This window comes from Burkholderia sp. BCC0398 (assembly GCF_902833245.1).
GTDB classification, from domain to species: Bacteria; Pseudomonadota; Gammaproteobacteria; order Burkholderiales; family Burkholderiaceae; genus Burkholderia; species Burkholderia sola.
Genome location: NZ_CADFEM010000005.1, coordinates 283,732 through 339,625 on the forward strand (window position 1 = coordinate 283,732; position 55,894 = coordinate 339,625).

The 55,894-nt window shown below is 66.6% G+C and carries 54 protein-coding genes and 2 riboswitches (2 of these 56 running past the window's edge); of the genes, 29 read left to right on the plus strand and 25 right to left on the minus strand.

Going from position 1 to position 55,894, the window contains the following annotated elements:
- Window positions 1-651: the 3' portion of a sensor histidine kinase gene (locus HWX76_RS13165; RefSeq protein WP_176015898.1), read on the plus strand. 474 nt of this gene lie to the left of the window's left edge; the window shows 651 of its 1,125 coding nt (coding positions 475-1,125); its start codon lies beyond the left edge, outside the window; it ends in the stop codon at window positions 649-651.
- 152 nt (window positions 652-803) lie between these two features.
- On the plus strand, window positions 804-1,298 hold the full coding sequence (locus HWX76_RS13170) for an adenylate kinase (RefSeq protein ID WP_124556463.1): 495 nt from the start codon (window positions 804-806) through the stop codon (window positions 1,296-1,298).
- Between the two features lie 109 nt (window positions 1,299-1,407).
- Here HWX76_RS13170 and HWX76_RS13175 read toward each other — a convergent pair whose 3' ends face one another.
- Together HWX76_RS13175 and HWX76_RS13180 are read right to left on the minus strand one after the other, a co-directional pair.
- The gene (locus HWX76_RS13175; protein WP_060225654.1) at window positions 1,408-1,794 is read right to left on the minus strand and encodes a hypothetical protein; all 387 of its coding nucleotides are present in this window, start codon (window positions 1,792-1,794) and stop codon (window positions 1,408-1,410) included.
- Window positions 1,795-2,103: 309 nt separating this feature from the next.
- The gene (locus HWX76_RS13180) at window positions 2,104-3,126 is read right to left on the minus strand and encodes an ABC transporter substrate-binding protein (protein ID WP_176015899.1); all 1,023 of its coding nucleotides are present in this window, start codon (window positions 3,124-3,126) and stop codon (window positions 2,104-2,106) included.
- A 140-nt stretch (window positions 3,127-3,266) separates the two neighbouring features.
- Window positions 3,267-3,388, minus strand: a riboswitch (guanidine-I (ykkC/yxkD leader).
- A 432-nt stretch (window positions 3,389-3,820) separates the two neighbouring features.
- Window positions 3,821-3,952, plus strand: a riboswitch (guanidine-I (ykkC/yxkD leader).
- 57 nt (window positions 3,953-4,009) lie between these two features.
- Between HWX76_RS13180 and HWX76_RS13185 the strand changes: the two genes are divergently transcribed.
- The 7 genes from HWX76_RS13185 to HWX76_RS13215 all read left to right on the plus strand — a co-directional run bounded on the left by HWX76_RS13185 (window position 4,010) and on the right by HWX76_RS13215 (window position 14,056).
- Window positions 4,010-4,765 (plus strand): urea amidolyase associated protein UAAP1, encoded by a 756-nt coding sequence (locus tag HWX76_RS13185; RefSeq protein WP_124637502.1) that lies wholly within the window; start codon window positions 4,010-4,012, stop codon window positions 4,763-4,765.
- An 11-nt stretch (window positions 4,766-4,776) separates the two neighbouring features.
- The gene (locus HWX76_RS13190) at window positions 4,777-5,433 is read left to right on the plus strand and encodes an urea amidolyase associated protein UAAP2 (protein ID WP_124555495.1); all 657 of its coding nucleotides are present in this window, start codon (window positions 4,777-4,779) and stop codon (window positions 5,431-5,433) included.
- A 199-nt stretch (window positions 5,434-5,632) separates the two neighbouring features.
- Window positions 5,633-9,247, plus strand: a complete 3,615-nt coding sequence (uca, locus tag HWX76_RS13195; protein ID WP_176015900.1) for an urea carboxylase — start codon at window positions 5,633-5,635, stop codon at window positions 9,245-9,247.
- Window positions 9,244-11,115 (plus strand): allophanate hydrolase, encoded by a 1,872-nt coding sequence (gene atzF / locus HWX76_RS13200; protein WP_124630110.1) that lies wholly within the window; start codon window positions 9,244-9,246, stop codon window positions 11,113-11,115. Before uca ends, atzF begins: the two co-directional genes overlap by 4 nt.
- A gap of 64 nt (window positions 11,116-11,179) precedes the next feature.
- On the plus strand, window positions 11,180-12,154 hold the full coding sequence (locus HWX76_RS13205; RefSeq protein WP_050015417.1) for an ABC transporter permease: 975 nt from the start codon (window positions 11,180-11,182) through the stop codon (window positions 12,152-12,154).
- Between the two features lie 45 nt (window positions 12,155-12,199).
- Complete coding sequence (locus HWX76_RS13210; protein ID WP_050015400.1) at window positions 12,200-13,111, plus strand: ABC transporter ATP-binding protein; 912 nt, start codon at window positions 12,200-12,202, stop codon at window positions 13,109-13,111.
- Between the two features lie 207 nt (window positions 13,112-13,318).
- Entirely contained in the window at window positions 13,319-14,056 is a 738-nt protein-coding gene (locus HWX76_RS13215) for a transporter substrate-binding domain-containing protein (protein ID WP_089490059.1), read from the plus strand.
- A 122-nt stretch (window positions 14,057-14,178) separates the two neighbouring features.
- Here HWX76_RS13215 and HWX76_RS13220 read toward each other — a convergent pair whose 3' ends face one another.
- Window positions 14,179-15,096 (minus strand): LysR family transcriptional regulator, encoded by a 918-nt coding sequence (locus tag HWX76_RS13220; RefSeq protein WP_176015901.1) that lies wholly within the window; start codon window positions 15,094-15,096, stop codon window positions 14,179-14,181.
- Between the two features lie 139 nt (window positions 15,097-15,235).
- Here HWX76_RS13220 and HWX76_RS13225 point away from each other — a divergent pair, with 139 nt between their 5' ends.
- The gene (locus HWX76_RS13225) at window positions 15,236-16,000 is read left to right on the plus strand and encodes an SDR family oxidoreductase (protein ID WP_176015902.1); all 765 of its coding nucleotides are present in this window, start codon (window positions 15,236-15,238) and stop codon (window positions 15,998-16,000) included.
- Window positions 16,001-16,153: 153 nt separating this feature from the next.
- Here HWX76_RS13225 and HWX76_RS13230 read toward each other — a convergent pair whose 3' ends face one another.
- A complete protein-coding gene (locus HWX76_RS13230) occupies window positions 16,154-17,086 on the minus strand; it encodes a LysR family transcriptional regulator (RefSeq protein ID WP_089490056.1) in 933 nt (310 codons plus the stop codon).
- A 210-nt stretch (window positions 17,087-17,296) separates the two neighbouring features.
- Between HWX76_RS13230 and HWX76_RS13235 the strand changes: the two genes are divergently transcribed.
- On the plus strand, window positions 17,297-18,163 hold the full coding sequence (locus HWX76_RS13235; RefSeq protein ID WP_176015980.1) for an NmrA family NAD(P)-binding protein: 867 nt from the start codon (window positions 17,297-17,299) through the stop codon (window positions 18,161-18,163).
- Window positions 18,164-18,535: 372 nt separating this feature from the next.
- On the opposite strand, the gene HWX76_RS13240 is transcribed toward HWX76_RS13235, so the two are convergent.
- A complete protein-coding gene (locus HWX76_RS13240; protein ID WP_050015389.1) occupies window positions 18,536-18,970 on the minus strand; it encodes a helix-turn-helix domain-containing protein in 435 nt (144 codons plus the stop codon).
- Window positions 18,971-19,079: 109 nt separating this feature from the next.
- On the opposite strand from HWX76_RS13240, the gene HWX76_RS13245 reads away from it, so the two are divergent.
- Together HWX76_RS13245 and HWX76_RS13250 are read left to right on the plus strand one after the other, a co-directional pair.
- A complete protein-coding gene (locus HWX76_RS13245; protein ID WP_176015903.1) occupies window positions 19,080-19,697 on the plus strand; it encodes an NAD(P)H-dependent oxidoreductase in 618 nt (205 codons plus the stop codon).
- Window positions 19,694-19,951: a hypothetical protein gene (locus HWX76_RS13250; RefSeq protein ID WP_204384786.1), complete on the plus strand. Its 258-nt coding sequence runs from the start codon at window positions 19,694-19,696 to the stop codon at window positions 19,949-19,951. Before HWX76_RS13245 ends, HWX76_RS13250 begins: the two co-directional genes overlap by 4 nt.
- 207 nt (window positions 19,952-20,158) lie before the next feature.
- On the opposite strand, the gene HWX76_RS13255 is transcribed toward HWX76_RS13250, so the two are convergent.
- The 6 genes from HWX76_RS13255 to HWX76_RS13280 form a co-directional block, all read right to left on the minus strand.
- A complete protein-coding gene (locus HWX76_RS13255) occupies window positions 20,159-21,391 on the minus strand; it encodes an MFS transporter (RefSeq protein WP_050015386.1) in 1,233 nt (410 codons plus the stop codon).
- A gap of 173 nt (window positions 21,392-21,564) precedes the next feature.
- Complete coding sequence (gene aroE, locus HWX76_RS13260) at window positions 21,565-22,398, minus strand: shikimate dehydrogenase (RefSeq protein WP_050015384.1); 834 nt, start codon at window positions 22,396-22,398, stop codon at window positions 21,565-21,567.
- On the minus strand, window positions 22,395-23,618 hold the full coding sequence (locus HWX76_RS13265) for a CoA transferase (RefSeq protein WP_050015382.1): 1,224 nt from the start codon (window positions 23,616-23,618) through the stop codon (window positions 22,395-22,397). Before HWX76_RS13265 ends, aroE begins: the two co-directional genes overlap by 4 nt.
- Window positions 23,618-24,076 carry a MaoC family dehydratase gene (locus HWX76_RS13270; protein ID WP_124592795.1) on the minus strand — a complete coding sequence of 153 codons (459 nt, stop codon included), beginning with the start codon at window positions 24,074-24,076 and terminating at the stop codon, window positions 23,618-23,620. The genes HWX76_RS13265 and HWX76_RS13270 overlap by 1 nt, the downstream gene beginning before the upstream one ends.
- A gap of 2 nt (window positions 24,077-24,078) precedes the next feature.
- Complete coding sequence (locus HWX76_RS13275) at window positions 24,079-24,471, minus strand: VOC family protein (protein ID WP_050015379.1); 393 nt, start codon at window positions 24,469-24,471, stop codon at window positions 24,079-24,081.
- Entirely contained in the window at window positions 24,468-25,418 is a 951-nt protein-coding gene (locus HWX76_RS13280) for a 2-dehydropantoate 2-reductase (RefSeq protein WP_050015377.1), read from the minus strand. Before HWX76_RS13280 ends, HWX76_RS13275 begins: the two co-directional genes overlap by 4 nt.
- An 81-nt stretch (window positions 25,419-25,499) precedes the next feature.
- Here HWX76_RS13280 and HWX76_RS13285 point away from each other — a divergent pair, with 81 nt between their 5' ends.
- Entirely contained in the window at window positions 25,500-26,420 is a 921-nt protein-coding gene (locus tag HWX76_RS13285) for a LysR family transcriptional regulator (protein ID WP_176015981.1), read from the plus strand.
- Between the two features lie 86 nt (window positions 26,421-26,506).
- On the opposite strand, the gene HWX76_RS13290 is transcribed toward HWX76_RS13285, so the two are convergent.
- The 3 genes from HWX76_RS13290 to HWX76_RS13300 form a co-directional block, all read right to left on the minus strand.
- Complete coding sequence (locus HWX76_RS13290; protein ID WP_176015904.1) at window positions 26,507-28,414, minus strand: DUF3857 domain-containing protein; 1,908 nt, start codon at window positions 28,412-28,414, stop codon at window positions 26,507-26,509.
- A gap of 289 nt (window positions 28,415-28,703) precedes the next feature.
- Window positions 28,704-29,225 carry a DUF2867 domain-containing protein gene (locus HWX76_RS13295; protein WP_176015905.1) on the minus strand — a complete coding sequence of 174 codons (522 nt, stop codon included), beginning with the start codon at window positions 29,223-29,225 and terminating at the stop codon, window positions 28,704-28,706.
- A 180-nt stretch (window positions 29,226-29,405) separates the two neighbouring features.
- Complete coding sequence (locus HWX76_RS13300) at window positions 29,406-29,987, minus strand: TetR/AcrR family transcriptional regulator (RefSeq protein WP_176015906.1); 582 nt, start codon at window positions 29,985-29,987, stop codon at window positions 29,406-29,408.
- Window positions 29,988-30,242: 255 nt separating this feature from the next.
- On the opposite strand from HWX76_RS13300, the gene HWX76_RS13305 reads away from it, so the two are divergent.
- Window positions 30,243-31,346, plus strand: coding sequence for an alpha/beta hydrolase (locus HWX76_RS13305; RefSeq protein ID WP_176015982.1), 1,104 nt, complete (start codon window positions 30,243-30,245; stop codon window positions 31,344-31,346).
- A gap of 52 nt (window positions 31,347-31,398) precedes the next feature.
- Here HWX76_RS13305 and HWX76_RS13310 read toward each other — a convergent pair whose 3' ends face one another.
- The gene (locus HWX76_RS13310) at window positions 31,399-32,319 is read right to left on the minus strand and encodes a LysR family transcriptional regulator (RefSeq protein ID WP_176015907.1); all 921 of its coding nucleotides are present in this window, start codon (window positions 32,317-32,319) and stop codon (window positions 31,399-31,401) included.
- 112 nt (window positions 32,320-32,431) lie between these two features.
- Here HWX76_RS13310 and HWX76_RS13315 point away from each other — a divergent pair, with 112 nt between their 5' ends.
- Window positions 32,432-33,046: an NIPSNAP family protein gene (locus HWX76_RS13315; RefSeq protein WP_124637513.1), complete on the plus strand. Its 615-nt coding sequence runs from the start codon at window positions 32,432-32,434 to the stop codon at window positions 33,044-33,046.
- Between the two features lie 38 nt (window positions 33,047-33,084).
- Here the strand turns inward: HWX76_RS13315 and HWX76_RS13320 are convergent, their stop codons facing one another.
- Window positions 33,085-34,293, minus strand: a complete 1,209-nt coding sequence (locus HWX76_RS13320; RefSeq protein WP_176015908.1) for an ATP-grasp domain-containing protein — start codon at window positions 34,291-34,293, stop codon at window positions 33,085-33,087.
- A 37-nt stretch (window positions 34,294-34,330) separates the two neighbouring features.
- Window positions 34,331-35,275, minus strand: a complete 945-nt coding sequence (locus tag HWX76_RS13325) for a hypothetical protein (RefSeq protein ID WP_124637515.1) — start codon at window positions 35,273-35,275, stop codon at window positions 34,331-34,333.
- Between the two features lie 164 nt (window positions 35,276-35,439).
- On the opposite strand from HWX76_RS13325, the gene HWX76_RS13330 reads away from it, so the two are divergent.
- Entirely contained in the window at window positions 35,440-36,315 is an 876-nt protein-coding gene (locus HWX76_RS13330) for a LysR substrate-binding domain-containing protein (RefSeq protein ID WP_176015909.1), read from the plus strand.
- Window positions 36,316-36,333: 18 nt separating this feature from the next.
- Here the strand turns inward: HWX76_RS13330 and HWX76_RS13335 are convergent, their stop codons facing one another.
- Together HWX76_RS13335 and HWX76_RS13340 are read right to left on the minus strand one after the other, a co-directional pair.
- Window positions 36,334-37,602 carry an ATP-grasp domain-containing protein gene (locus HWX76_RS13335; protein ID WP_050015362.1) on the minus strand — a complete coding sequence of 423 codons (1,269 nt, stop codon included), beginning with the start codon at window positions 37,600-37,602 and terminating at the stop codon, window positions 36,334-36,336.
- Window positions 37,603-37,655: 53 nt separating this feature from the next.
- The gene (locus tag HWX76_RS13340) at window positions 37,656-39,107 is read right to left on the minus strand and encodes an MFS transporter (RefSeq protein WP_089490051.1); all 1,452 of its coding nucleotides are present in this window, start codon (window positions 39,105-39,107) and stop codon (window positions 37,656-37,658) included.
- 404 nt (window positions 39,108-39,511) lie between these two features.
- Between HWX76_RS13340 and HWX76_RS13345 the strand changes: the two genes are divergently transcribed.
- Complete coding sequence (locus tag HWX76_RS13345; protein ID WP_176015910.1) at window positions 39,512-40,633, plus strand: TauD/TfdA family dioxygenase; 1,122 nt, start codon at window positions 39,512-39,514, stop codon at window positions 40,631-40,633.
- A 96-nt stretch (window positions 40,634-40,729) separates the two neighbouring features.
- Window positions 40,730-41,680: an ABC transporter substrate-binding protein gene (locus tag HWX76_RS13350; RefSeq protein ID WP_050015356.1), complete on the plus strand. Its 951-nt coding sequence runs from the start codon at window positions 40,730-40,732 to the stop codon at window positions 41,678-41,680.
- A 107-nt stretch (window positions 41,681-41,787) separates the two neighbouring features.
- Here the strand turns inward: HWX76_RS13350 and HWX76_RS13355 are convergent, their stop codons facing one another.
- The 6 genes from HWX76_RS13355 to HWX76_RS13380 form a co-directional block, all read right to left on the minus strand.
- The gene (locus HWX76_RS13355) at window positions 41,788-42,327 is read right to left on the minus strand and encodes an AidA/PixA family protein (RefSeq protein WP_124555463.1); all 540 of its coding nucleotides are present in this window, start codon (window positions 42,325-42,327) and stop codon (window positions 41,788-41,790) included.
- A gap of 64 nt (window positions 42,328-42,391) precedes the next feature.
- Window positions 42,392-42,895 carry an inclusion body family protein gene (locus HWX76_RS13360; RefSeq protein WP_050015353.1) on the minus strand — a complete coding sequence of 168 codons (504 nt, stop codon included), beginning with the start codon at window positions 42,893-42,895 and terminating at the stop codon, window positions 42,392-42,394.
- Window positions 42,896-43,189: 294 nt separating this feature from the next.
- Window positions 43,190-43,573, minus strand: a complete 384-nt coding sequence (locus tag HWX76_RS13365; protein WP_050015352.1) for a GtrA family protein — start codon at window positions 43,571-43,573, stop codon at window positions 43,190-43,192.
- Between the two features lie 12 nt (window positions 43,574-43,585).
- Complete coding sequence (locus HWX76_RS13370) at window positions 43,586-44,629, minus strand: glycosyltransferase family 2 protein (protein WP_124555462.1); 1,044 nt, start codon at window positions 44,627-44,629, stop codon at window positions 43,586-43,588.
- Window positions 44,630-44,653: 24 nt separating this feature from the next.
- Window positions 44,654-46,033: a glycosyltransferase family 87 protein gene (locus HWX76_RS13375; RefSeq protein WP_176015911.1), complete on the minus strand. Its 1,380-nt coding sequence runs from the start codon at window positions 46,031-46,033 to the stop codon at window positions 44,654-44,656.
- Window positions 46,030-47,268 carry a glycosyltransferase family 87 protein gene (locus HWX76_RS13380; protein ID WP_050015347.1) on the minus strand — a complete coding sequence of 413 codons (1,239 nt, stop codon included), beginning with the start codon at window positions 47,266-47,268 and terminating at the stop codon, window positions 46,030-46,032. Before HWX76_RS13380 ends, HWX76_RS13375 begins: the two co-directional genes overlap by 4 nt.
- 1,048 nt (window positions 47,269-48,316) lie before the next feature.
- Here HWX76_RS13380 and HWX76_RS13385 point away from each other — a divergent pair.
- The 10 genes from HWX76_RS13385 to HWX76_RS13430 all read left to right on the plus strand — a co-directional run.
- A complete protein-coding gene (locus HWX76_RS13385; RefSeq protein WP_050015345.1) occupies window positions 48,317-48,508 on the plus strand; it encodes a Flp family type IVb pilin in 192 nt (63 codons plus the stop codon).
- Window positions 48,509-48,656: 148 nt separating this feature from the next.
- Complete coding sequence (locus HWX76_RS13390; RefSeq protein WP_050015343.1) at window positions 48,657-48,848, plus strand: Flp family type IVb pilin; 192 nt, start codon at window positions 48,657-48,659, stop codon at window positions 48,846-48,848.
- Window positions 48,849-48,931: 83 nt separating this feature from the next.
- Complete coding sequence (locus HWX76_RS13395; RefSeq protein ID WP_124555503.1) at window positions 48,932-49,138, plus strand: Flp family type IVb pilin; 207 nt, start codon at window positions 48,932-48,934, stop codon at window positions 49,136-49,138.
- A 28-nt stretch (window positions 49,139-49,166) separates the two neighbouring features.
- Window positions 49,167-49,706, plus strand: a complete 540-nt coding sequence (locus HWX76_RS13400) for a prepilin peptidase (protein ID WP_050015339.1) — start codon at window positions 49,167-49,169, stop codon at window positions 49,704-49,706.
- 43 nt (window positions 49,707-49,749) lie between these two features.
- A complete protein-coding gene (locus HWX76_RS13405) occupies window positions 49,750-51,150 on the plus strand; it encodes an ATP-binding protein (protein ID WP_050015337.1) in 1,401 nt (466 codons plus the stop codon).
- Between the two features lie 35 nt (window positions 51,151-51,185).
- Window positions 51,186-52,025 (plus strand): Flp pilus assembly protein CpaB, encoded by an 840-nt coding sequence (gene cpaB / locus HWX76_RS13410; protein ID WP_124592664.1) that lies wholly within the window; start codon window positions 51,186-51,188, stop codon window positions 52,023-52,025.
- A 104-nt stretch (window positions 52,026-52,129) separates the two neighbouring features.
- Entirely contained in the window at window positions 52,130-54,061 is a 1,932-nt protein-coding gene (locus tag HWX76_RS13415; protein ID WP_176015912.1) for a type II and III secretion system protein family protein, read from the plus strand.
- A 20-nt stretch (window positions 54,062-54,081) separates the two neighbouring features.
- On the plus strand, window positions 54,082-54,378 hold the full coding sequence (locus tag HWX76_RS13420) for a hypothetical protein (RefSeq protein WP_124592666.1): 297 nt from the start codon (window positions 54,082-54,084) through the stop codon (window positions 54,376-54,378).
- Window positions 54,379-54,403: 25 nt separating this feature from the next.
- Window positions 54,404-55,675 carry a TadE/TadG family type IV pilus assembly protein gene (locus HWX76_RS13425; RefSeq protein WP_124679154.1) on the plus strand — a complete coding sequence of 424 codons (1,272 nt, stop codon included), beginning with the start codon at window positions 54,404-54,406 and terminating at the stop codon, window positions 55,673-55,675.
- 13 nt (window positions 55,676-55,688) lie between these two features.
- On the plus strand, window positions 55,689-55,894 hold the 5' portion of the coding sequence (locus tag HWX76_RS13430) for a TadE/TadG family type IV pilus assembly protein (protein ID WP_124592668.1). Its footprint extends 328 nt past the window's final position; only the first 206 of its 534 coding nucleotides appear in the window; its start codon is at window positions 55,689-55,691; its stop codon lies off the right edge, out of view.

The following is a 55,894-nucleotide window of genomic DNA, read 5'->3' on the forward strand; positions in this document are numbered from 1 at the left end:
CTGAGCCATGACATGCGCACGCCGCTGCAGACGATCCAGCTCACGGCGTCGTATCTTGCCGCGCTCAATGCGGGTGAGGAGATATCGGAGGCCGCCGCTCGGCTGATCAGAAGCGGTGGTCGCATGCAGGGCCTTCTCGATGATCTCTGCGATTTCAATCGAACCCAGCTCGGGCTGGGCATCAACGTCGTTCCCCGTCCTATCGACCTCGCGCATGTGCTCGTCAATGTGGTGGACGAGCTGCGGGCAGGTCATCCGGATCGCGAAATCACCGTCGATATGGGTGGGGATCTCCGGGGCGAGTGGGACGACCAGCGCATGCAGCAGTTGCTGAGCAATCTGGTGAGCAATGCCGTCAAGTACGGTGCGCGCGATACACCGGTGCGGGTGGTGGCCGCGACGACCGGCGCCGACGTGGTCGTCGAGGTCGGCAACAGCGGGCCGGCGATCGATCCGCGCACGCTCGACCGTATTTTCGATCCGCTCGAGCGCGGGGAGGCTGATCGTTCGCGACGGACGGGGGATGATGCCGGTCTAGGGCTCGGGTTGTTTATCGCCAACGAAATCGCCAAGGCGCATCGCGGCCGGATTGATGCGCGGTCGGATCAGACGGAAACCGTTTTTACGGTGCGGTTGCCGAGGGGCGGGTGAAGCGGGGAGTGCGGGCCGGGGGATGATTCGCCGTCGGGCTTGCGGTTGGCGGTGTGGCGAGAGGCCGCTATCGGCCAGAAGCGGCCGGTCGACGGGTTGACATAGACTGGCGACAATTCTGATCCAAGCACACGAAAGGTGGGCAGTTGCGCATGAATCTGGTCAAGACGCTCGTGATTGGAAATTCCGGTTCGGGGAAAAGCTGGCTTTCGGAACAGCTCGCTACCGCGTTCGGTAGCGCTTGGGTCGACCTTGACCTGCTCCACTGGGAGCCAAGTGGTTACAACATGCCGCGGAAGCGAGAAGATGTAATCGCAATGGCACGCGAAGCGGCCGCCGGAGAGCGTTGGGTAATTGAAGGTATCTACGGCTGGATCGTCTCCGAGATTTTGTCGGCTGCGACGGCGTTGGTTTGGATAGATGTGGACGAATCTGAATGCATCGAGAACATTCGCCAGCGTGGTATGCGGCGCGGCGGGGATGCGCAGTCGTTTGCGGAATTATTGAAGTGGGCGAATTCGTACCGGTATCGGACAGGTTCTAGTTCGTATGGCGCACACGAGGCGATCTTCAACTCGTTCAGGGGACAAAAAGCCTGTCTGAAAACCCGAGACCAAGTTACTGCTTTCGCTGACAGTTCCATCTGAGAATTTCGCCTTGACCGAATGGTCGGCCCAGTTCGGCCAACAGGAGACACTTGACCAATCCCTCGGATCGTTGACAATGCCTCGTCGAAGAGCGATTTGCGTCTCAGAGTCAAAAGCCCGGCGCTAAGCGCCAGTGAACAAATGGCGGATACGGTGTACCGCTGAGGAAGGCCAGAAATACTTCGACGACTTGGTCGGCCATGAACCATTCATCGGAGCGCATCGGGATGTTGCCCGCTCGAAAGACAAGGACCGTGCCATCCGGGCGTACAGGCGAGGGCTTATCGTGGAACCCTCTCCATCGTTCTCTGCCGAATTCGAAGCGCTCGATCATGCAGCTCACACCTCCGCCAGCAACCTGCACGTAGTTTCCTGCATCGTCAGTCAATGACGCATAAGTCGACTTGCCGTAGCTTCGCAGTGACTTGAGCGCACGAGCGATCTGTGTGTGCGTGGGCGCGGTGATGGCCGCTTTGCCCTCGATGTCCAGTCTCATTCGCTGTTCATTCTCGCTTCTGTCCAGTCAAATCAGAATCATACCAACGCCCAAGCCCAACAACGAATGACCGCTACCGAGCAAAACGATGGTCCGCTCAGGGTCGGCAGCGGTCATCGACGCCGCCTTCTTTCCGGGTCGGCAACGGCTCGTAAGCTACCGTTCGCACCTCGCCGCAATAGTCATTCAGCGTCGTAGCCATTCAACCGGGCACATGGCGGAACGTCACTCCTGTACGAAGCATGCGGCCGACGCGCGTTGCCCACCGACGCGACGCGGTACATCGCCGCGCCGGCGGGCATGCTGCCGTCAATGCACGTCAATAAACCGCGAATCGATATACGCATCGACGTCCTGCGACTGCTTGTACACGGCGTTACGCACGTTGAATGCATTCGCATTTCGCGTCGAGCCGTAGATCGAATCGAGCCCGTCTCCCTTGCGGAACGCACGCTTCGCGGCCGCTTCGTCGAGCAGGTGCGTGCCCTTCAGCAACGGAAGGTATTGCGCCGGCGCGAGCCCGACGCGCGCCGACATGATCTTGACCGCATCGGCCTGCGTCTTCGGATCGTTGATGTACGCGACGCAGCGATACCAGACCTTGACCACCTTCGCCCAATCGGCGCGGCGCGCGGCGAGGCTCGCCGGCGCGACCGTGATCGCGTCGTAGATCAGCCCCGGCGCATCCGCCGACGTGAAGATCGCGCGTGCGCCCGGCGCGCGCTTCAACGCCTCGCCCGCGTTCGGCTGCCACGCCGCCACCGCCGCGATGTCGGCCGACGAACCGAGCACCTGCGGCAGCTCGTTGGTTTTCGCATTCACGAGCGTGACGTCGCTGTCCTTGAGCCCATGCTTCTGCAGTGCGGTTTCGAGCAGCAGGTGGTCGACGAGGCCGAGCTCGACGCCGACCTTCTTGCCCTTCAGCGCCTCGACGGTGCGCAGCGGCGGCTTCGCGACGATCATGTCGTTGCCGGCCGAATAGTCGGTCAGCAGGATCATCACGTTCTTCGCGCCGGATGCGCCCGTCACGAGCGCATCGCCGTTGGTCGCCGCGACCGCGTCCAGCTTGCCTGCGGAAAACGCGTCGAGCGACGCCGAATAATCGAACCACTCGAAATCGACGTCGACGCCGGCCTCCTTGAACCAGCCCTTGTCGAGCGCGACCTGGAACGCGACCCAGCCGGGCCAGTCGCTGTAGCCGATCTTCAGCGGTGCGGCAGCGTGCGCGGCAGGCACCGCCCATAGCGCGGCGGCCGCGGCGGCGGCGCCCAATGCATGACGGATGAAACGGAAGGACGGCAGGCGGCGGAACGCCGGGGCGGGACGGGTCATCGTTGTTCTCCAGGAGACCGGGATCGGGATCGTCGATACGGACCGTGCGCGTACACACGTTCCGGCTGCGTGACCGGTTCCTGCGGATGCGGAACGAACGGGGCGGCCACGGAGAGGCGCGACGGCCGTTGCCATCGCCGATCTCCCGGGCTTTTGTCCCGCCGTGTAGCACGCGTGCATCCGGTCTCGCGATCGGATGAACCCGCGCCGGGCTGCTCTCGGACCAGACATTCGATGAACCGGAACCCTAGCACCCCTAAGATGCGACGCCGCCGCACCTCTCGGCGTCATGCCGAGCGAGAAGCGTGCCAACGGCGCGCGGCAATGCGATTCAACGGCGGCGCAGGGTGCGCTGAAGTTCGATGAAGCGGGCGGCGAACAGCGCGTGCAGCGCGCGTCGGAGCAGGTCGAGCTTGTTCATGAAGGTGCGAGGATGAGGTGGCGGTGCGTGAGTTCAGCAATGCCCATGCCATCGCGGATCGTTCGGTGCGAGAGCACGCGACGCGCACTGCACCGGTGCGCGGTTGCGTGCGCATGGTGCGCCGCACGCCCGCCGCGAGGGCAAGCTCATGCGTGCGCCATTCGCTTGCCGCGCGCCATCGCGCCGCCGGGCCGCGTCGTACGGCCAACGGGCCGCGGCTGGCATGCAACTCGCTTATTCGATACCCGAGAGGTGCGAAGCAATTTGCATCATCTTCAGGATCGCTAGGGTTCCGGTCGTGCGGCATGCGCCGCGCGATGCCTGGTCCGAGAGCAATCCGGTCTTGCCTTCGCCTCGATGAGAGGAAACGGCGAGGCTCCACGGAGGGATAAAAGCCCGGGAGGTCGCGATGTCGTTCGGTCGCCCTCTCACGCCTTTTGTCCAACCGACCCCGGAGCCGCCATGTCGCCGAGCCCCCAAGCCGTCCTTGCCCCGCCGCCACACGTCGCGTGGGAAACGCTGATTCCCGCCGGAACCCACTGGTCCGGCATCCTGCGCCGCGGTCTCGCGCTGCGCATCGTCGATATCGACGGCGGCGCGAACCTGTCCGCCGTGTTTCATCGTCAGGAAGACCCGCTCGAACGCTACAACATGGCCGATACGCTGAAGGCGCAGCACACCGCGCATCTCACGCGCGGCCATGCGCTGTATACGGACATGGGGCGCGTGATCGCATCGATCACGGCCGACACGCTCGGCTGGCACGACCCGCTCGGCGGCGTCGGCGATGCGCGGCTGTTCGCGCACAAGTACGGCACGTCGTCGTATCAGATCGATCGCAACGCGATGATCCGCAACGGCCGCGACAGCCTCGTGCTCGAGCTCGCGAAATACGGCCTGTCGGCGCGCGACCTCGCCGCGAACGTCAACTTCTTCAGCAAGCTGGATACGCGCGACGACGGCGCGCTCGATTTCGTCGTCGGCCATTCGCCGGCCGGCAGCGCGTTCGACCTGCGCTTCGAGATGAATACGCTCGCGGCGTTCTCGACCGCGCCGCATCCGCTCGATCCGCGCCCGGACTACGCGCCGAAGGCCGTGAAGCTGATCGCGTACCGCGCGTATCCGGTTGATGGCGCGGCGCCCGAGGATGACCCTTGCCGGCGTGCATGCGCGGAGAACACGCGCGGCTTCGCCAACACCGACCGTCTGTTCGCATGAGGAGCGAGACCATGCCGATCATCGAAAGCCGACTCGACCCGCGCGACGCGATCCACGACACCACGCTGAACGCGGGGGACCCGTGGCTGCACGACCTGAAGCGCGGGCAGACCTTCCGCATTCTCGATCTCGAAGGCAACCAGGCCGTCGACACGCTGTTCTATAGCACCGACGATCCCGAGGAACGCTACAGCGCGCAGGACACGATCCGCGCGCAGCGCAACCTGTACCTGAGCGCGGGCAGCGTGCTCGTGTCGAGCCGTGGCAACCCGATGGCGACGATCGTCGCCGACACGTGCGGCCGTCACGATACGCTCGGCGGCGCGTGCGCGGCCGAGAGCAACACGGTGCGCTATGCGCTCGACAAGCGTTACATGCACAACTGCCGCGACAGCTTCCTCAACGCGATCGCGCACTGCACGTGCGGCGCCGGCGCGCGACTGACCAAGCGCGACCTGGTCGGCAACGTCAACTTCTTCATGAACGTGCCGGTCACGCCGCTCGGCGGCCTCACGTTCGAGGACGGCATCTCCGCGCCCGGCAAGTACGTCGAGATGCGCGCGGAGATGGACGTCACGGTGCTGATCTCGAACTGTCCGCAACTCAATAACCCGTGCAACGGTTACAACCCGACGCCCGTGCGCCTCCTCGTGTGGGAGGCGGAATGAACTGCCCCCACGCTCACTTGCTTTGCATGGGGCCGGAGTACGCGCTGAAGCGCTACTCCGGGCCGACACGTTCGCTGCCCCCCAAGGGGGCGGTTGCCGTCCACGGCCGGCTTTGCAAAGCCGGCCGGCTGCGCGGGCGCGGAGCGATGCTCCGCGAATTCCCCGCTACGCCCCTTGGGGCGGCCCGGCAGGAGGCAACATGAGATTCGCCAAAGTCCTCGTCGCGAACCGCGGCGAAATTGCGTGCCGCGTGATCCGCACGCTGAAGCGCCTCGGCATCGCATCGGTCGCGATCTATTCGGATGCCGATCGCGACGCGCGCCACGTGGCGCTCGCCGACGAAGCCGTGCGTGTCGGGCCTGCACCGGCGGCCGACAGCTATCTGAATGTCGCGGCGATCCTCGACGCCGCACGCGAGACCGGCGCGCAGGCCGTGCACCCCGGCTACGGCTTCCTGTCCGAGCACGCGGGCTTCGCCGACGCGTGCGAAGCGGCGGGCCTGCGCTTCATCGGGCCGCGCGGCGATCACATGCGCGCGTTCGGCCTCAAGCACACCGCGCGCGAACTTGCCGCCGCGCACGGCGTCGCGCTGCTGCCCGGCACCGGGCTGCTCGACGATGTGACGACGGCGCTCGCCGAAGCCGACGCGATCGGCTATCCGGTGATGCTGAAAAGCACCGCGGGCGGCGGCGGCATCGGCATGTCGCTGTGCCGCGATGCCGCGCAGCTCGGCGCGGCGTTCGAATCGGTCGTGCGGCTCGGCGCCGCGAACTTCGCGCATGCGGGCGTCTATCTCGAGAAGTTCGTCGAACACGCGCGGCACATCGAAGTGCAGATCTTCGGTGACGGCCGCGGCGGTGCGATCGCGCTCGGCGAACGCGATTGCTCGGTGCAGCGGCGCAACCAGAAGGTGATCGAGGAAACGCCCGCGCCCGACCTGACCGACGCCGAGCGCGACGCGCTGCACGGGAGCGCGGTGCGGCTCGCGCGCGCGGTGGGCTACGCATCGGCCGGCACGGTCGAATTCGTGTTCGACGCGAGCACGCGGCAGTTCTATTTCCTCGAGGTGAACACGCGGCTGCAGGTCGAACATTGCGTGACCGAGGCCGTGACGGGCGTCGATCTCGTGGAATGGATGATCCTGCAGGCCGAAGGCGACCTGCCGCCGCTCGACACGCTCGCCGTCGCGCCGCGCGGCGCGAGCATCCAGGTGCGGCTCTATGCGGAGGATCCGAACAAGCAGTTCCAGCCGAGCGCCGGGCTGCTCACGCACGTCGCGTTTCCCGACGACGTGCGGGTCGACGGCTGGATCGACGCAGGCACGGAGATCAGCGCGCATTACGATCCGCTGCTCGCGAAGCTGATCGTGCACGGCGACACGCGGCGCGACGCGCTGGCCGCGCTGCGCGCCGCGCTCGACCGGACCGAGTTGTACGGGATCGAGACCAACCTCGACTACCTGCGCGCCGTCGTCGGCTCCGACACGTTCGCGCGCGGCGCACCGACGACCGCGTTCCTGTCGCGCTTCGCGTTCGCGCCGCACACGATCGACGTGCTGGACGGCGGCGTGCAGACCACCGTGCAGCAGGCGCCCGGGCGGGTCGGCTACTGGAGCATCGGCGTGCCGCCGTCGGGGCCGATGGACGATCGCGCGTTCGACCTCGCGAACGCGCTGCTCGGCAACGCGCGCGATGCGGCCGGGCTGGAATTCACGATGGTCGGCGCGACGCTGCGCTTCAATACCGCGACGCTGTTCGTGCTCGGCGGCGCGCCGCTCGCGGCCACGCTCGACGGCGAAGCGGTGCCGTTCTGGCAGGTCGTGCGCGCACGACCGGGTGCGGTGCTCAAGCTCGGCGGAGTGACCGGCGCGGGCGTGCGCGCGTGTCTCGCCGTCAAGGGCGGGCTGCACGTGCCCGACTATCTCGGCAGCAAGGCGACCTTCACGCTCGGCCAGTTCGGCGGCCATGCGGGCCGCGCGCTGCGCAAGGGCGACGTGCTGCATCTGCACGCGGATGCCGGGCGCGGTGACGCCGGTGCGACGCTGGCCGCGGCCGATATTCCCGCGTTGACGCATGCGTGGACGCTCGGCGTGCTCGACGGTCCGCATGGCGCGCCGGATTTCTTCACGCCGGACGACATCGCGATGCTGTACGGCACGCAGTGGACCGTCCATTACAACTCCAGCCGCACCGGCGTGCGGCTGATCGGCCCGAAGCCGCAATGGGCGCGTGCGGACGGCGGCGAGGCCGGGCTGCATCCGTCGAATATTCACGACAACGCGTATGCGATCGGCGCCGTCGATTTCACCGGCGACATGCCGGTGATTCTCGGCCCGGACGGGCCGAGCCTCGGCGGCTTCGTGTGTCCGGTGACGGTCGTGCGCGACGAGCTGTGGAAGCTCGGGCAGTTGCGGCCGGGCGATACCGTGCAGTTCGTGCGGGCGAACGTGTCGGTCGGGATATCGGCTGCGGCGATCGTGAATGCGACGGATGACGTTGCTGCTGTTGCTGCTGCATCCGCCTCGTCCGACGATTGCGTGCTGCACCGCGACCCGTCGGCCGGCGGCGGTATCGGCGTCGTCTACCGGCGCTCGGGCGACCGCAACGTGCTGGTCGAATACGGGCCGCCCGTGCTCGACCTGAACCTGCGCTTTCGCGTGCACGCGCTGATGGGCTGGCTCGACGCGCACCGGCTGCCCGGCATGCTCGACCTGACGCCGGGTATCCGCTCGCTCCAGGTGCAGTTCGATTCACGGACGCTGCCGCTGGACGCGCTGCTCGCGCATCTGCAGGCCGCCGAGCGCGAACTGGCCGACGTGGCCGACCTGCGCGTGCCGAACCGCATCGTGCATCTGCCGCTGTCGTGGGACGACCCGTCGACGCGCGTCGCGATCGAGCGCTACATGCAGTCGGTGCGGCCCGATGCGCCGTGGTGCCCGAGCAATATCGAGTTCATCCGGCGCATCAACGGGCTGGCGAGCATCGACGACGTGAAGCGGATCGTGTTCGACGCGCGCTATTTGGTGATGGGCCTCGGCGACGTCTACCTCGGTGCGCCCGTCGCGACGCCACTCGATCCGCGGCACCGGCTCGTGACGACGAAGTACAACCCCGCGCGCACCTGGACGCCGGAGAACGCGGTCGGCATCGGCGGCGCGTATCTGTGCGTGTACGGAATGGAAGGGCCGGGCGGCTATCAGTTCGTCGGCCGCACCGTGCAGATGTGGAATCGCCACCGCACCACGCGCGAATTCGAAGCCGGCAAGCCGTGGCTGCTGCGCTTCTTCGACGAGATCCGCTTCTACGAAGTCAGCGAGGCCGAACTGGCTGCGCTGCGCGCGGATTTCATCGCGGGCCGCGCGACGCTGAAGATCGAGGAATCCGTGTTCGATCTGCGCGCCTACAACCGTTTCCTGCACGACGAGGCGGAGTCGATCGCCGCGTTCAAGGCGACGCAGCAGGCCGCGTTCGACGCGGAGCGCGAGCGGTGGCGCGCGGCGGGCCACGCGGAATACGTCGGCGACGGGGAACTGGGCGATGCGCAAGCGGACCGCGTAGCGGGCGCGCTCGACGACACGCAGCGCGCGATCGCCGCGGACGTATCGGGCAGCGTGTGGAAAGTGCTGGTCGAAGCCGGCGAGCGCGTGACCGAAGGGCAGGTCGTCGCGATCGTCGAGTCGATGAAGATGGAGGTGGCGGTGACGGCAACGGAAGACGGCACGATCGAGACGATCGATTGCGCGCCTGGCGCGGCAGTGGTGGCCGGCCAGCGGCTGATGGTGATGAAGACGGGCGCCGCCGAGGAGGTCGCATGAGCACGACGGAACGCCCGGTTCTGCCCGGGCTGCACTCGATTGCCGCGCTGCGCGCGCGCTACGCGGCGGGCGGCCTGACGCCGCATGCGCTCGTCGACGCGATCGCCGCGCACTTCGACGCGGGCGACCCGCACCATGCGTGGATCCGGCCGCTGACGCGCGACGAGATGATGTCGTACGCCGACGCGCTGGCGGGGCGCGACATCGCGTCGTTGCCGTTGTACGGCGTGCCGTTCGCGATCAAGGACAACATCGACCTCGCCGGCATACCGACGACAGCCGGTTGCCCGGCCTATGCGTACACGCCGGCACGCAGCGCGCCGGTGGTCGAGCGATTGATCGCGGCCGGTGCGATTCCCGTCGGCAAAACCAATCTCGACCAGTTCGCGACCGGGCTCTCCGGGCAGCGCTCGCCTTACGGCGCGTGCCGCAATGCGCTCGATCCGCGCTATGCGTCGGGCGGCTCGAGTTCCGGGTCGGCGGTGGCGGTCGCGCTCGGCGTCGCGACGTTCTCGCTCGGCACCGATACGGCCGGCTCCGGGCGCGTGCCGGCCGCCTTCCACGGGCTCGTCGGGCTCAAGCCGACACGGGGCGTGCTGAGCACGCTCGGCGTGGTGCCGGCCTGCCGGTCGCTCGATTGCGTGTCGGTGTTCGCGCGTTCGGCGGACGACGCGCGCACCGTGTTCGCCGCCGCGCACGGCGTGACGGAAGGCGACCCGTACGGGCGCGCATGGCAGCCGCTGTTGGGCGCGGACGGATTGCGCGCGGACCCGGCGCGGCCGCTCGCACAATTGCGGTTCGGCACGCCGCGCGCCGATCAGCTCGAATTCTTCGGCGATGCATCGTATCGCGCGGCGTGGGGCGCGGCGCTCGACCGGCTGCGCGCGAGCGGCGCGTGGATCGTCGAGATCGACTTCGCACCGTTCCTGGCCGCCGCGCGGCTGCTGTACGACGGCCCGTGGGTCGCCGAGCGGCTCGCCGCGATCGGCGCGTTCGCCGCGCGCGAGCCCGACGCGCTGCATCCGGTGATCCGCGAAATCGTTGGCGGCGCGGCGCGCTTCAGCGCCGCCGATGCGTTCGCCGCCTTCGACCGGCTCGCGGCGCTGCGCGTCGATGCGGCCCGCGCGTGGGACGGCCTCGACGCGATCGTGATGCCGACCTCGGCGACGACCGCGACCGTCGACGCGCTCGAAGCCGATCCGATCGCGATCAATTCGCGCTTCGGCTACTACACGAACTTCGTGAACCTGCTCGACCTGTCGGCGATCGCGGTGCCGGCGGGCACGTGCGCGACCGGGCCGCATGCGGGCTTGCCGTTCGGGATCACGTTCGTCGGCCGTGCGCACGACGACGCGCGGCTGCTCGATCTCGCGCACGCGTGGGGCGATGGCGCTGCCGCCGTCGACGACGTTCGGCCGCCTGCGGCCGCGATGTCGGCGCGTGCCGCAGCCGCGGGTGTCGTGCGGGTGGCCGTCGTCGGCGCGCATCTTCGCGGCGAACCGTTGAACGGGCAGCTCACGCAGCGTGGCGCGCGCTTCGTCGCCGCGACCACGACCGCGCCGGCCTATCGCCTCTATGCGCTGTCCGCCGATGCAAGCGGCGGTGTCGCCAAACCGGGCCTCGTGCGCGTGCCGGACGGCGGCGCGCCGATCGCGGTCGAGGTCTGGGAGATGCCGGTCGACGCGTACGGCAGTTTCGTCGCCGGCATCGCGGCGCCGCTCGGCATCGGCACGCTGACACTCGCCGACGGTGCGCGCGTGCAGGGCTTCCTGTGCGAAAGCGCAGCGCTCGACGATGCGCAGGACATCACGCGCTTCGGCGGCTGGCGCGCTTACCGCGCGCAGGCGGCGCGCGGCGCACCGCAATGAACGCACGGTCGCGCGATGCCGCGGCATCCGCGCGACCGGCACCCGAAACGAGACGGAGATTCCGATGACAACGACCCGCAACACGACCGGCTGGCTCGCGGTGCGCCGCGAGCTCACCACGCGCGGCAAATGGACGCTCGGGCTGGCGTCCTTCCTGCTGCCGTTCGCCGTCTGGTGCCTGATCAGCTATGTCCCGTTCGTCTGGCATCCGCAGATGCGCATCACGAACCCGGGCAGCGTCGATTATTTCCAGACCGGCATGCAGATCGACCGCGACGTGTTCGACGACGAGCTCGCGCATGCACGCGCGACGCACGCGGCGGTGCCCGAAGGCGTGCGCGCGAATCCGGTCTACCTGCCGGCGCCGCACCAGGTCTTGCGCGCGTTCTATACGGCGTTCACGACGCCGCCCGCGTCGCGCGACGGCGTGTGGCTGCACGAAAGCCTGTGGCACAGCATCCGCATCATCTTCTGGGGCTTCGTGATTTCGTCCGCGATCGGCGTGCCGCTCGGCATCGTCTGCGGCACCTTCAGCGCGCTCGCGCGGCTGCAGGAGCCGTTCCTGGAGTTCTTCCGCTATCTGCCGGCGCCCGCGTTCGGCGCGCTGATGGTCGCGATTCTCGGCATCTACGACGCACCGAAGATCGCGATCATCGTGATCGGCACGCTATTCCAGCAGGTGCTGATCGTCGCGAACACCACGCGCAAGCTCGAATACGGGCTGTTCGAGGCCGCGATGACGCTCGGCACGAAGAAGCTGAAGCTGCTCACGCACGTCGTGATTCCGGGCGTGCTGCCGGACCTGTATCGCGATCAGCGGATCCTGCTCGGCTGGGCATGGACTTACCTGATCGTCGCCGAGCTGGTCGGCACGAGTTCGGGCATCACGTGGTACATCAGCCAGCAGGCGCGCTACCAGCATTTCGACAACGTGTATGCGGCGATCCTGATGATCGGGATCATCGGCCTCGGCACCGACATCGTGCTCGGGTTGCTCGGCCGCCGGCTCTTTCCGTGGGACCGCACGCTGAAAGCGTGAGCGCCGCCCGCCCGTACCCATCGACCGATTTCCGCAGAGGGCATCATGCAGAATCCGCAAGCCGTTCCCGATTACCTGGTCCAATCCGACGCGGTGCGCGAGCGCTTCGCGCGGCTGAAGGCCCGCGACGTGATACTCGACGTACGACACGTCGGCAAGCGTTTCGCGACGCCGCAGGGCGACTGCGTCGCGCTCGACGACATCAGTTTCCGTACGCACCGGCGCGAGTTCGTGTGCGTGATTGGTCCGTCCGGCTGCGGCAAGTCGACGTTGATCCGTATCCTCGCCGGGCTCGACGCGCAGACGAGCGGCGAGGTGCTGCTGGACGGCAAACCGGTCGACGGGCCGGGCGCCGATCGCGGGATGGTGTTCCAGGGATACACGCTGTTTCCGTGGCTCACGGTGAAGAAGAACGTGATGTTCGGTCTGCGAATGAACGGCAGCAGCAGCGGCGTGGCCGAGCGCGAGGCGTTGCAGTGGCTCGATCTCGTCGGGCTGACGCGTTTCGCCGACGTGTATCCGCACCAGCTGTCGGGCGGCATGAAGCAGCGCGTGGCCATTGCGCGCGCGCTCGCGAACCGTCCGCGCATCCTGCTGATGGACGAACCGTTCGGCGCGCTGGACGCACAGACGCGTGCGAGGATGCAGACGCACCTGCTCGACATCTGGCGCAACATCGACGTGACGATCCTGTTCATCACGCACGACCTCGACGAGGCGATTTTTCTGGCTGACCGGATCCTGGTGCTGAAGGCGAATCCGGGCGGGGTGCAGGAGCTGATCGAGGTGCCGGTGCCGCGGCCGCGCGATTATTCGCAGGTCAATACGCCCGCGTTCATCGCGACGAAGGCGCGGCTCGAAGCGCTGATTCATCCGAAGGAAGCCGCGACGGCGGAAGACGACGGCATCAAGCCGCACATGATCCGGATGACGGATGTTGCGGATAACGTCGAATAGCGCGGAGCCAATTCATGCCGTCACGCGTCGATCCATGTCTCGTGCCGGATATCGGGGCTCAAATTGACGACTTCACTGACGCTTGCACCCAAATGATGACGTCGACTGGCTTACACCGGATTAATTTTGTCCACGCTTAGTGAACGTCGACTTCCCACGGTAAGCTGATGAATTCCTGATCGATTCTTCGGCTTGCGAGAGAAAGCGATGAAGGTGAGCATTGCGTACATCGAAGAACCGCCATTCGGCTGGACCGAAGCGGAGGGCACCGCTACCGGCGCCGATCTCGAACTCGCGGCGATGATCCTCCGGCAGATTGGCGTCACCCGGATCGAGTATTGCGCGACGACGTTCAGCGAATTGCTGCCCGGCGTCGCATCAGGTCACTGGGACATGAACGTGCCGCTTTTCGTGACGCCGCAGCGGGCCGATACCGTTGCGTTCAGCGCACCGGTGTGGGGCATCGAAGACGGTTTTCTGGTTCGGCCCGGCAACCCGAAGGCGCTCACGAGTTATGCGTCGATCGCCCAACGTCCCGATGCGCGCCTCGGCATCATTGCCGGGCAGGTCCAGCACGATTCCGCGATGGCGTCGGGCGTGAGCCGGCGGCAAATCGTCGTCTTCGAGCAGCAGGCCGACGCGATCGCGGCCGTGCTCTCCGGCGTGATCGACGCCTATGCGAGCACCGCGTTGGGGAATCGAATCGTGGCGGGCCGGATAGGCAGCGCGCTGATCGAGGCCGTCGCGCACGAGCCGGATGTCGACGGCAGACAGCGGACACCGCCGCTCGGCGCGTTTTCGTTCAGCCGGGAAAACCGCGGTCTTCTCGACGCGTTTGATCGGCAACTTCGTCGCTATCTCGGCTCGCCCGACCATCGCGCTCGCATGGCGAGGTTCGGGCTGACGGCGCGCGAGATCGATCCGGCCGTCTCGCAGGCAGGATAGGTCGGCGCCCGGCCGCGAGGGGGCATGCCCGCGCGTTGCCGTTCGGGCGTCGGACGTGCCCGGCATCAGGTGACAGGGTAGTGATGGGGCAGCGGTGCTCGACTCGACCACCCACCAGCACGTCACTTTGGCCATCGCCACACGGGATTGCCGAGATGTTCGGCGAAGTAGTCGGACAATGCCGTCACCTTGGCCGGTCGCGCCCGTGCCGACGGCGTAACGAAATAAAGACCGCCCTTCGTCAGCGACCAGTCGGTGAGGATCGCTTCGAGACGGCCATCGGCCAGATATTCGTACGCAATGAACTCCGGCAACTCGGCGATAGCAAGACCATCGAGCAGCGTCGGCAACAGCGCATCGGCGTTGGTCACGCGTAGCGGGCCCGTCGGCATCACCGATTCCTCGTCGCCCGCGTCGTTCGTGAAGCGCCATACGGCACTGCGCGCGCGATACGCGTACGACAGGCACGGGCGATCCGCCAGCTCGGTCGGATGCGTGGGTCGCCCTTCGCGCCGCAAATATTCCGGCGACGCCACCACGAATTGCGTGACCGCGCACAGCCGACGCGCGACCAGCGACGAATCCGGCAGCGCGGCGATGCGCAACGCGGCGTCGAATCCATCGGCAATCAGATCGACCGACGCATCCGATAAATGCAGGTCGATCGATACCGCCGGATACGTGCGAAAGAAGCCTGGCAGCAGCGGCGCGACCCAGCGCAGCCCGAACGACATCGGCACGGCCAGACGCACCAGCCCGCGCGGCTGCACCGACATTTCGCGCGCCGAGCTTTCCGCCTCCTCCGCCTGGCGGTAGATCTCGCCGGCTTTCTCGCTGATCGTCCGGCCGAACTCGGTCAGCGACAGCTGGCGCGACGTGCGGTTGAACAGCCGCGCACCGAGCCGGTCCTCCAGACGCGCCACACCGCGCGAGACAGTGGCGACCGACACGCCGGTCGCGCGCGCCGCGGCGGCGAACGATCCGTGCTCCGCCACCTTCGCGAACATCGCGAGCCCTTCGAAATCAGGTAGCTGCGCCATTTCTCCTCGTCTTTGCATTTATGCAACGTTTGTTTGCGATTGATTCTATTTCGAAAAGATTGGGCCGTCGATATTCTCTTCACATCGCAGCACGTCACACCCAACCGAAACACATTGATCGAACGAAAGGAGCAATACCATGGCACGCAAACTCGACAACAAGATCGCACTCGTCACCGGCGCAACCAGCGGCATCGGCCTGGCCACCGCCCAACGCTTCGCGGTTGATGGCGCGCACGTCTATCTCACGGGCCGCCGGCAGGCCGAACTCGATGCCGCCGTGGAAGGGATTCGCGCAGCCGGCGGCAACGCGACCGGCGTGCGTTCGGATTCCACGAAGCTCGATGAACTCGACGCGCTGTATGCGCAAATCAAGGAAGAACAGGGGCGCCTGGACGTGCTGTTCGTGAACGCCGGCGGCGGTTCGATGCTGCCGCTGGGCAGCATCACCGAAGCGCACTACGACGAAACCTTCGATCGCAACGTGAAGGCCGTGCTGTTCACCGTGCAGAAGGCGCTGCCGCTGCTCGCCGATGGCGCATCGGTGATTCTGACCGGCTCGACGGCGGGTAGCGCGGGCACCGCTGCGTTCAGCGTGTACTCGGCGTCGAAGGCGGCCGTGCGTGCGTTCGCGCGCAGCTGGATTCTCGACCTCAAGGACCGCCGCATCCGCGTGAACACGATCAGCCCGGGCGCGACCCGCACGCCCGGCCTGCTGGATCTCGCCGGTGACGATGCGGCTCAGCGGCAGGGGCTTGCCGATTATCTGGCGGCCCAGATCCCGATGGGGCGCCTCGGCGAGCCGGGCGAGATCGCGAGCGCCGCGCTGTTCCTGGCGTCGGACGACGCGAGCTTCGTGAACGGCATCGAATTGTTCGTCGATGGCGGTCAGCAGCAGATTTGAGCGGGACTGATCGACGCGACCGGGTGCAGGCGGTCGCGTCGATCGTCTTTATCGAGGTAAGCAATCACGATATCGACGCCCCCGGCGCATTCAATTGCCGGATACCTGCCGGCACCCTGTCGAAGCTCGCTAACGGGTTTCGCCGGAACAGCACTAACGGGCGCCGACGCCGCCGTGCACGCCCGTCAGTTCGACCATGAAATCCAGGAACGCGCGAGTCTTCGCCGGCACGTGATGCCGGGATGGGTAGTACGCGTATAACGGGTACCGCTCGTCGGCCCATTCGGGAAAAAGATTGATCAACCGGCCGTCGGCGATCAGCGGCTCGGCGCCGAGCAGCAACATCTGCGCAATGCCGGAACCGGCGAGGCATGCGTTGAGCAGCGCGCCGGGATCGTTGACCGTCAGGCGTCCGCGGGTGTCGACCACGATGCGTTTGCGCCGGCGATGGAATTCCCACGCGAACGGCCTGCCTGTCTCCGGATTGCGGAATTCCAGGCAGCGGTGGCTGCGGTTTTCGAGGTCCTGGGGTTTGGCCGGTCGTCCCCGGCGTGCGATGTACGAGGGCGCCGCGACCGTCACGACGCCGGTATCGAGCAGCTTTCTCGCGATCAGGCTGGATGGCCGCGGTTCGCCGAATCGCACGGCGAGGTCGAAGCCGTCCATGACGAGGTCGCCCAGGCTGTCGCGCGCGATGAGCTCGATTTCGAGCTCGGGATGCGCGTCCATGAACGCATCGAGCCGTGGCCCGAGAATGGCCCGGTAGACGACCGGATCCAGATTGATTCGCAGCCTTCCGCGCACCGCGGAGACGCTGCCCGCCGCCGCTGCCGCGGCTTCCTCCAGCCCGGCGAGATGGGGCATGACCTGCTCGTAAAAGCGGCGGCCCTCTTCGGTCAGCGACACCGACCGCGTCGTTCGGTTGAACAGCCGGATGTTCAGCCTTCTCTCCAGCCGCGCAATCGCTCGACTGACGCCCGGCGGCGTCATGCCGATGACGTCGGCGGCGGCCGAAAACGTCCCCGCATCGACCACGGCAGCGAACACGCTGATGCTGCCGGACAGTTTCTCGCTACTGGATCTCATGGTTGTTCGACTGAGTACGGTTGGCCGATCGCGCGCGACCCACTGAAGGCCGACACGCCAACGCCGCACAGCGTAGCCATGCCGGGCGTCGGTGTCGATCATGCTGAATTGATGACATGTTGTCACTTATCTGATTCCATCCATGTCATTTTGTTTTGGTCGGCGTTTGTCCAGAATGCGAGCCACGTATTCACACATGGAGAACGAGCAATGTATGCAATCACTGGAATCACCGGTCAGGTCGGTGGCGCACTGGCGCGCGAACTGCTGGCCTCGGGCGACGCGGTGCGCGCGGTCGTACGCGACACGACGCGGGCAGCGGCATGGGCGGCGCGCGGGTGCGAGGTCGCGACCGCGTTCATGGAAGACCCTTCGTCGCTCGCCGCCGCATTCACCGGCGCGAGGGGCGTGTTCATCCTGCTGCCGCCGGTGTTCGATCCGGCGCCCGGGTTTCCCGAAGCGCGGAAGGTGATCGAAGCCGTATCCGCCGCGCTGCTGAAGGCGCGCCCCGAAAAGGTCGTTTGCCTGTCGACGATCGGCGCGCAGGCCGACGAGACCAATCTGCTCACGCAACTCACGCTGATGGAGCAGGCGCTGCGCGAGATGCCGATGCCGGTGACGTTCCTGCGGCCCGGCTGGTTCATCGAGAACGCCGCGTGGGACGTTGCCTCCGCGCGCGACGGGGGCGTCGTCGCCAGTTATCTGCAGCCGCTCGACAAGCCCGTGCCGATGGTCGCCACCGCGGACGTGGGCCGCGTCGCGACGGAATTGCTTCGGCAGACGTGGAGCGGGGTGCGTGTTGTCGAGCTCGAAGGCTCGCGCCGGGTGAGCCCCAACGATCTCGCGCTGGCCTTCGCTCGCGTTCTGGGCCGGGACGTGCGAGCGGAAGCCGTCGACAGGCGAACGTGGGACGCGTTGTTTCGCGCGCAGGGCATGAAGCATCCGCGCCCGCGCACGCGCATGCTGGACGGCTTCAACGAAGGCTGGATCGATTTCGAAAGCGGTCCTGACGAAATCTTGCGAGGCCATGTCGCGCTGGACACGGTGCTGGGCGAGTTGGTGTCGCGTGCGGTCTGATTGAGTGCGGTGGCGGGGCGTGGCGTGCTTGCGCTACGCCCGCCCATGCATCGGATTTCCGGTCAGGCAGATAGTGGCTTCCATGCCGAAGGGGGGGGGTAAATGTCGCTATTGACGTCATTGATGACTATGGCGAACGGCCTCGTCCGGAGTCTGGACTGCGCAGCATTTCGGGCATCCGCCGGTGTCTCCTGCGGCTCAGCCCGATGGAGGCCAATCGGATGACATTTTCGCCGGAACTTCACCTGCTGGATAGATCGGAAAATGCAGCGCTTTCGCACCCCAAGAAAGATCCGCGTCGGGACAGGTCCCGACGCGAGCCGGCACTTGGATTTCGCCGCTGTGTTTGCACAAGCCACGGCCTCGATCCGTTTATCGACGCTGGTAGACAACGCCCTGAATCAAGACCTGATCCGGCTCCGGCTCCTCGTCAAAACGTTTATGCGCTTCGGCAATGGCGACTTGATTCTCGTTCGCCCAGTTGACCAACGCCATGACAGGCTTCAACAGCGTTCTTCCCATGTCAGTGAGTTGGTAATCGACGCGAGGAGGAATCGTTGGATACATCGTTCGCGTTACCAGTCCGTCGCGTTCCAGTCCGCGCAAGGTCAGTGTCAGCATCCGCTGCGAAATGCCGTCGATGCCGCGCTTCAATTCGTTGAAGCGCCGCGAGCCATTGGCCAGCATGGCGACAATGTAGAGGCTCCACTTGTCGCCGATGCGATCCAGGATTTCACGAGTTGCCAGGCAGCCGCCAGCGTCAGGTGCAGGCATATCGGCAGGTAGTTCGGAGTGACTAAGTGACATGCGTGTGCCTTCTTGTGGGAAAACGGCAGGAACCATACCATCCTTTGTATGAATTGGTAAGTAAGGATCGATATCTTACTTAGTTCTCTTTTTATACCTTGGAGCCGCCGTGAGCCACACCCTACTTGTCACGTCCAGCCCGCGCGGGGCTGACAGCCTTTCCACCCGATTTGCCACCGAAATCGCAGAGGGCATCCAGGCGCGCGCGGGCGGCCCGCTGACCGTGCGTGACCTTGCCGCGAATCCTCCGCCCCATATCGCACCGGCCTACATCCAGGGCCGGATCACGTCGCCCGAAGATCGCACGCCGGAACAGGTCGAGGCGGTGAAGGTCGCGCAAGAGTTGGTCGATGAGTTGAAGGTCGCCGATGTGATCGTGCTCGGTTCGGGCATGATCAACTTCAGTCTGTCCTCGCAGCTAAAGGCGTGGTTCGATCACGTCACCTGGCCGGGCGTCACCTTCAGTTACGGCGATACTGGGCCGAAGGGACTGCTGACTGGCAAGAAAGTCTATCTCCTTGCCGCTGCCGGTGGCGTGTTCTCGGAAGGTGCCTGGGCGCCGTTCGACTTCCAGACCAGCTATTTGCTGCATCTGCTCGGTTTCATCGGCCTGACCGACGTTGAAGTGGTGCGTGTCGAAGGCACGGTTTTCGGCCCCGATGCGGCGAAGGCCGCAATCGCCCACACCGAAACGGCTATCAAAGCCTTGTTGGCGAAGGCTGCGTGACGCTGGCTGACATTGCCGCCGACTACGGTTTTAACCGCGATCAGGCGCGTGCCATCGCTCTTGATCCTGAACGGCACCATCGCGTCGAAGCGGAAGCGTTCAAGTCGGCCAATGCCGGTGTGCGTTCGGTTCCTCATTTTGTCTTTGGGGAAAGCATTGCCATCAATGAGGGGCGCAGCGAAGACGAGATTGCTGGCAATACAAGCAGCTTCCGGCGCGATCGCTCTCTGACGCGGCTTCCTCAAATCCAATGACTCGGAAGTCGGCGTACGCCCGATAAGGTTCTGCGGAGGTGTCGACCGTGTTGGCCGATGCCCGACCAAAAGACCGGCCGTCGGATGACCGAAGTACTTCAAGAAGCGACGAAGGGACCGTGATCTTACGACCGATCGCAATGGGTCGACAGCTGACGACGCGCTGAAAACCCATACCGCCTTCTCCCACCGATTTCCCGCCGCAACTCACCGACCATTCCCCGCCCGCGCGGGAACGACTGCCACCCCCAAATTCGCGCCACCCATTCTCGGCAACCACGCAAACGCAATCGTAACCAGCGTGACGCCCACGCCAAGCATCGGCACCACCATCGGCCACGCGCCGGACGGATAGCGCGGATCGGTGAAAGCCGCCGCCGTCTGCCCCACGCTGAAAGCGAAGAACATCATGATGAAGCCGGACCACGAGACCGCGCGGCCGGCAAGATGTGGCAGCCCGCTGACCGCGCCTGCCTGCCCGCACGGCTGATGGATCCCGTGGCCGAGGCAATACACGCCATGCCCGACGAGCAGCGGCCAGATGCTGCCGGGAAGCAGCGCGCACCCCAATGCCTGGATCACCGCACCGGAGAGGCTCAACGTCGCCCCTTGGCGTACCGTTCGCAGCATGCTTTGACGTCGCAGCAACTGCCGGCAGCCAAAGGTACTCAGCACATAGACGAGCGTCCCGCTCGCGGGGATCCAGCCGTATCGCTGCGGCGAGATGCCGAACTGCCGGATGTAGATCGTCGGAGAAAGCAGCAGAAAACAGAACATGCCGGTGTACGTCGACGCGGCCAGCAGCGTCCATACCCTGAACGGGGCATTGCCGAATATCTCGCGCACGTCCCCGGTCGAGTTCCTACGCGGCGCGATTCTGGCGGCGCTTTCCTCGAAGCCGTACCAGCACATGACGAGCAAGCCGAACGCATACAGGCTCATCCCGGCGAGTACCCATCGCCAGCCGGCGTGCTGCGTGACATACGCACCGACAAGCGGGGCGAGGAACGCCATCATTCCCATTCCCATGAAACCGCGCGCCATCACGTACGGGCCGTCGCCCGCCGAATACCGGTCGCGCACCGTCGCACGGGCGCATACCAGGATCGCGGCCATGGCAAAGCCCTGCATCGCACGCGCGGCCACCAGCATCGCGGCGGTCGACGCGATCGCCGCCGCCAATGCACTCAGCGCATAGAGCGCAAGGCCGGTCAGCAAGACGGGACGACGGCCGAATCGGTCGGAAAGACTGCCCATCGGCAACTGTCCGATACCGAATATCAGTGCGAAAACCGTGAGGCTGACGCTGGCGGAGCCCAGCGTCGCGGCGATTTCGGGCAGTGCCGGCAGGTAACTGTCGGTCGCCACCGGCTGGGCCGCCAGCAGCAGCGGCAACATGAGCGCGAAGTTCAGGCGAGCGGGGCGCGTGGTGTCCGGCATGACGGTGTTCGGCACGGTCTCGGGCGTGGGAGGAGGGCCGCGGCAAGGCAGCGTTGCTCGGCGCGGCGCGTTCGTATGGACGCGCCGAGTCTACCCGATCGCGCCTGCCGCCTCTGTCGCGATCGATGGCATCGCGCATCGGGATCGCCTGCATGCCGATCCCCATCGCGTGTTCAGTCGAACGGCACGGCCAGCCGATCGATCACCGAACTGGTCGCGGGGCGCACACCGCGCCACCATGCGAACGCCTCGGCCGCCTGCTCGACCAGCATGCCGACGCCATCCGCGATCCCGTGCACGCCGGCATTTTTCGCGAGCCGGAGAAACGGCGTGAGTCGCTTGCCATAGGCGAGCTCGTAAGCAGTTCCCTTCGGACTGAACACGCTCGGCGGGACAGGCGGCAGGTCGCCGGTCAAACTGGCCGACGTCGCGTTGACGACCAGGTCGAAACGTCCCATCCGCGCGAGGTCCGCGTAGCTGCCGGCCACGAGCGGGCCGCGCCCGGCGACCTGCGCGGCCAGTGCGCGCGCCTTGTCGACGTCGCGATTCGCGATCACGAGTTCCGCCGGGCCGGCTTCGAGGAACGGCAACAGCGCGCCGCGTGCCGCGCCGCCCGCACCGAGCACCAGCACACGCTTGCCGGCCATCGGCAGATGGAGGTTCGCCTCGATGTCGCGAACCAGCCCGATGCCGTCGAAGTTGTCCGCCAGGATGCGGCCGCCGTCGAACTTGAGTGCGTTGGCCGCGCCCGCGAGTTGCGCACGCTCGCTGCGTTCATCCGACATCGCGAACGCGTCGAGCTTGAACGGCGCGGTGACGTTGATGCCCTTGCCGCCGCCATCGAAAAACGCACGCACCGCGGCAGCGAAAGCGCCTGCCGGCTCGAGCGGGCCCTCGATCGCCGTATAGCGGAGGTCCTGCTTCGTCTCTTGCGCGAAGAGGCCGTGAATCAGCGGGGATTTCGTATGTCCGATCGGATTGCCGATCACCGCGTATTGATCAGTCATCGTTGGCTCGCTTTCGAGTAGAGGACACCGTCGGCCTGCATCGCATCGATTTCGGCCGAATCGAACCCGAGAGAACGGGCGACTTCCGCGTTGTGCTGCCCGAGATCGGGCGCGACGTCGCGAATCGTCGTATCGCAATCGGAGAACCGGAACGGCAGGTTGGGCAGGCGCAGCGTGCCGTAGCGCGGATGCTGCTGCTCGACGACCATGCCTCTGGCCTGGATCTGCGGATCGTTCAACACTTCGTCGATGCGCTGCACCTTCGCGCACGGAACGTCGATGCCGTCCAGCAGGTCCAGTACCGACGCGACGGAACGCGCGGCCACCCACGGCTCGACCACCGACAGAATCTCCGTACGGTGCGCGTTGCGTCCGGTGCTGTCGTGAAACCGCGTGTCGGCGCCGAAACCCGCCGGGCCACCGTGTGCCGCGATCAGCGCGGCGAAGCGCTTCCACGCGTCGTCCACCTGCGCGGCGATCACGAGATCGCCGTCCGCGGCGCGGAACACGCCATAGAGCGTCGACGTCGGCATGTCGTGCCCGGTCTGCTCGGGCAGCACGCCCTTCAGCGTGTAGCACTGCACCGCGTATTCGTGCATCGATACCAGCGTGTCGTACAGCGCCATGTCGACGTGCTGCCCGCGACCGCTCTTCACGCGCCCCAGCAGCGCGGCGTTGATCGCCGCGACCGCATGAATGCCCGTGTACATGTCGCCGAGCGAAATGCGCAGCAGCGGCGGGCGCTCGCCCGGCGTGCCGACCATCTGCATGATCCCGCTCTTCGCTTCGGCGATCAGCCCGAAACCTGCGCGATGCGCATCGGGGCCGGTGTGACCGTACGCCGAAATCGAGCAATAGACGAGGCCCGGATTGCGCGCCGACAGTGCTTCATAGCCGAGCCCGAGCTTGTCCAGTGCGCCCGGCCGATAGTTCTCGATGAAGACGTCGGCGGAGTCGCACAGCCGCTGCATGAACGCCTTGCCGCGCGGGTCCTTCATGTTGACGCTCACGCCGCGCTTGCCCATGTTGAGCTGCAGGAAATAGCCGCTTTGCTGGTCGTCGAGCACGGTCGCGTGCTGGCGTCCGGCGTCGCCGGCGCCGGGACGCTCGACCTTGATGACTTCGGCGCCGAGCGCCGCGAGACAGCGCCCGACATACGGGCCGGCGAGGAAATGGCTGTAGTCGACGACGCGAATGCCTTCGAGGGGACGAGCCTGCATCACAGTGCCTCCGGACGGCGCGGCACCATCAGTCGATGTTCGCCGCGTTGAACGACCTGCCCGTCCTGATTGATCAGTTCCGACGGCAGCACGACGATGCCCCAGTCCGGACGGCTCTTGCTGGCCCGCATCGACCCGACGCGGAACGTCACGTGCAGCACGTCGCCGACCTTGATCGGCAGCAGGAAATCCCAGGTCCAGCCGAGCGACATGCCCGGCAGGAAGCGATAGTCGCTCTGCGTCTTCAGGCCGTCGGCCACGGACAGGCCGAACAGCCCGTGCGCGACGAGGCAGCCGAAATGGCTGGCGTTCGCGTATGCCTCGTCCACGTGAACGGGCGTGTGGTCGCCGGTGAGGTCGGCATACGCGAGAATGCGCTCCTTGGTCACGACGTAGGTCGGGCTCATGCAGGTGTCGCCTTCGCGGGCGTCGTCCCAGTATTTCTCGACGATGGTCATGGTCATGCCTCCGCGCGCGGGTTGATCGCCAGCGCCTGCGCAACGCAGGAAGCCGGCCGCGCCTGAATCAGTTCGACGGCGAGCCCGTCGGGCAGGCGAATCCAGTTGCGCCCCTGCGGCATCTCGGTCACGTCGAATCGCTGCGCCGCGGCCAGCGCGGCCTCCAGGTCCTCGCACATCACGCCGAGATGGGCGAGCCGGCCTTCCGGGCCGTCATGTTCCGGCGCGTGGATGAACTGCAGGCCGCCGAGCGTCCAGTACTGCCGCGGTGCGTCGAGCGTGCCGTCCACTTCGCGCAGCGTCATGCCGAGCACGTCCTCGAAGAAACGGATGTGCCAGTGGATGTCCTTCACCCAGATCGCAACGTGTTCGAGATAGGCTTTCGTGGCGCTCATGCGGCTGCCTCCTCGCGTTGGCGATCGGCCATCGCGCGCTCCAATCCCTTGATGCAGGCGACGAGCGTGGCATTGACCGGCGTCGGCACGCCGTGGCGCTGCCCGGCACGCACGACCGAACCGTTGATGAAGTCGATCTCGGTGATCGAGCCTTTCTCCAGGCTTTGCAGCATCGACGTCTTGAAAGCGGCCGGCAGGCCCTCGGCGGCGAGCGTCCATGCCTGTTCGGGATCGGTCATCGACAGTTTCACGCCGGCCGCCTGCGCCGCCGCGATTGCCTCGGCGACCGCCGCGAGCGACGTCGCCTTCAGCAGCGGCTCGTCGTAGAGCTGCCCGTAGGTGAGGCCGGTCAGGCCCGTCAGCGCGCCCGTCGCGACATTCACCAGCAGCTTGTCCCACATCGTGCCGACGATGTTGTCGCTGATCGTCGTCGCGAGGCCGGCGGCATCGAACGCGGCGGCGATCGCCTGCACGCGCGGCGTGATGCGTCCGTCGAGTTCGCCGATGTACGTGTATTTGCCGATCACGCCGGATTCGATATGACCGGGCCCGCGCAGCACGCCGCCGACGTAGGTCTTGCCCGCGAGCACGCGCTCGCGGCCGACGGCGTCGCTCAGAATGTCCTCGTGGCCGAGGCCGTTCTGCAGTGACAGCACGACGCTATCGGGCCCGACCAGCGACAGCGCGCCGCGGATCGCCGCGTCGGTGTGGAACGACTTGACCAGCACCACGACCATGTCGGCCGTGCCGACTTCGGCAGCCTGTGTCGTCGCGTGCACGCGTACCTGCCGGGTGCCGCGCGCGTCGTCGACCCGCAGGCCGTCACGGCGCATCGCATCGACGTGCGCGGGCGAGCGGTCGATCAACCAGGTCTCGTGACCGCCTTCGGTGAGGGTGGCGCCGATCGCACAGCCCAGTGCGCCGGCTCCCAGAATCGCAATTTTCAATGCTGTCTCCTTGACGTATGGCCTCACGATAGGAGCCGTCGCTCATGTCGACAATGCAATGGATACAATGGCGTCATTGCCCTGGACAATAATGAAACGATGCCCGCCGATCTGCCGGACCTGAAGCTGCTTCAGCTATTCGATCTCCTGTACGACGTGCGCAGCGTCACGCGCGTCGCCGAGCAACTTGGCCAGAGCCAGCCGACGGTCAGCATCTGGCTCGGGCACTTGCGGGAACATTTGCACGATCCACTCTTCATCCGCACGCCCGGCGGCATGGCGCCGACTCCTCAGGCCGACGCACTGATCGGGCCATGCCGGGAAATCCTCGAATCGCTGCGGCGCTTCACGGCGTGGGAGATCGCGTTCGACCCGGCGACCGCCCAGCGACGCTTTCGCATCTGCATGACCGACGCGAGCCACGTCACGCTGTTGCCGCGGCTGCTGGCCCATGTCCGCGCGCAGGCGCCGGGCGTCCGGCTCGAAGCCGCGCGGATCGACGGCAATACGGAGCGGGCGCTCGAATCCGGCGAAGCCGATCTCGCGATCGGCTACGTGCCGTGGCTGGGCGGTGGCATTTACCAGCAGAAGCTGTATGACCAGGACTGGATTTGTCTGGTGAATCGGCATCACCCGCGGATTCGCGGCCGGCTCGGGGTCAAGCAGTATCGGGCGGAAGGACATGTCGCCATCACGGCGGGAACCGGGGCGCAACTGCTCGAACAGGCGCTGCGGCAGGCGCGCATCGAGCGGGACGTGGTGCTGGAATTGCCGGGGTTTCTCGGGTTGGGGGCGATCGTCCAGACGACCGACCTGATCACGACGCTACCTCGTCATATCGGCGAGACGCTGGCGCAGGCCAACGATCTCGCGGTTCATGCCTGCCCGATTCCGGTCGACGGCTTCGCGGTGCGGCAGCATTGGCACGCGCGCTATCACCACGAGGCCGGCAACCGGTGGCTGCGCGGCGTCGTGATTCGACTGTTCGGCAATTCGCATTGACCTGCGGCTTGGGCATGCGAGATGGAGGCCGGAAGTCTCGTGGTTGAAGTGCGTCGAATTCCGGCCTGAACGCACCCGCAAGTCGATCATCGATAGACGATCTGTGCGGCAAGGTCGTGCTTGATCGACCTGGCCATTCTTCGGAATTCGGGGTACTCGTCCGGCTGTAAATACGGCCGCGGTGAATTCAGTTCGAGCGTCCGGGTCGCCCTGATGGTCCTGCCTTCCAGTGCATAGGACGACGTATAAGTGCCGAGCGGTGACGTCACCGTGACGGGCTTCGGAAGGCTCAACACCTGCATCGAAGTCGGCAACTCCAGTTTCGTGATTTCGCTGAAGCGTCCGGCTTTGAACAGGAACGGGGTTTTGCGTCTGGCCGAGCCTGCCCAGTCGAAGGCGCTGGCGACGGTGTCGAAGCCGCCCAGTCCTCTCGGGACGCGCATCGCGCCGGGGCCGGGGAGCGGCGTGTAGTCCGGTAGTTCGAATACACCGGAAAACGAAAACGCAGTGCGGAGATCACCGACGTCGCCGTGACGGTAGCGGCCGGTGCCTTCCGATCCGTTCGCGGTAAGGAACGCCTGCGCAAACATTGGTTCGGCGCCTGCCGGCAGCGCGGCAAATATCGAGCGGGCGATCCAGTCGTATTCGCCGCGGTTTTCGACTTTGCTGTCGCCGCGAACGGTGCCGAGTGGGTCGAGCGTGGTGTGCGTGGTGACCGTCACCGTATCGGCGTCGGCGTGTGCAACGGGAAGGACGACCAAGCGAGACGGCGCATCGCCGATGCCCGTCAGCAACGCCTGCTTGCCTTCCTCGTTGAAAGGAAGGGTGCCGAAGCGCGCCGTGCCGGCCGTCGAGTCGAGGTAGACGTCGAATTCGGGAACGTAGGTAATCGCGTGATTGAATACGGCCAGTGGACTGGCGGCCGAAGGCAGCCAATAGCGAGTGTCGGCATTCACGAGTACCGTGCTGCTCGAGATGCCTTTTGCTGCCAGCAGCGCCTGCAGCAGTGTCGTATGGTCCTTGCAGTCGCCATAGCGCGTGTGCAAGACGTCTTGCGCGGTGTGCGGCACGACGCCGCCGAAACCGAGGAACACGGCAACATAGCGGATGTTTCGGCTGACCCATTGATAGAGGGCCTCTGCCTGATCGCGCCGGTTGGCGACGCCGTTCGTGACGCGATCGGCCAGCGCTTGCACGTCGGGCGTCACGCTTGCCTGTGCCTGCGCACGGGCAGCGTATGCCTGCCCGAGCGCCGCGTAATCCGGGAACGTCGTCACCGCGAGCCGCGGGCTGCGATCGTCGATACTCGGCGCATGCGCTTCGAGTGGCTGTGCAGGCGCATCTTTTATCGTCCAGCGCCAGGTTTGCCGGCCATCGACATCGGCGGCAACGAGCCCGCCCTGCATGTCGACGACATCCGCATGCAGCGCCATCGAGGCGGGCGCGTTGATCGTAATGCTGGCGCGCTGGATCGGCTTGTTGCCCGGAAACGTGTCGTCGGCGGAGAACTGCCCGGGGAACAGCGGCGTAACCTGCGTCTCGCGCGTGCGCATGGTCACGGTGGCACCGGGCTCGACGCCGGGAAAGACGATCGTCTTGACGAGGTTGTCGTCGAAGCTGGGGGCGCGGACGCTCGACGCGCTTTGACGCGTGAAGATTGCGCTGGCCGGAACGTCGATCCGCACGCCGTCGTGCGTGGTGGTGTAGGCCTCGACCACGTCGAACTTCTGCAACTCACGGCTGTATTGATAGGAAACCTGACCATACGATCTGACGCCCTGTTCCGTCTCCATACGGATCGATCGTGTTTGATCATGGATCGACGAGCCGTCTCGATTCACGGTGTAGACGGTGTCGTCGGACAGGACGGTGACGGATGGAGCGGAATCGGCGGAATACGCGACTGTTGCATGCGCGGCGATTGCTGCCACGGCGACGTGTGCCCGTATCATGCGGCCGATTGAAGTGGATCGACGGTCTCGTGCAAGCAGCATGTGGAATGCCCTCTCGATTTCCTTGTTTTCCTCCGGTGAGGAGGACGCAAGAAATTACCACGACGATGAGGATGCCGCTATGAATCGAAGTGCGAATTCCACATTGACTTGCGCGTGTCGTGGTTGCGCAGACAGGTTTTTGTCAGCTGATTGTCGGGTCTTTCGTCAATCATTCGCCGCCTGGTGCGGTTGGATGCGAGGGCGAAATTTCGACGCTGGCGAATGGCGGGCGGTCGCGGCCGGGGCCGGGGCGACGATCCGCCGTTCGGGCGTAGCGGGGGGAGAGCGGCTATCGGCTGGGCCATCCAAGCGCCTGCGCCGAGTCGAGCGACGATCGCACGACGAGGCGATGGAAAGGCGCGATGACGCCGAGATAAGCCCGGCCCAACGGACGATTGTAGAAAACGAGCGTGGTGAGTGTCAGTCGCCGGGGCAGGTCATCAGATGCGGGCTGAACGAGCACCGACACACGGAAATCGAGATGCCTGTCGTCCTCGCCCAGAATGATCTCGTCGTCATGTCGTTCGAACACGCGAAAAATACTGATTCGGTCGCCGTTCGCGGCTTTCAACTCGGCCGTTCCTTTCAGGCCGAGCGGCCACACGACCGTGTCCCGAACGCGCAGCAGCATCACAATCCACTTGGGCTGCCCGGTAAAGATGTGTCGAGCGAGAGATTCCGCGTCGTTGCGGGCGGTCGCCGGCAAGGCCACCGAAAATGCGTCGGCAAAATCCGCCGCGCCGTATGAGCGGTTCAGCCTCGAGTTCGACGGCAGGTCGACCTGTTCGGCTTTCTTCGAATGCGTCTGCATGCCCGTTGTCCACGCGTTCACGTTGCCTGGGTACCGCTGCGCAGTTCAAGCAAACGCAGTCGGGAGAATTCGCTGCATCTCGTGCTTTCGCGGATACCGAACCGGTGCGGCATCACGGCGACGGGCAATGTCCCCGTGATGGGCGGAAGGCACGGCTCGTCACGACAACATCGGGGCGGATCACTCTTCGGTAGCACCCCACCCTTGGCCGCTGACATCTGCCAGCGCGGCGAATACGGCCGGCGAGCGTTCCAGGCGGGCGATCGTGCGTGCGCCTTCGAGCGCGGCGACCAACGCGGCCGCGGCCGAGGATGCGCGAGCGGAAGCAAAACCGCACCCCCTGAAATGGGCCGCAATCACCTCGGTCGAATCGGCAAACCCCCGCGCGACCCGCTCGGTCAGCTCGGCGTCGAGCGCGGGCAGTTCGTTGGCGAGGTTTTGCATGAGGCACCCGTACTGGAAATCGGCGGCGACCATTTCGGCCGCAAACGTGCTGAAGAGCCGACGCACGAAATCCAGCGCATGACCGGTCGTTTCGGCCGAGATGTTCTGCAAGACGGCAATGCGATTCGTGACGTACTGATCGATTGCTTCTTCCGCGAGTTGGGCCTTGCCGCGTGGAAAGTGAAAGTAGAACGATCCCTTGGGCGCGCCGCTTTCTTCGAGGATCTGGGTCAGTCCGGTCGCGGTGTAGCCCTGGATGCGAAACAGCCGTTCGGCCGTGGCAATCGCGCGAGCGCGAGCGTCAGTCTTGCGTGTCATGCCGGAAAAGTATCACGTTTGGCTTGACCCGGCTATGGCGATCGCCATACTATGGTGATCACCATAGCCCGGAGTGCCGCGATGCCCGTCGACAAGAGCAAGCTATCTGCGCCGAGACGAACGGTCCTGGCGATGGGCGCGGCCGGCCTGGTTGCGGCTTTGCTTCGCCCCGCCCGCGCAAACCCGACAGCAGAAGGGGATCCGACCATGCCGACCTACGCCGCAGGAACGCTTCCCAAAGGGGTGCGCTCGCGCATGATCCACGGGGTGAACGGCCTCGACGTCCATGTTCTCGAGGCCGGTCATGAAAGCGCCGGCCGGCCGCTCGCGTTGCTTTTGCACGGCTTTCCGGATCTGGCCTACGGCTGGCGACATCTGATGCCCATCCTGGCTGACGCGGGATACCACGTCGTGGCGCCCGACCAGCGGGGGGTTGGGCGCACCACCGGCTGGGTGAACGACTATGACGCCCCGCTCGCGCCGTTCAGCTTGTTGAATATGACGCGCGACGCGCTCGGATTGGTTTCTGCGTTGGGGTATCGGCAGACGTCAATGCTGGTAGGACACGACCTCGGCTCGCCCGTGGCGGCGTATTGTGCGCTGGCGCGACCTGACGTCTTTCCGTCGGTGGTGTTGATGAGCGCACCGTTCCCCGGCCCGCCGGCGCTTCCGTTCGACACGGCGCGAAGCGAGACATCGTCGGCTCAACCGAGCAGTGACGGTCGGAAACTGGCGGCGGCGCTTGCCGCGCTCGATCCGCCGAGACAGTATTACCAGCAATACCTGTGCACCCGGAACGCCAACCGGGACATGTGGCGCCCGCCCCAAGGTTTATCCGCGTTTCTTCGCGCATTCTTCCATGTCAAGAGTGCCGACTGGCCCGGAAACCAGCCGCATCCGCTCAAGGCGCTCACGGCCGCGGAGTTGGCGCAAATGCCCACGTACTACGTGATGGATCTCGGCAAGACGATGCCCGAAACCGTCGCGCCATTCCAGCCGTCCGCCGCCGAAACCCGTGCCTGCACATGGCTGACCGATGCGGAACTTGGCGTGTACACGGCGGAGTACGGCCGCACCGGGTTTCAAGGCGCGCTTCAGGCTTATCGTGTGTTGTCCGATCCTGATCTGAACGCCGAGTTGCGCCTGTTTTCGGGCAAGACGATCGATGTTCCCTCGCTCTTCATTGGCGGCACGAGCGATTGGGGCACCTATTCGGCGCCGGGCGCGCTCGACCTGATGAGAACGAAGGCGACGACGAGCATGCGTGGCATCGAACTGATCGACGGCGCAGGCCACTGGATCCAGCAGGAGCAACCGGCCAGACTGGGCGAACGCTTGCTCGCTTTCGCGAAGGCGTGAAGGAGGGGCGCGGTGGCATAGGGCTTTTTCGCGACCGGCGGCGGTAGCCGCATCAGGTCCGGGAGGCCGTTTCGGCGCCGAACCGGTCGACCACGAATTCCGTAAAGCTGCGAAGCTTCGATGATTTCTGCTTCTGTTGCGGATAAAGCAGATTCATCGACCGCACGGGGGCGGCGAAGTCCGGCATGATCTCGACGAGGCGCGCCTTGCGAATGTCCTCGTGGATCAGCATCGAAGGCAGCATCGCGATACCCAGCCCGCTCAACGTCGCGCGGCGCAACGCTTCCGCGCTGTCGATTTTCAGTCGGCCGTCCACGCAGATGCTCATCGGCCCGTCCGGGCCTTCCAGCATCCAGCGGGATTGTGCCGCGTGCCATTCCGATCGGGGCGGATACGCATACGTCAGGCAGTGATGCTCGCGCAGCGCATGCGGCGTAGTCGGCGCGCCATGTTCGTGAACGTAAGCGGGCGACGCACACATCACCAGCCGATAGGGCGCTAGCGGACGCGCCACCACATCCGGATTGGCTAGCGCGCCGATGCGAATGGCGGCCTCGAAACCCTCGTCGAACAGATCGGCGAGCGAGTCGGTTGCGACGATATCGAGCCTGATCTCGGGGTAGCGCCGGTAATAGTCCGCGAGCGCGGGAATCAGGCACTCGTTCGTGAACACGACAGGCGCCGTCACGCGCAGACGCCCGCGTGGATGCTCGAGGTGATCGAGCGCAAGCTGTTCCGTGTCGTCGACCAGACCGAGGACTTCGACGCATCGTTCGTAGTAAGCCTGGCCGAACGCGCTGACTTTCTGCTTACGCGTCGTGCGGTGAACGAGGACCGCGCCCAGCCGGCTTTCCAGCGCCTGAAGGTAGTTCCCGACCATGGTCGGCGACAGATCGGACGCTTGCGCGGCGGCCGTCAGGCTGCCCGTTTCCACGATGCGGACGAATACGGCCATCGCCTTGAAGAGATCCATTGTGCAATGCTACTGGATTCTGTTTCAAGGTGCGGCGCGTTTATCAGCCGCCGCTTTGGAAATACAGTGCAATGGAAATACATTGCGACAGGCGAGCGAAAGGAGGGCAGACATGCTGTATGAACTCACGACGTTGTCGTGTCCGCTTCTGGACCAGGATAGGGTGTCCGGCCGTGCGCATCGCTGGGTATCGGATGCCGACGCGCAAGGGCGGCTGCTTGGCGCATGGCGCACGGAAATTGGCGAGCTATCGCGGGTTGTCGTGCTGCGTGGCTTCGAGACGATGGATGAATTGCAGCATGAACGCAATCGGGCATTGAGCGCTGAGCAACCTTTCGGGATTGAAAGCGCGTCCGTTCGATTGAACATGGAAAGTTACGCACTTTTTCCTTTTCTACCCGATATCGAACCGGCGGTATTGGGCGACTTCTATGAGATTCGCCGCTACTGGCTGAAAGCCGGCGGTGTGGCGCCGACCATTTCCGCGTGGGAACGTGCGGTGGGTCCGGCCCAAGCCTATACGTCGCATCTCGTTTGCAACATGTACGCACTCGACGGACCGCCGCGCATCACGCACATCTGGGGGTTCTCGAGTCTGGAAGAACGCATGGCGTTGAGAAAGCGGCACTACGCGGAGGGTCTGTGGCCGCCGGCAGGCGGGCCGGAACAGATCGAACGGGCGACGTCGACGATCGGCTTGCCGGAGGCGTGGTCGCCGTTGCATTGAATGCGCGGCCGGCGCAGGCAAACCGCGCTCCCCCGAAGTCAGGCTGACTCGGTAGTTGATTTCAATTCACCGCACTCAGCCGCCAAACCCACGTCGTGCGCTGAACCGTGCACCGCCGGCAACGCTACCCGCACATAAAGAAACGCACGCCGTTCACGATCGGGCAGCACCTGCGGCCCATAGCTGATCCTGACCGCGCCATCGTCGATCTCGCCGCCTTGCGCGAAACGCCACGCACGGGGATCGCTGTCGAGCAGGAATTCGGCGCGCGCATACGCGTGCGGCTCGAACAGCTCGGGGATCGTTACCGCGCGCCCATCGAGCTTGTCGAGCAACGCGTCGACCACGTTGAAGCCGTAGCCGTCGCGCACGATGTCGCAGATGAAGCTGCCCGCGATGCGCGGATTCAGTTCGATCACGTGCGGCACGCGGTCGTGCACGATGCAGTCGAGATGCACGGGCCCCCACGTGAGCCCGGCGGCGGCCGTCGCGCGCGTGCCGACGTCGATCAGCGCACGCAGCGTGTCGGCGTCGAGATCGAGCTCGGACGTATACCCGCGTTCGAGAAAACCCGCGCCATGCCGCTTCAGCTTGCGCAGCGCGCCGACGTAGCGGCCGTCGAAATACTCGACGCAGTATTCGCTGCCGTCCAGGAATTCCTCGATGACGATGCGTTCGGTCGCAAGCGACGGTGCATCGGCCTGTGCGGTAGCGAGCGCGTCGAGCTGCGCGCGCACGGCCGCGATGTCCTCGCAGCGGCGCACGCCGTCGCTCGCGGAGCCTTCCGACGGCTTGACGACGACCGGAAAGCGCAACGGCGCCGCGGCGGCCGCGAGCGCCGCCGGCGCGGCGAGCGTGCCCGCGACGAACTGGGCGGCCGGGATTCCGTGCGCGGCGAGCAGCGCCTTCTGGTTCGACTTCGACACCGCATGCGCGACGTGCCGCGCATCGGGGCCGGGCAGGCCGAGCGCATCGGCGACCCACGCGGCGGTGCGCGCATAGCTGTCGTGCGCGGTCGTCACGCGCAGCGTGTCGAGTTCGTCCGGAAAGCGGGCGCGCAGCCAGTCGACGAGCTGGCCGGCGTCGGGCGCGAGGTTGACCGTCTCGACGCCGTCGGGAAACACGCCATCGAGACGATGGCCGGGTGCGGTGATGACGGTCACGGCCATCTGGCGTGCGATGGCGGCGCGCACCAGTGCGACGCTGCTGCCGGTGGCGCGTGCGCCGATCAAGATGAGTCGCTTCATGATGAATCCTGGATCGAGGGCGGAAGAGGGATGCCGGCTAGCGTGCGCGCCGGCGCAGTCGCTGCGCTTCGAGGCGCGGCAGCAGATGCTGGACGACGCGCGGCAGCGTATAGATCGGCAGCTGCGCGCACGCGAACACGAGCGCCATGGTCGGCGTCGCGGCGAGCCCGAGCGCGGCCCACATCAGCCCGACGTTGCGATTCGCGACGATCAGCGCGACGTTCAGGCGCGTGCGGACGTCGCCGGGCGTGAGCCCGTACGCGACGATCTGGAAGCCCGCGTTGACGGCGAATGCGAGTGCGATCGCCGTCAACGCGCGGTGCGGTGCGTCGATGATCGACTGCTGCATGCCGGCCATCGTGCCGAGCGCGAATATCAGCAGCGCGACGACGACGGTTGCATCGATCGGCGTCGCATGGCGCGCGAGTCGCGCGCCTGCAAAGCGCCGCACGAGCAGCGCGACGCCCTCGGCGCTGCCGATCAGCAGCGCGAGCCGCAGCGCGAGGCTCGACGGCGAAATCGACACCACCGCGTCGTGGCTGAACCACGCGGTCAGCAGCGGCGCGGTCAGCGGCACGAACACCATCGACGCGAGGGTCGCGACGAGCGCGACACTGGCGTCGAGCGACAGCATTCGCGCGATCGTCGACGTGCCGCTCGACGGCGGCGCGCAGTATGCGATCACCAGCGCGACGACCCAGTCGTACGGCAAACCCGCGAGCCGCGCGGCGATGCCGAGCGCGACCGGGCACGCGATCATCGTCACGGCGGGCAGCAGCAGCGACACGGCGGGCCGCCGTGCGACCGCGCGCACGGCGCTCGGCTCGACGCGCAGCAACGTGCCGAGCACGAACAGGAACACGGTAACGGGCATCAGCGGCCGTGCGAGATCCGCGAGCGGCGGCGCCAGCAACCCGAGGCCGACGCCGCACGCGAGCACGGTCGGGCCGCGCCGCACCAGCGCGGCGATCACTGCGCGCACGGACGAACCTCGGGCCGGCGGCGGACGGGAGTGAAGCCGAAGCAGGCAGCGGATGGCATGCGGATTCCTTGGAGAGGCGGCCGGCAGGGAATACCCGCTAGGCTAATCCCGATGATGAGCGAAGTAAAATGATATAAGATGAATCAGTAACAAGAGAAACTGATATGAACATCCCTCTGCTCGAAACTTTCCGGGCCGTCGTGCAGGAAGGCAGCGCGTTGCGTGCGGCCGAACGGCTCGGCTGTACGCAGTCGAACGTCACCGCGCGGCTGCGCCAGCTCGAAGAGTCGCTCGACGCGCTGCTGTTCGACCGGCACGGCAAGCGGCTGGTACTGAACGATGCCGGACGCCGGCTGATGCCGTATTGCGACCGCATCCTGCGCCTCGTCGACGAAGCGACGCAGGTGGTGCGCGAAACGCCGGTTGCCCGCAGTTTCCGGCTCGGCTCGATGGAAAGCACGGCCGCCACGCGGCTGCCGGCGCTGGCCGCCGCGCTGAAGGAGCGCGATCCGGCGCTCGGCCTCGCGGTGCAGATCGGCAGCGAGCCGGATCTGGCCGACGCGCTGCTGCGCGGCCGGCTCGACGCGGCGCTGACCGCACGCGCGGTGGTCCGGCCCGGGCTGCATTACGAGCCCGCGTTCGCGGAAGACATGGTGCTGGTGAGCGCGGCGACCGTCACGCGCCGGCAGCTGCTGGCCGACAACACGGTGCGCTTGCTCGCGTTTCACGACGGCTGTCCGTATCGCGCGGTCGCGGAGCACTGGTTGAAGGCGCGCGGCGTCGCGATCGAATCGGTGTCGTCGTTCGGCACGTTCGGCGCGATCCTCGGCTGCGTCGCGGCCGGGATGGGCGTCGCGATCCTGCCGAAACGGATCACGACCGAACACGTGGCGCGCAAGGAGCTGCGCACGCACGCATTCGACGATCTCGACAGCGTGACGACCTACCTCGTCACGCCCGACGAAGCGCCTGCGTTGCCCGAACTCGACGCGTTGCGCGCGGTGCTCGGCCGCCAGGCGGGTGCGCTGCTCGCGCGCTGACACACGCACGCCGCAGCCCTAGGCCGGCACGACCGCGCACTCATCCGCGAAGAAATCGGCCTCGATTTCGCGAATGCGCGCGCAGTCCTCGAGCAGTCGCTCGAACGTCGGGCTGTAGAGGCCGACCGTGCCGAGCGCCGTCTGCAGGTCGGTGGTCACGCGCAGCGTGTCGCCGACCTTGATCCACTGCTTGAGCCCGACGAACGACGGTAGCGCCTGGATCGCCTGCCACGTGAAATCCTGCCGCAGCACGCCGTTGCGCGACGACAGCAGCAGCACGTGCCCGCAGTACCCGTGAAAATCCGTCGGCGTGGCGACGTCGCCGAACAGCCGCTCCGGATGCAGCACGGCTTCGACGGTGGCCGACACGTGATTCTCGCCGCTGACCGCGCTCGTCAGCCGCGGGTCGAGGCTGCCGTGCAGCCGTGCGTTCAGCTCGACGATCGTCGGGCCGTCGGCCGTATCGAACAGCTCCAGATGAGTCGGCCCGAAGCGCACGTCGAGCGCGTCGAGCACGTCGGCCGCGTAGTCGAGCAGCGGCGCGTAGCGCGGGTCGGCGTGGTTCAGCACCAGCATCTTGTCGAGCCGCGGCGCGTGCGTGCGGTCGCGATGCACTTCCCACAGGCTGACCACGCGATGGCGGCCCTCGAACGACACCGAATCGACGATGTATTCCTGCCCTTCGGAGTAGCTCTGGATCACGATGTCGTCGTTCGGCTGGTTGTACAGCGAACGGGTGGCGAGCACGTCGCGCGCGGCGGCCTCGACCTGCGCGAGCGTCCGGCAGATCTTCACGCCGGCCACGCCCGCGCTGCGCGCCGGCTTCACGACGAGCGGCAAGGTACCGTGCGCGCGCGCCCAATCGAGCGCTTCGTCGACCGACGTGCTGTGGAAATGCGCGGGCGCGCGCAGCCCGGCCTGGCGAATGCGCTCGTTCATCGCGAACTTGTCGCGTCGCGCGGCGGAGGTCGCGAGCGGGTTGCGTGACGGCACGTCGAGCCGCTCGGCCAGCGTGTCGGCCAGCTCGAGCGCCGCGTCGAGACCGTGCAGCACCGCGCCGATCCGCAGGTCGCCCAGTTGCGCGAGCGTCGCGTCGATGTCGCCGCGATGCTGAACCTGCCTGATGTAGTCGGACGGCACGAACTGGTTTCGATAGATTGCCGGCAGATCGGGGTCGCTGATCACGTGCACGCAACGGATGCCGTAGGCGCGAAACGCGGGGGCCAGGTACGCGGCGGTCGACGCGCCGTCGACGATCAGGACGGTATCGATGAAGCGATGCTGCATGGATTCCTCGCTCGGATGGGGGATCGGTTGAAGGATGTCGTGCGGCAAGGTGCTCAGGCCCGCGTGCCGGCGTCGCGGGCGTCGCCGGGCCAGCGCACGGCGAGCACGACACAGACCGCGACGAGCGCGGCCGCGATGGCGAACGCGCGCGCCGCGCCGGCGACGATTGCCGCGCCCTGGCCGGCAACCAGCGCGCCGAGCGCGGCGACGCCGATCGCGGCGCCGACCTGGCGCGCGGTGTTGAGAATCGCGGACGCGGTGGCCGAGCGGCCGGCCTCGACGCTGCCGAGCATCGTCGACGTCAGCGCGGGAATCGCGATGCCGCCGCCGATCGCCATCGCCGCGAGCCCCGGCGCCAGCAGCGCGTACGGCGTGTGCGCGGCGAGCGTTTGCCACAGCCACACGTAGCCGGCGAGCGATACGGCGAGGCCGACGATGACGGTCGCGCGAAACCCGTAGCGGACCGCGAGCCGTGCGCTCGTGATGTTGGCGAGCATGATGATCGTGAGCGGCGCGAGCGCGAGCCCCGATTCGGTCGCCGTGAAGCCGCGCGCGTTCTGGAAATAGAGGCTCAGCGAGAAGATCAGCCCGTAGAACGCCGCATTCGTGACCGCGCCGATCGCGAGCACGCCCGGCACGCGGGCGATCCGGAAGAACGCGAGCTGGAGCATCGGCGCGGCCACGCGTCGCTCGATCGCGACGAACCATGCGCCGAGCACGGCCGACGCGATCAGCGCGGCGGCCGCATACGGATCGCCGATGCCGTGCGCACCGGCCCGGATGATCCCGCCGGTCAGCAGCCCGAGCACGAGCACCGCGACGATCTGGCCGGCCGGATCGAACAGCCGCGTGCGCGCAGCGGCCGAATCCTGCACGTGACGCAGCGTGAGCCATAGCCCGAGCGCGCAGATCGGCAGGTTGATGAAGAAGATCGCGCGCCAGCCGAGCGAATCGATCAGCAGGCCGCCGAGTGTCGGCCCGGCCGCGCTGATCGCGCCGCCCGTCGCGCTCCACCACGCGACGGCTTTGACGCGCGCGGCGGCATCGTCGGCGCACGCATGCGTGATCAGCGCGAGCGACGTGGGCAGGATCATCGCGGCGCCGACGCCTTGCGCGACGCGTGCGGCGACCAGCGCGGCCAGCGACGGCGCGAGCGCGCAGCCGAGCGACGCGAGCAGGAACAGCGCGAGACCGTGTGCGAACAGCCGGCGGCTGCCGAAGCGGTCGGCCAGCGTGCCGGACGTCAGCAGCAGCGCGGCGAACGACAGCGTGTACGCATCGACGATCCACTGCAGCCCGTGGACGCTCGATCCGAATGCGTGGCCGAGGCTCGGAATCGCGACGTTGACGACGGTCACGTCGAGCTGGACGATCGCGAAGCCGAGGCTCGCGGCCGCGACGGTCGGGAAGATCGCGCGTAGCGACGTGCGGGGCGGAGTCGCGGCGGCGGTCGGCGCGCGCTCGACGCGGTCGACGTGCTCGAGTGCCGGGGCATGGTCGCTCATCGCGGCTCCCACGGCAGATGGGGCGTGCGGGACATAGGGCACAACAGGCGGTATCGAGTCATCTGGCGGGTTCCCGTAGGGAGATGAACGGAGCCGGCTTCTCGTCGGGAGCCGGCCGCATCGTCGAATCCGACAGAAAACTAGCATCAACCCGTTAGCGAATACAAATAATAAGCAACGATTTTTTAACAAGTATTCGTGTTAAAGGACGGCGCATACGACGTGAACCGGTTCCGTCCGCATTGCTGAACTTATATCGATAATTTTTGTTTGCAATCGCATTAATATCATTTCGCAATGCAATGACGGTCTCCTAGTCTTGTCGAGCGCTTCGCACCGAGGACGGCGGGGCGCGGCGGCGATGCCACGCCGCTCTTCGAACCAGATCTTTATACGAGAGACTTATGACCTATCTCGCAGATGAACGTATTGCTTTGACCGCGGCGGAATCCGCTCACATCCGCAAGACGCTCGGCGCGCTGGATTACGACCCGGCCGGCGGCGCGGGCTATATCAGCGCAGTCCGCAAGCTGGCCTACAACGCGTTTCCCGACCGGATCGTCGACGCATTCGATCGGGCGAAGGCGCTGACCGCGGACGCGCACGGCTCGATCGAGATCGACAACCTGCCGATCGACGACGGCGTGACGGGCAGCCCGCGGTTCGAGGAAACCGGCCGCTCGTTCAAGGCCGGCGTGCTGAGCGAGAACGTGCTGGTCGCGTTGAGCACGCTGGCCGGCGAGCCGTACTCGATCGCGCACGAAGGCCGCGAGCTGGTGAACAACCTGACGCCGCACAAGGCGACCGCGCGCGACTACACGGGCCTCGGCTCGGAGGTCGAGCTGGACTTCCATATCGAGAACGCCGCGCAGGCGCACATGCCGGAAGGCGACACGTCGCCGTTCGCGCTGCTGCTGCTCGGCGTGCGCAGCGAGGCCGGCGGCGGCCCGTACACGCGGCTCGCCGATGCGCGTCGCGCGCTGCAACTGCTGTCGCCGGACGATATCGCGCAACTCTACGGCGAGCACTACATCATTCGCGTGCCGTACCGGTGGCGCGGCGCCGCGCCTACGCCGCGCGACAACACCGACCTGAGAGCCGTGCTGTCGGGGCCGCTCGAGGCGCCGCGCGTGACGGTCGCGTTCTATCCGGACATGGTGCTGGCGGTCAACGCGCGCGCGCAGGAAGCGCTCGCCAACCTGTATCGCGCGGTGCGCGAGGTGTCGTTCGGCGTGCAGGTGTCGCCGGGCAAGCTGGTGCTGATCAACAACCACTTCACGCTGCATTCGCGCGACCGCTTCGACCCGCAGTACGACGAGAACGACCGCGCGTTCCGCTGGGTGCAGCGCGTGTTCGTCGCGCGCAGCCTGTGGAACTTCCGCGCGTTCACGTCGCTGCAAGCGCGTGTGTTCGATCCGAAGGCGGTGTATGCGGGCGAGTCGGCGCACGCGAGGCGTCCGTCGTCCGTCGTGCAACCGGCGACGCAGCGTGCGGCCTCGGTCGAACTCGAAGCGACGCCTGCGTGATCGACCCGGCGGGGCAGCGACTGGCGCCGAACGTTGCCAGCCCGCTGCCCGCGCTCGCTCCCAGCATCCTCGAATAAAAACAGGAATCCACAAGAAATGAGAAGAACCGCCTTTCCCGTTGGGCGCATCGCCCGCGTGCTGGCCGTCGCGCTGATCGCCGCGAGCGCCGGAAGCGCCGTCACCGCGCGCGCTGCATCGTTCGACCTGAGCCCCGAGCAGCCGGCCCGGCAGCGCGGCGCCGTGAACCCGGCGGTCGAGCAGGCGCTGCCGGCCGGCTTCCGGTTTGCCGAAGCGAACACGCTGACGATCGGCATCGCGCCGAACCTGCCGCCGCTCAGCACCTATGCGACCGACGCGCGCACGGTGGTCGGCTTCGATCCCGATCTCGCGCAGCTGATCGCGGACAGCGTCGGCCGCAAGCTGAAAATCGTGCCGCTCGCATGGGCCGACTGGCCGCTCGCGCTGCAGTCCGGCAAGGTCGACGCGGTGATCTCGAACGTGACGGTGACCGAGCAGCGCAAGGAGAAGTTCGACTTCTCGACCTACCGGAAGGACCAGCTCGGCTTCTACGTGAAGACCAACAGCAAGCTTGCCGCGATCCGCGAGCCGAAGGACGTCGCCGGGCTGCGCGTCGTGACCGATTCGGGCACGAACCAGGAAAAGATCCTGCTCGAATGGAACCGGCAGAACGTCGCGCGCGGCCTCGCGCCGATCGAGATCCAGTATTACGCGGATGCGGCCGAGCGTTGGGTCGCGCTGCAGTCGGGCCGCGTCGACACGATCTTCAGCGTGAATTCGATGCTCGCGTACCAGGCGTCGCTGCGCGGCGATGCGAAACTGATCGGTACCGTCAGCGGCGGCTGGCCGCGCACCGCCGATATCGCGATCACGACCCGCAAGGGCAGCGGCCTCGCCGATCCGCTGACGCTCGCGATCAATGCGCTGATCGCGAACGGCAGCTACCGGAAGGCGCTCGATCACTGGCGGCTGGACGCCGAAGCGATCGACCGGTCGCAGACCAATCCGCCGGGGCTGCCGCGCACCTGAGTACCGCACGCGGCGGGGCGCACGTGAGCGTCGTCGTAGTCGTCCTCCGCCCCGGCCGCGTTGAAACCGGTAGTCGGCGGCTGCTTGAAATAGCCGTCGCGATCCGGTTACGGCTTGGCGCCGGGCGGTTTCGCGTCCGGCTGGCTGGCGGCGATCTCGATCGTCGTTTCCCAGCGGAAATAGCCCGACACGGCGCCGTCGCGATCGAGCACCGCGAAATCGGCCGTGCACGAGGTGGCGCCCGCGGCCAGCACCTCGCTGCGCCAGAAATGGTCTTTCATCGGCCGGCACGACGGATGCAGCAGATCGTCGCCGTCCGGCACCGGCACGGCGGCGTCGCGGATTTCCGCTTCGATCGGCGCGACGATGCCGGCGTCCTTCAACGCGAACCGGACGAACAGCACGGTCGCCTCCGCACGCAGCGCGAGCGCGGTTTCGCGCAGATGAAGCTGGTCGCCCGGCAACAGGCCGGCGAAGAGCCGGTTGTCGTTGCGGCCGACCTGCCCGGTGTCGCCGGGGCTCAACACGTAGATGTGCCGGCCGTCGATCGCGGTCGGCGCGTCGGCGTCCCGGCTCGCATCGGGATAGGCCGACAGCAGCGTGACGGCGTCGACGATCGCCAGGACATCGTAACGAACACCAGACATGAGCACGCCCTCCGCAACAAGGGAGCGGCACGGACGGCCGTCGTGCGCCGCCCGCGTGCCGCGATCAGTTATGGATCGAGATGAACGGATCCCACGAGAAGCAGCCCTGGCTCTGGCAATTGCGATCGATGATCTGGAACTGGAAGTGGTAGGTCACGCGGCCGACCTTCAGGCATTCGGAAGACCAGTAGTAGTTCGCGACCTTCTGGCACGTCGGCACTTCCGGTTTGCTCGTGTTCGGCACCGGGATCGACGCTTCCGCGACGCGCGGCGTCGGCGTCGAGATCAGGTCGTTGCCGGCGTTGCCGACGAACTTGTAGAACACCACCTGGTTTTCGAAGCCCAGCGACAGGCTCGTTTCGCGCCAGCGGATCAGGTCGCCGACCTGCGCCTTCAGATCGAGCTCGCCGCCCGCCTGCCCGGAGATGACGTTGTCCTGATTCGTCACCATATACACGTAATGCCAGTCGATCAGCGTCGGCGCGGCCGGATTCTTGCTGGGATTCGGATATTTTTTGAGAATGGTTTCGGTATCGAACGAGACGAGCACATCGGTAACGCGTGACATAGAAGCTCCCGTTTCAAGTAATGGAACTTATCGTTTCGAGAATTGCTTCATGCGGCCGCCATCGCGTTGTGCTGCAAGGGTTTTCGCCGGATTCGACGCATGCAGAAGCGACGGCGAATGCAGATTATCCCGTTTGGTTAATCGTGGAAGCTGTAAAAGTAAACAGGTCGGAAAATGATTTATCGGGTTAATTTTGAAATCGTAATCAATCGAATCGATGCGTGACATAAATATCACGAAATTGAATCTGTTAATTGATTGACCGATTATTGGCGGGAGCGGGAAGCGGGCCGCTTACCGGTACGTCCAGAGCCGGTGCAGCACGAACGTCGTCGGCGGAATCAGCAGCGCGATCGCGACGACGCTCATCGCGCGCGACGCATCCAGCGCCTCGGCGGCGCGTGCAAGCAGCATCGTTTCGACGAACCCGACGAGCGTGACCGCGAGAAAGCGCGTCGCGTTGCGGGTGCGCACCGTCGACGAGAAGCTCCACAGCGTATTCGCCAGATACGAGAACCCGGTCGCGCAGAGGAACGCGACCGCATTCGCGGTCACCGGCGTCGCATCGAACAGCGCGAACAGGGCGGCCGCGACCAGCGAGTGGATCGCGGTCGAGCCGAGCCCGGACACGCCGAAGCGCACGAGCCGCGTGCGCTCGGCCTGCAGCAGCGCGATCATGGCGCCTGCGCGTCAGCGCGCGCCGATGCGCGCCCGGACCGGCTGCGCGCGCCGGCGTGCGGGCTGGCGGCGTGCGTCGCGCGCGACCGGCAGTTCGATCACCTTGCCGTGCGTCTGGTAGCGGCGGCGGATCAGGTACACGGGCCGTTGCTTCGATTCGTCGTAGATCCGCCCGACGTATTCGCCGACGACGCCGATCCCGATCAGCTCGATGCCGCCGATGAACAGCGTGACCGAGATCAGCGACGCGTAGCCGAGCACCGGATTGCCGAACAGCAGCGTGCGCAGGATGATGAACGTGCCGTACACGAATGCGAGCGCCGCGATGCCGATGCCGATGTAGGTCCAGCTGCGCAGCGGCACGGTGCTGAAGCTGGTGATGCCTTCCAGTGCGAAATTCCACAGCTTCCACCCGGAGAATTTCGAGTGCCCGGCGCTGCGCGGATCGCGCTGGTATTCGACGATCACGGTCTTGTAGCCGACCCACGCGAACAGGCCCTTCATGAAGCGGTGCCGCTCGGGCAGGTTGCGCAGCGCGTTCACGACCTTGCGATCCATCAACCGGAAATCGCCGACGTTCTCCGGCAGCTTCACGTCCGACAGCAGGTTGTGCACGCGATAGTAGATCGCGGCGGCGGTGCGCTTGGCGAACGAATCGCATGCGCGGTTGCTGCGCTTGGCCGCGACGACCTCCGCGCCGTCGCGCCAGTGCTCGATCAGCACCGGAATCAGGCTCGGCGGGTCCTGCAGGTCGGCGTCGAGCGGGATCACTGCATCGCCGGCGGCTTCGTCGAGGCCGGCCGTCAGCGCGGCCTCCTTGCCGAAATTGCGGGTGAGATCGATGACGCGCACGCGCCGCTCGGCGGCGCCGATCCGGACCAGACGTTCCAGCGTGTCGTCGCGGCTGCCGTCGTTCACGCAGACGATCTCGAAGCGGATCGCATCGATCGCGCTCATCAGCGGAATCACGACATCGAAGAAGCGCTCGACGGCTTCGCCTTCGTTGTAGAACGGCACGACCAGCGAGACGAGCGGCGTGTAGATGGATTCCCGCATGATGATTCCCCTTGTGATGTCGTTTTACCGGTGGGCGCCGAGCGTCAGGCGGCCGGTGCGGCGCATGCCGTGCGCCGGGCGGTGGTGCGGTCGGACCGGGTGCGCGAATTCGGTCTCGGTCGAGATGTCGCGCGCGTCGGGCATCGACGGCACGTCGCGTCTTTCCTGGGCGATCCGGCTGACGAGCAGCGCGAGCGACGCGAGCGTCACGAGCGGCATGAACTGGAACGACAGATGCGGGACGATCGCGAGGCTCGCGAGCGGCATCGGCCACAGCAGCATCAGCCATTCGCGATCGAAGCGCCGCCAGCCGTGCGTCCACGCATAGCGTGCGTACCACGCGATCACGATGCCGTACCACGTCAGGTCGTAGTCGTACAGATAGGGGCTGACGAGCAGGCATGCGCATGCGAGGGTCGCGGCGCGCAGCGCGTACGAACACGCGCCGCGCCATGCATAGACGACCGCGATCGCCGCGCCCGCCGCCGACAGCAGTTGAAGGCCGCGCGCGACGAGCGCGGGCCAGCCGGCCATCGTCGCCAGCGCGAACATGGTCGGCATCCGCGCGAGCTTCGCGTGGCCGGTGCCGACGATCGTATAGACGTGGGCGATCAACTGGATGAACGCGATCCATGGGCCGACGCCGAACGCGAGCGTCGCGAGCAGCGCGCCGACGGCGATCGTCGCGGCCCATGCGCCCAGCGCGCGCCATTGGCCGGCACACAGCAGCGCGAGCGGGAACAGCACCGCGAGCTGCGGCTTCATCGTCAGCAACCCGAAACAGATGCCGGCGCAGACGGGGCGGCGGTTCAGCGCGAGCAGGCCGAACGCGGCGAGCGTCGCGGTGAAGAGGCTCGTCTGCCCGACGATCACCGTAAGGAACGCGCCGGGGAACGCAAGCGCGCACAGCCACGCGGCGTCGCGCTGCACGGTCGCGCGCATCGCCCCGGCGAACAGCGCATACGCGGTCGCGAGCCACAGCACGAGCGCCAGCGTGTACGGCAGCCAGCCAAGCGGCAGCACGAGCAGCAGCATCGTCGGCGGATAGAGCCACGGCAGCGTGCCGTCCGCGAGGGTCATCGTCGGGATGGCGAGTTGTTGCACCGCGAACAGCGTGGAGTAATGCCACGCGTCGGCGCCACGTCCGTGCGCGGCGAGCCATGCGGCGCTCCAGACCGGCGAGAAATCCTGCGACAGCGGCTCCAGCGCGCCGTCGTGCGACAAGTGCACGCGGATCAGGTAGATGACGATGAACAGCAGCTCCGTCAACAGCACGCCGGCGGCATAGAGCCGTACGCGATCGCGGTTGAGCCAGTGCGGATGGCGGCGCGGGCCGGCGATTGGGAGTTCCGGATGCAGGTCGGCGGCCGAGTGCGCGTGGCGGGCGAACGATGGCGTTTTCATCGTGCGCTCCGCGAGGCAAGCGCCGTGCGGCGCACCACCACGAACAGCACCGCGAGCAGCACGACCGGCCCGATCTGCGGCAGCTTCATCAGCCGGTTCAGCATTTCGAAGATGGGCAGCAGCCACGCCAGCACGAGGATGCCCTGGTCGCCGGGCAGCCAGCCTTCGTCGAGACCGTGCGCGATCAGACAGAAGACCGCGATGCCGAGCCACGTCAGTTCGTAGTTCCACAGGTACGGCGTCGTCAGCAGCGTGGCGACCGCCAGCACCGCGCCGCGCAGTCGCATGTCGCGCGTGCGGCGCCATACGTCGACGGCCGCGGCGAGTGCGACGAGCGCGACCGCCGCCTGCGCGGCCAGCGCGGCCGCCACCGGCGCGCCAGCCAGCCGCAGCGCGGCGAACGGCGTCGGCGACGCGAGCCAGTACGACGCGAGCATGAAGTGCTGCTCGCGCACCGTCGACATCGCATGACTCAACCCGTGCAGCGCGGCGGGGCCGGCCAGTGCGACGCCGGCGGCCGCGAACAGCGTCGCGCTGAGCCCGGCCGCCGCGAAGGTGCGCCATGCGCGCGTCGCGATCAGCACGAACGGGAACACGACCGCGAGTTGCGGCTTGATCGCGAGCAGCCCGATCAGCACGCCCGCCACGACCGGACGCTTGCCGAGCAGATGCAGCGCGAGCGCGGCGAGGCCGGCGGTCAGGATGCTGTTCTGGCCGAACAGCGCGGACATGCACACGGCCGAATACGCGACGACGACGAGCGCCGCGGCGCGCGGCACGGGAAGATGCGCGCGCAGCCCCGACAACCGCGAGACGGCGAACGCGTAGCATAAAAGACTGCCCGCGAAAAAGAGGAAGTAAGCGGGCAGGAAAGGCACGAGGGCAACCGGAGCGATGAACAGCAGCATCGTCGGCGGATAGAGCCAGGGAAGCGGCCGGTTTTGCAGATACGCACCGAAGTGCGCGAACTCGGCCTGCAGGAATGACGACGTGTCGTAGGCCGCCGCGGCGTGGCCTTGCAACACGAGATGCGATGCGGTCCAGAAGACCGAGAAGTCGGTGCCGGGGCGGGCGGTGGCGTTCGACGTGAAGCCGTCGGTCACGACACCCCAGACGATCAGCAGCGCAACGAAGAGCGCCAGCATGATGCAGCTGTACGGAATGATCCGGTCGGCCGTCAGCCATTGAGCACAGCGTATTGCGCGATCGCGCGTTCCACGATTGGCTGTGTACATGATGCCCCGTCTGTGGTGTGGCCGCGTGGTCTGTCGCGGCCGTTCGATGTTGTCGTGCCTGCGGATCGATCGCTCTGAAATGGCGTTGTCCGTGAATTCATTGTTGAAGAAAAAAACGCGTGATGCAAACCAGGCACGGCCGGACGGCATTGAATGTGTTCAGCGATTCGGGCGAAAACCGCCATTTCTGGTATGAGAAAACGCCGCCGCCGGAATTTGTGTTTCTGGCCTGAAACATTCCGTGATTGTTACCGACCGGGCATGCCGCCGAACCCGCGACGCTCGGGCAACGCGCGGCGTTCGGGAAAATCCCGAGAAAATTTTTTAGGCCCTTTGTGCAGCGCGATGACGGGGTTTCATGCCGGCTGGATGCGCCCGACCCGCATATATCAAAGTTGAAACATTTCGGCAGCCGGGCGTTTGACGGGCTGGCGTGCGGATCGCCGAAACCCTTGGTACGCCTCGATTCCGCCCGGGATGGTCCGCTCTTTGCGTAAGCGTTGGCACGGCAGTCGACGACGTGGCGAGCGGGCGGTTCAGGCAACAGGCAGCGGAACCGGCTCGCGAATCGCCTGCGGCAAGGATGGTCCGGAGCGCGTCGGGGAACAGCAGCTCCAGATCCATCAACCGCGGGAACCGTCGTCGAACGACCCACCAGACCTGGCAGCTTCCGGGCAATAAGAAATCGGCATGGCAGTACATGGGGAATAAAAATGAACGACCACAGCACATCGCGGATCGCAAGCCGCGTCAAAGACACATTGCAGCTTTGCCGGGAGTTCCTCTCCCGTTCAACCGGATTCCATGCGTCGAACGGCCGTCGTGCCGTTCCGGTCGCTCGACCTGCCCGATTCATCCGGCCGGTCGGACCGTACACGCGTCTCTCATGCTCCGTCTCGCCGATACCCGTTCGTACGAACCGCGGTAGTCCGCCCCGTTTCCGCGACTGATCGTCGGCTTCCGATTTCTAGCGTAGTGCCGGTGGTGCCCACCCCCGACGTCTTGACCGACGAAGGGTATTTCATAGCAGTCCGAAAGGAGAGTGCTCATGTCAAGAATCATCGAAAAGATCGCGTGGTTCGTCCAGGATCAGGACGGCGTGACGGCCATTGAATACGGCCTGATCGCCGCGCTGATCGCAATCGGCATCGTCGCCGCGCTGGCGACGGTCGGTACGGATCTGAAGACCGTGTTCAGCACGATCGCCGCGGATCTGGACTCGGCGGTAGCAGGCCTCTGATGGACGGTACGACGAACGGTTTGTCCGATCGTTCGAATCGTTCGTCGGCGCCACACGGCATCAACGATATTCCTCGACGTATCGATGCACGGTCGTCCGACCAGCCGGTGCGCGAGGGTTTTGAAAGTCACCACGCAAGGAGAACACCATGTCCAAGTTCATTCAACAAGCCGGCCGTTTCATTCGCGACGAAGACGGCGTGACCGCCATCGAATACGGCCTGATCGCCGCGCTGATCGCCATCGGCATCATCGCCGCGCTGTCGACCATCGGGAAGGACCTCAAGACCGTGTTCAGCACGATCGCGGCCGACCTCGATTCGGCGGTTGCAGGCATCTGATGCACCGCGCCGCGGGCGGCTCGGCTGGTGCAGCATTCGAGCCGTCCCCGGCCATCCCGATCAACCGGAAACCGGAGACCATCATGCAAGCCTTCGCGCGTGTCGCCCGTCGCTGGATCGCCGACGAACGGGGTGTGACGTCGATCGAATATGCATTGCTCGCGTCGATGTTCGCCGTCGCGGTACTGGGCAGCGTCGTCACGCTGAAGGGCTCGCTCGTCGATACGTACGAGATGATCGCCGCGGCCGTCAGCGCCGCCTTGACCACCGCGTTGTCCATGGTTTCCTGATCCACCGATTCGATACGCGAGGTTCGCCATGTTTCCCGTTGCGCCGCCTTACCCGGTTCCGTTGTGCGTGACGCTGCTCGCGATCGCCGCGGCCAGTACGGACATCGCCAGCCGTCGCATTCCGAACCGCCTCGTGTTGCTCGGCCTGGCCGGCGCGCTGGTTGCGCAGTGCCTGCTGCACGGCGTGCTGGCCGGCGCGCTCGGATGGCTCGCCGGAGCCGCGACCGGCTTCGGCCTGCTGCTGCCGTTCTACCTGTTGCGCGGGATGGCGGCGGGCGACGTGAAGCTGATGCTCGCGATCGGCGCATGGGTCGGCGCGGAAATGACGTTTTACATCGTGCTGGCCACGTTCGTGGCCGGCGGGGTCGGCGCCATCGCCTACGCGCTGCTGCGCGGGCGGATGCGCCAGATGTGGGCGAACGTGCGCACGCTGATCGTGCGGCGCTCGCGAGCGGCGCGCGCCGAGGCCGACGACGGCCCCGTCGAGATCGCGTCGGTCGGCACGCTGCCGTACGGCGTGGCGATCGCGGTCGGCACGCTGGGCATGCTGTTCGCGTCGTGCGCATAGCGCGGCGGATCCGCAACGAGGACGCAACGAGGACGGAGCGACCATGAACACGAACCACACCGAACCGAGACGCGACGCGCAGGTGGCACGCCTGCCCGATCCGCCGCCGTCGCGGGAGATCCATACGAAGCTGGGCGCGCAGCTGCCCGCGGCGCCGCGCACGCTCGCGGAAACCGGCCTGAGCACGACGTTCGTCGCCGGCCTCGTGCTGAAGTCGACGCTGATGCTCGGCCGCCCGTCGTACGGCGACCTGGTCGAGCGGCACTGCCTGCCGCTCGCGGTGCTCGACGACGTCTTTGCGTTCCTGGTGCGCGAGCATCTCGTCGAGCTGACCCATCGCGGCGCGACCGATCTCGACGTCACGTTTCGCCTGACCGACGCGGGCCGCGTGCTCGCGCTCGAGGAACGGGAACGCAGCGGCTACAGCGGTCCCGCGCCGGTCACGCTCGACGCGTATCTCGCGAACGTGGCCGCGCATTCGGTGCGCAAGCTGCACATCGGCCAGAGCGACGTGTGGGCGGCGTTCGAAGGCGTCGTGATCGACACGTCGATCCTCGACTCCGCCGCTGCCGCGCTGAACGCCGGCCGGCCGCTGCTGATCTACGGCCCGGCCGGCAGCGGCAAGACCTTCCTCGCCGAACGGCTCGGCACGCTGATGCATGGTCGCGTACCGATCCCGTACGCGATCTGCGCGGCCGGCGAAGTGATCCAGGTCTACGACCCGCTCCTGCATGTCGACGCAGCGTCGCAGGCCCGCGGCCAGTCGGTCGACCGTCGCTGGCGCCTGTGCGAACGGCCGGTCGTGATGTCCGGCGGCGAACTGACGCTCGGCGAGCTCGATCTTCGCCGCGACGAAGCGGCCGGCTTCTATCAGGCGCCGCCGCACATGAAGGCGAACATGGGCATGTACGTCGTCGACGATCTCGGCCGCCAGCGCGTCGAGCCGCGCGACCTGCTCAACCGCTGGCTACGTCCGCTCGATCGCGGCGTCGATTTCATGACGCTCGAATCCGGCAACCGCTTCGTGATGCCGTTCGACGTATGGCCGGTGTTCTCGAGCAACCTGGCGCCGGAGCAGTTCTGCGACGACGCGTTCATGCGCCGCCTCGGCTCGAAGCTGCACGTCGGCGCGATGTCGATCGATCACTACCGCGCCGTGTACGACGCGGCCTGCACGTCGCTCGGGCTCGTATCGGCGAGCGATGCTTTCGACTTCCTGCTGCACCGGCTGCATTTTCCGACCGGCAAGGCGTTTCTTGCCTGTTTCCCCGTGGATCTGCTGCGCCTGGTGGCCGCCGGTGCGCGGTATCGCGGCGATCCGCCCGAAGTGACGCACGACGCGCTTTACGACGCGTGGGCGAGCTATTTCGGCTCGGCGCCCGAACGTGACGACGGTCGTCCGCCGCCCGTCGAGCGCGGAGGCCGCACGTTCATCACCGGTTGAGCCGTTTCTTTCACGATTCGTCGAGGAGCATTGCCATGAAAAACAGTCGAGCGCTCATGATGCTGGTCGTCGCGATGATCGCGGGTCTCGCCGCGGTCGTGTTCGCGTCCCGCTGGCTGGTACAGACATCCACGAGCTCGGTCACGTCCGTCGCGGTGGCCACCACCGACCTGAACCTGGGCGAGCCGCTCGGGCCGAACCAGATCCACATGGTGAGCTGGCCGTCGGGCAGCGTGCCGACCGGCGCGTTCACCGATACGAAAACGCTCGAAGGGCGCGTCGTGCGCACCAGCCTCGCGCGCGGCGAGCCGGTGATCGAGTCGAAGCTCGCGCCGGTCGGCACGAAGGGCGGGCTGTCCGCGGTGATCGCCGACGGCAGCCGCGCGATCACGGTGCGCGTGAACGACGTGGTCGGCGTCGCGGGCTTCGCGCTGCCGGGCAACTACGTCGACGTGATCGTCAACACGCAGGAACAGCAGGGCAAGACCGACGGGCAGAGCATCTCGAAGATCGTGCTCGAGCACATCCTCGTGCTCGCCGTCGCGCAGCAGGTCAGCCGCGACGACACGGCGCCGAAGGTGGTCAACGCGGTGACGCTCGAAGTCACGCCCGACCAGGCCGAACGGCTCGACCTCGCGCGCAGCGTCGGCACGCTGTCGCTCGTGCTGCGCAACCAGGTCGACCAGAAGACGCTGACCACCGGCGGCGCGACCAAGCTGACGCTGCTCGGCAAGGAGCCCGCACCGGCAGCGGCGCCGGCGCCCGTCCAGGTGCGGCCGGTCCGTGTGCACGTCGCGTCGCATGCGGCGCCGGAAGTGCGGCGCGACTGCGTCGGCGTGCTGACGGGCGTGAAGGGCAGCGTCGAGTGTTTCTGAAGCCAAACCAACCAGCCAGATAAACAAACCGGCCGCCGGCAACGCGCGGCGGCCTTGGAAGTCGATAACCGGCACGGCGCCGGTCTCTCGGGGGATCAGACGAAATGAAGATCAAACCGCAACGCACAGGTACCGGCCCACTGCGCACACGCGTCGCACGGGGCACGATGATGGCCGCGATCCTCTGTTCGGGATGGCTGACCGTATATGGCGCACTCGCCCAGGAAGGCATCGAATCGGCGGTGCTGACCAAGGGCGGCGCCAGCGCGCCCGCCGCGGCCGGCAAGGGGCCGATGCAGATGACGATCAGCATGACGCCGGCGCCGGCCGCCGCGCCCGCCGCGTCGGCGGGGCCGCTGCGCGGGCCGAACTGCGTCGGCGCCGTGCGCGAATCGACCAGCGTCGCGGTGCCGCTCGGCAAGTCGCTGCTGGTGCCGATGCCGGAGCCGGTCCGCAACCGGACGATCGGCAATCCGGCCGTCGCGCAGGCGACGATGGTGTCGCCGCAGACGCTGTACATCCTCGGGCTCGCGGTCGGTACGACCAACATGATCGTGCAGGGCAGGAGCGGCGCATGCCGCGTGATCGACGTCGCGGTCGGCGCGGACGCCGGCGGGCTGCAGGCGTCGCTGCTGCAACTGATGCCGAACGAGCGCGACATCCATGTGTCGACCGCGGCCGGCACGATCGTGCTGGCCGGCACCGTGTCGAGCTCGCAGGCCGCGCAGCAGGCCGTGCAGATCGCCCATGCGTACGGCGACAGCGCGGGCGAAGGCGCGGGCGGCGGCAAGCAGGGCGGCGGCGTGCTCAACATGCTGAACGTCACGTCGCCGCAGCAGGTGATGCTCGAGGTGAAGGTGGCCGAGGTGTCGAAGACGCTGATCAACCAGATGGGCAGCGCGTTCAACATCCAGGGCGGCTTCGGTTCGTGGAGCGGCGCGCTGGTCAGCAACCTGCTTGCCGGTGTCGCGAGCGGCGCCATCTTCAACAAGGCGAACAACAAGCCGTTCAGCATCGCGGCCGACGCGCAGAACACCGACAACCTCGTGAAGATCCTCGCGGAGCCGAACCTCGTGACGATCAGCGGCCAGGAAGCGACGTTCCTCGCGGGCGGCAAGATCTTCATCCCGATCCCGCAGAGCGGCAGCAACGGCGTCTCGTCGATCACGCTGCAGGAAGAGGAGTTCGGCGTCGCGCTGAAGTTCACGCCGACGGTGCTGGCCAACGGCCGGATCAGCCTGAAGGTCGCGCCGGAAGTGTCGGAACTGTCGCAGACGGGCGTCACGCTGAGCGCGTCAAACATCGGCGGCACGTCGATCCTGCCGCTGATCACCACGCGGCGCGCATCGACGACGGTGCAGATGAGCGACGGCGAATCGTTCGCGATCGGCGGGCTGATCAAGGACAACGCGACCGGCGCGCTGAAGGCGATCCCGGGCGTCGGCGAAGTGCCGGTGCTCGGCGCGCTGTTCCGCAGCACGTCGTTCCAGCAGGACCGCACCGAGCTGATCTTCCTGATCACGCCGCACCTGGTGAAGCCGCTGCAGACCGCGGACGTCGCGCTGCCGACCGACAGCTTCTCGAAGCCGAACGAAATCGACGTGTATGCGACCGGCAACATGGAAGGCCGCCGCGGCGTACGCAAGGCAGGCGCGCAGCCGATGCAACCCGCGAACGATGCAGCCGCCGCGCCGCAGGCACCGGCCCAGGCGCCGGCACCCGCTCCGGCGCCGAAATCGGAAGCGCCGGTCGTGCCGGCCGCGCTGCCCGCGCCGCGTGCACCGCAAGCCGACGTGCAGCCGCCGGTGCCGGCCGAGCCGCCGAAGGCGCCCGCGCCGGTCGCGGCCGCCGCGCCGCAGCCCGATGCGGCCACCGCGGCGCGCGTCGCACGCATCGAAGCCGCCGCCGCGCGTCTTGCGGCCGCCGGCGCCGAACCGTCGGCCCAGCCGGCGGCGCGCACCAAGCACCGGACCGCGGCGGCGCCCAACGCGCAGATCGCGCGTACGGGCGCGGAACCCCAGTCCACCGATCGTTGAAGCCATCCAAGGGGAAGCTCATGAAATCCGCCTACCTCGTATTCGTGCGCCGCGCGGCGCTCGCCGCCCCGCTCGCGTTCGCGCTTGCCGGCTGCATGTCGTCGACCCCGGTGTGGGACAGCCGCTTCGGCGATTCGGTCCGCACCGTGATGCACGCCCAGATCATCGACCCGCATGCCGGCGAACATCCGGCGTCGGCGCCGGGGGTCGACGGCAGCGCCGCCGCGGCCGCGCTCGACAACTACGACAAGTCGTTCAAGCAGACCGTGCCGCCTGCCAATGCGTTCGTGATCGGCATCGGCAAGGCTACCCAATAACGACGGCATGCTCAGGGAGAACGCCATGAACCGCGCAGCCCGCTATCCGAAAGTCACGCGTCGCAGCCTGCATCGCCAGCGCGGTGCCGTCGCGATCATCGTCGGCCTCTCGCTGGCGGTGATGATCGGGTTCGTCGGGCTCGCGCTGGATCTTGGCAAGCTGTACGTCACGCGCAGCGAACTGCAGAACAGCGCCGATGCCTGCGCGCTGTCGGCCGCGCGCGACCTGACCTCGGCCATCAGCCTGTCGGTGGCCGAGGCCGACGGCATCGCCGCCGGTCACCTGAATTTCGTGTTTTTCCAGAAGACGTCGGTGCAGATGTCGACGAACGCGAACGTCACGTTCAGCGATTCGCTGACCAACCCGTTCCTGACCAAGAACGCGGTCACGAATCCGGCGAGCGTCAAGTACGTGCAGTGCACCGCGACGCTGAGCAACATCGCGCACTGGTTCATCGAGGTGCTGAACGTGCTGCCGGGCACGAAGCTCGCGAATGCGGCGGAAGTGTCGGCGAGCGCGATCGCGACCGTCGGCGGCGGGCAGACGACCTGCGCGATTCCGGTGTTCGTGTGCCGCGGCCCGTCCGACCCGGCCTACAAGGTCGGCGACTGGATCACGTCGCCGTCCGGATCGTCGTCGACCTACGGGCCCGGCAACTTCGGCTGGGCGGCGCTCGACGGCTCGACGAACGAGACGACGCTCGCGAGCGAGCTGTCGGGCAATACCTGCAACATCACGAGCCCGCCGGACCTGGCCACCACGGGCCTGAAGTCGGCGTCGCTGCGGGCCTGGAACACGCGCTTCGGCATCTATACGAACGGCGCGAATGGTTCGAGCGGCCAGCCCGACTTCACCGGCTACGCGTATGTCGGCCCGAACTACGGGCCGCCGGGAACGCCGGGCATCAAGGGTGACGCGTACACGCAGTTCGTGGCCGACCGCGCGAGCTTCAAGCCTTACCAGGGCGACGGCGCACCGCCGTCGGGCAGCGGCATCTCGACCAACGGCACGGCGACGGCGAGCAACTACGCGACCTACGGCAGCGACCGGCGCCTCGCGCTCGCGCCGGAGGGCGACTGTTCGACGCTGAAGGGCACCAGCGGCAAGGTGCACGTCACGCAGTGGGATTGCGTGCTGATGCTCGATCCGCTCCCGTTCAGCGCGGGCAGCGGCGCCATCGTCGCGCATCTGGAATACCTCGGCTCGTCGGTGTCCGGCAACAACCCGTGCGCGACGCACGGCTTGCCCGGCAGCGGCAGCGCGTCCGGAACTCAGGTTCCGATGCTCGTTCAATAGCGGAGAGACGATCATGAAGAAGCCGTCGATTCGTCGTTCGCGCACCCGCGGCGCCGTCGCCGTCGAGTTCGCGCTCGTGCTGATGCCGATGATCATGCTGGCGACCGGCGTGGCCGAGTTCGGCCGGGCGATCTACCAGTACGAGACGCTGACCAAGGCGACCCGCGATGCCGCGCGCTACCTGTCGGTCTGGTTGCCGACCGACAGCGCGTATCCGGT

Excerpts from the sequence above, each read along its gene's own strand:
- HWX76_RS13330 (WP_176015909.1), top strand. The coding sequence starts at position 35,440 with ATGAACATCCCTCTGCTCGAAACTTTCCGGGCCGTCGTGCAGGAAGGC.
- HWX76_RS13205 (WP_050015417.1), top strand. The coding sequence starts at position 11,180 with ATGACAACGACCCGCAACACGACCGGCTGGCTCGCGGTGCGCCGCGAG.
- HWX76_RS13380 (WP_050015347.1), bottom strand. The coding sequence starts at position 47,268 with ATGTACACAGCCAATCGTGGAACGCGCGATCGCGCAATACGCTGTGCT.
- HWX76_RS13315 (WP_124637513.1), top strand. The coding sequence starts at position 32,432 with ATGCTGTATGAACTCACGACGTTGTCGTGTCCGCTTCTGGACCAGGAT.
- aroE (WP_050015384.1), bottom strand. The coding sequence starts at position 22,398 with ATGACTGATCAATACGCGGTGATCGGCAATCCGATCGGACATACGAAA.
- HWX76_RS13400 (WP_050015339.1), top strand. The coding sequence starts at position 49,167 with ATGTTTCCCGTTGCGCCGCCTTACCCGGTTCCGTTGTGCGTGACGCTG.
- uca (WP_176015900.1), top strand. The coding sequence starts at position 5,633 with ATGAGATTCGCCAAAGTCCTCGTCGCGAACCGCGGCGAAATTGCGTGC.
- HWX76_RS13295 (WP_176015905.1), bottom strand. The coding sequence starts at position 29,225 with ATGCAGACGCATTCGAAGAAAGCCGAACAGGTCGACCTGCCGTCGAAC.
- HWX76_RS13360 (WP_050015353.1), bottom strand. The coding sequence starts at position 42,895 with ATGTCACGCGTTACCGATGTGCTCGTCTCGTTCGATACCGAAACCATT.
- HWX76_RS13425 (WP_124679154.1), top strand. The coding sequence starts at position 54,404 with ATGAACCGCGCAGCCCGCTATCCGAAAGTCACGCGTCGCAGCCTGCAT.
- HWX76_RS13350 (WP_050015356.1), top strand. The coding sequence starts at position 40,730 with ATGAGAAGAACCGCCTTTCCCGTTGGGCGCATCGCCCGCGTGCTGGCC.
- HWX76_RS13375 (WP_176015911.1), bottom strand. The coding sequence starts at position 46,033 with ATGAAAACGCCATCGTTCGCCCGCCACGCGCACTCGGCCGCCGACCTG.
- HWX76_RS13300 (WP_176015906.1), bottom strand. The coding sequence starts at position 29,987 with ATGACACGCAAGACTGACGCTCGCGCTCGCGCGATTGCCACGGCCGAA.
- HWX76_RS13215 (WP_089490059.1), top strand. The coding sequence starts at position 13,319 with ATGAAGGTGAGCATTGCGTACATCGAAGAACCGCCATTCGGCTGGACC.
- HWX76_RS13340 (WP_089490051.1), bottom strand. The coding sequence starts at position 39,107 with ATGAGCGACCATGCCCCGGCACTCGAGCACGTCGACCGCGTCGAGCGC.
- HWX76_RS13230 (WP_089490056.1), bottom strand. The coding sequence starts at position 17,086 with ATGAGATCCAGTAGCGAGAAACTGTCCGGCAGCATCAGCGTGTTCGCT.
- HWX76_RS13170 (WP_124556463.1), top strand. The coding sequence starts at position 804 with ATGAATCTGGTCAAGACGCTCGTGATTGGAAATTCCGGTTCGGGGAAA.
- HWX76_RS13385 (WP_050015345.1), top strand. The coding sequence starts at position 48,317 with ATGTCAAGAATCATCGAAAAGATCGCGTGGTTCGTCCAGGATCAGGAC.
- HWX76_RS13175 (WP_060225654.1), bottom strand. The coding sequence starts at position 1,794 with ATGAGACTGGACATCGAGGGCAAAGCGGCCATCACCGCGCCCACGCAC.
- HWX76_RS13185 (WP_124637502.1), top strand. The coding sequence starts at position 4,010 with ATGTCGCCGAGCCCCCAAGCCGTCCTTGCCCCGCCGCCACACGTCGCG.
- HWX76_RS13405 (WP_050015337.1), top strand. The coding sequence starts at position 49,750 with ATGAACACGAACCACACCGAACCGAGACGCGACGCGCAGGTGGCACGC.
- HWX76_RS13420 (WP_124592666.1), top strand. The coding sequence starts at position 54,082 with ATGAAATCCGCCTACCTCGTATTCGTGCGCCGCGCGGCGCTCGCCGCC.
- HWX76_RS13180 (WP_176015899.1), bottom strand. The coding sequence starts at position 3,126 with ATGACCCGTCCCGCCCCGGCGTTCCGCCGCCTGCCGTCCTTCCGTTTC.
- HWX76_RS13270 (WP_124592795.1), bottom strand. The coding sequence starts at position 24,076 with ATGACCATCGTCGAGAAATACTGGGACGACGCCCGCGAAGGCGACACC.
- HWX76_RS13345 (WP_176015910.1), top strand. The coding sequence starts at position 39,512 with ATGACCTATCTCGCAGATGAACGTATTGCTTTGACCGCGGCGGAATCC.
- HWX76_RS13365 (WP_050015352.1), bottom strand. The coding sequence starts at position 43,573 with ATGATCGCGCTGCTGCAGGCCGAGCGCACGCGGCTCGTGCGCTTCGGC.
- HWX76_RS13210 (WP_050015400.1), top strand. The coding sequence starts at position 12,200 with ATGCAGAATCCGCAAGCCGTTCCCGATTACCTGGTCCAATCCGACGCG.
- HWX76_RS13265 (WP_050015382.1), bottom strand. The coding sequence starts at position 23,618 with ATGCAGGCTCGTCCCCTCGAAGGCATTCGCGTCGTCGACTACAGCCAT.
- HWX76_RS13240 (WP_050015389.1), bottom strand. The coding sequence starts at position 18,970 with ATGTCACTTAGTCACTCCGAACTACCTGCCGATATGCCTGCACCTGAC.
- HWX76_RS13220 (WP_176015901.1), bottom strand. The coding sequence starts at position 15,096 with ATGGCGCAGCTACCTGATTTCGAAGGGCTCGCGATGTTCGCGAAGGTG.
- HWX76_RS13355 (WP_124555463.1), bottom strand. The coding sequence starts at position 42,327 with ATGTCTGGTGTTCGTTACGATGTCCTGGCGATCGTCGACGCCGTCACG.
- HWX76_RS13310 (WP_176015907.1), bottom strand. The coding sequence starts at position 32,319 with ATGGATCTCTTCAAGGCGATGGCCGTATTCGTCCGCATCGTGGAAACG.
- HWX76_RS13290 (WP_176015904.1), bottom strand. The coding sequence starts at position 28,414 with ATGCTGCTTGCACGAGACCGTCGATCCACTTCAATCGGCCGCATGATA.
- HWX76_RS13390 (WP_050015343.1), top strand. The coding sequence starts at position 48,657 with ATGTCCAAGTTCATTCAACAAGCCGGCCGTTTCATTCGCGACGAAGAC.
- HWX76_RS13255 (WP_050015386.1), bottom strand. The coding sequence starts at position 21,391 with ATGCCGGACACCACGCGCCCCGCTCGCCTGAACTTCGCGCTCATGTTG.
- HWX76_RS13235 (WP_176015980.1), top strand. The coding sequence starts at position 17,297 with ATGTATGCAATCACTGGAATCACCGGTCAGGTCGGTGGCGCACTGGCG.
- HWX76_RS13320 (WP_176015908.1), bottom strand. The coding sequence starts at position 34,293 with ATGAAGCGACTCATCTTGATCGGCGCACGCGCCACCGGCAGCAGCGTC.
- atzF (WP_124630110.1), top strand. The coding sequence starts at position 9,244 with ATGAGCACGACGGAACGCCCGGTTCTGCCCGGGCTGCACTCGATTGCC.
- HWX76_RS13190 (WP_124555495.1), top strand. The coding sequence starts at position 4,777 with ATGCCGATCATCGAAAGCCGACTCGACCCGCGCGACGCGATCCACGAC.
- HWX76_RS13415 (WP_176015912.1), top strand. The coding sequence starts at position 52,130 with ATGAAGATCAAACCGCAACGCACAGGTACCGGCCCACTGCGCACACGC.
- HWX76_RS13370 (WP_124555462.1), bottom strand. The coding sequence starts at position 44,629 with ATGCGGGAATCCATCTACACGCCGCTCGTCTCGCTGGTCGTGCCGTTC.
- cpaB (WP_124592664.1), top strand. The coding sequence starts at position 51,186 with ATGAAAAACAGTCGAGCGCTCATGATGCTGGTCGTCGCGATGATCGCG.
- HWX76_RS13305 (WP_176015982.1), top strand. The coding sequence starts at position 30,243 with ATGATCCACGGGGTGAACGGCCTCGACGTCCATGTTCTCGAGGCCGGT.
- HWX76_RS13335 (WP_050015362.1), bottom strand. The coding sequence starts at position 37,602 with ATGCAGCATCGCTTCATCGATACCGTCCTGATCGTCGACGGCGCGTCG.
- HWX76_RS13395 (WP_124555503.1), top strand. The coding sequence starts at position 48,932 with ATGCAAGCCTTCGCGCGTGTCGCCCGTCGCTGGATCGCCGACGAACGG.
- HWX76_RS13225 (WP_176015902.1), top strand. The coding sequence starts at position 15,236 with ATGGCACGCAAACTCGACAACAAGATCGCACTCGTCACCGGCGCAACC.
- HWX76_RS13275 (WP_050015379.1), bottom strand. The coding sequence starts at position 24,471 with ATGAGCGCCACGAAAGCCTATCTCGAACACGTTGCGATCTGGGTGAAG.